The organism is Mycoavidus sp. SF9855 (genome assembly GCF_024582735.1).
Lineage (GTDB): Bacteria > Pseudomonadota > Gammaproteobacteria > Burkholderiales > Burkholderiaceae > Mycoavidus.
On sequence record NZ_CP102085.1, the window covers coordinates 1,433,491 to 1,491,161 of the forward strand.

A 57,671-nucleotide genomic window follows, 5' to 3' on the forward strand; every position below is an offset into this window, starting at 1 on the left:
AGATCAAGAACGTCAGTCCACGCATGGGCTATCTGTGGGGCAAGGACGGTCAGCCTGATGCCATTGCTGAATATTACGTCCCGCAGCCACACCACTACATGCTAGTTCTAGACTACCCGGCATTTGACGTAGCAGCTTACTTCGGCGGTGATGATCTGCGCATCTACCCGATGGAGCGCGATCCAGAGATGGACGAAATAATCATCGAGACAGCCCACGACTTCTGGCACAAGCACGTTCTAGCTGGAGTGCCACCAGAGCCGGAGTTCGATCACCCTGCAACGCTTCCGATGTTCAAGAGACTGTATCCAGGAACCAATGGAGCAACAATCGAAGCCGACGAAATAATCCTGCATTGGGCCAAGGTTGCAAAAGATGCCGCCAAGCGTGCAAGCGAATATGAAAAGGTCGCAGAAGGCGCTAAAAATCATCTTCTGGCTTTTATGGGTGAAGCCGCTGTTCTGAAACTGGATAACAACAAGGTCTTTCGCCGTAAGTTAATTCAGAAAAAACCCTACACCGTCGAAGCAACTAGCTATATCGACGCCCGTTTTGGCACAACCAAGGAGTAAATCAATGAACGAAGTTATCACCGCTAACCCCTTCACGACATCCTCTGCGACTCAAGCGCGCTCGGGTGTCAACGCTATAGCCCAAACAGACCAACAGCGCGCAGTCGCGGAAGTTCAGGCCGCCATGATGATTGCCCGGATGAATCCCCGCGACCCCCTCGTCGCAATGGATCGCATCCTCAACACCTGCACACGCCCGAGTCTCGCGGACGCTGCCGTGTATACCTACGCAAAGGGCGGCTCTAATGTTAGCGGTCCATCAATTAGACTTGCCGAAGCGATGGCCCAAGCGTGGGGCAACATGCAATTTGGTATCCGTGAACTGGACCAAGTCAACGGCGAATCAACAGTACAAGCCTATGCATGGGACGTGGAGACCAACACCCGCAAAGAAATCACGTTTCAAGTACCTCACCTCCGCTATACGCGCAAAAGCTCGTACAAGTTAGAAGACCCCCGCGAAATTTACGAGTTAGTCGCTAATCAAGGAGCAAGGCGTTTACGTGCGTGCATCTTGGCCGTGATTCCTGGTGACGTGACCGAGACAGCCGTTGCTCAATGCGAGGCCACCATGCGCGCCAAGGCCGACACCTCGCCAGAAGCTACGCAGAAAATGATGGCTGCCTTTGAGCCGTTCGGCGTAACCAAGGAGCAGATAGAGAAACGCATTCAGCGTCGCCTCGATGCCATCCAGCCAGCGCAGGTCGTCGCGCTCAAGAAGATTTACACCAGTCTGCGTGATGGCATGAGCACCCCTGCTGAGTGGTTCGACGTCACCGAGACAGAAACCACCACACAAGCCACAACCGCACCCAGAACCAATTCCGTCAAAGCGAAGGCTCGGGAACAGCGCGAGGTGGCACAGAAAACAAGCAGCATAGACCAACAAGATAATGCACTGCACCAACTTGAACCAGGCAGCAAACAGCAAGCATTCGGCGTCACCTTCACTCAAGTATCCGACCAACTGCACAGAGCAAGCGATGTTGATCTGCTTGATGCTGCCGCAGACCTAATTGGCGAAGTAGTTGAACCAGCGCACCGCGAGGAATTGAGTGCCATTTACCACCAGCGCTGCGCCGAACTGGACTTATCAAAGCAATGCTAGATGCCGCTAAACGTATCAGTCTATATTCCTGAAAAATTATCGTAAAAGTGCTGCCATGAAAAAATTCTTAGCAAAACTCCTCCACTGGAAAAAATTCCTCTCCGATTTTGTCTATTGGAAGAGCCAAGGCTTTTCTATTTTCAAAGCTTGGCAAATGGCGGGTAAATCTTTGTAAAAAAACCTTCTTATGAAAGGTAGAGATAGATTTTAGTATGGCAACAACTATGAATTTTTATTAATCACGCAGAGAAGGGGAATCGCAAATGGAAATGACGGATGAAGTAAAAATTATACTGGATCGGGTAATATGGAGAGGAGATTTGCAAAACGAATTTAAATGCACAAGTAACACTGTGCGCCGCTGGATAATCGAGGGTAAACTACCTAAGCCAGATGTCAACCTATCCAGCCGCACAAAGGGCTGGAAGGTTTCAACTCTACGAGCCGCAAATATTTATCTGTTTTAATTGTCAGCTACCAATCATCACCTGATAAATTTTCGCAATTATCTTTAGTGGTCATTAGCCAATCGGCCCAATCCTGTAGTATTTCTGTGCGCAGGGGTAGATACTCTGCCCGATTGTATACAGCTCTTATTTTATCTTCAGGAGAATGGGCTAGTTGGCGCTCTATTGCATCTCTGTTGTACCCGTTTTCGTTAGCCCAAGTACTCCCTACTGATCTCCAGCCATGACCGGTCATTTTTCCCTTATAACCGATTCGGTGTAATAAATACAAAATAGCATTTTCACTCATTGGCCGGTCTAATCGATGCTCTGCAGCAAATACATATTTGCTCCCACGGCTGCGAGCTTTCATCTTTTCTAAAATCTCTAGAGCCTGTTTTGACAGCGGCACCAAATGATCTTTTCTGCGCTTCATTTTTCCCTCAGGAATGCGCCATATTCGTTCTTCAACATTAACCTCAGACCACTCCATCAGCCGTAGTTCAGTAGTACGTACCCACGTCAAAGCTAGCAGCTTGCAAGCTAGAATACTTTGCAGATTCTGATCTTCCAATGCTAAACGACTCATTAAGCTTGGTACTTCTCTTAAATCAACCGCAGCAAAATTTTTTACCCGAGTTTTTCCAAATGCTTTTTCTGATTTTATTTTTGCGGCCAGATTTTCTTCTACATAACGATTCTCTACAGCCCATTCGAACACCTGGGATACCCACATTCGAACCTTTCTCACATAAACATGTAACCCTTTGGCATCCATGATACGCAAAGCATTAAGAAGATCATCAAGAGTAATATTATTGATTGGTTCTTTTTTCAATGTAGGATATAAATGCATTTCAATTCCCCGGAGTGCATTTGATCTGTACGATGGCGTTACATCCTCGCGTCCCTCCCAATAAGCCGATACAACATCCTTAAATAGCTTTGGTTTAGCATCCTCTGTTTTGCCTGAAGGATCTTCGCCCTCGCGTAATTTGGCTTTTAATTCATCTCGTTTGGCTCTAGCCTCTGCTAGCGTGACATCAGGATAAGGGCCAAAGCTGATTGTTTGTTGCTTTCCAACAATCCGATATGCCGTGCGCCATATCTTAGCGCCTTTGGGCGATACCCATAAAAAAAGGCCACCGCCATCAAATAGTTTAAAGGGCTTGTCAGTAGGTTTAGCAGCTTTGCATCTAGCGTCTGAGAGCGAATTTGTAGGCATCCTTACATACCTCCTCTGCGGATACCTACACAGTATCTGTGCATTTGGGTCCGGTTGTGTAGTTTTTGGTTGGGATTTGAGGGGATAAATTCCGCGCAAAGCCTTATTATATAAGGCTTTGAAGAGATATTTAAGGAAATTATTTTGAGAGTGGTTTGAGGTAATAGGTCGCGATACGGCATACGCCATACCTTAGCGGCTTTAGGCGATACCCATAAAAAAAGGCTGCCCCCATCAAGGAGTTTAAATGCGAGGTCAGTGAGCCTAACGGCTTTATATGCAGGCGTCTGAGAGCGAATTTGTAGGTATCCTAAATACCCCTTTCTACGGATACCTACACGGATACCTACAGAGCCTCTGTGTACTTGGGTCCGATTGCGTTGTTTTGGGTTGGAGTCAGAGGGGATAAATCCCCCGGAGATCCTTATTTTACAAGGGTTTCCGGTGGATTTGAGAAGAGATATGTTGGGGACAGTTTTAGGTAACTGGCGGAGACGGAGGGATTCGAACCCTCGATGCGGATTTTGTCCACATGCTCCCTTAGCAGGGGAGTGCCTTCGACCTCTCGGCCACGTCTCCGAATCTTGTTCGCATTTGAAGATAAATGCGGCAAAACCGGGATGATAGCGGGTTCGGGTTTCAAGGTCAAATTTAACTGCATTTGATGACCACTAGGTTAAGTCGAAGAAACCATCTCAACGCTAGGAAATGTACTATATTTTAAGGATTCGCTAGATATCAAAGCGGGGGAAATCAGATAAGTCCTATAAATTTTACAAGTCAAGCATGCCGCTCTAATCAATGTAACTGTAAATTTAACTTAAGGTAATTTTTTATGTCGCTGATCGTCGCTGGACGTTTTGATACTTTCGCTGAGGCCCAGAAAGCCGCCCAAATCTTATTTGCACACGGATTTAAAGAAGAGGATGTGACACTTTTCTTTGTTAATCCTCCAGGTCAGCATGACCCCCTGGTAGGCAGTGGTGCTCAAGTTGCAGATCGCGGTTCAAAGTCCATTTCTAAAGGTGCGGGCATGGGGCTGATGTTGGGTGCGGCGCTTGGCGCAAGCATCGGTGCCATGCTCTGTGCGCTCTTTGGCTTTCCTCTGCTGCTCACTCTCATTGCTGCCTTGGTGGGTGCTTATCTTGGGTCATTGATGGGCGCGATGGCCAAAACACTTACTTCTACGCAAGAGCGAACCTCTGCCAAAATACATCAATCTGGCGTGCTGATTGCGATTCATGTGACGGTCAATAATCAAGCAGATGCTACTGCGGTATTGCGCCAGGCTAACGCAAAAGATATTGAACGCGCACATGGACGCTGGGAGAACGGACAATGGAGCGATTTTGATCCCTTAAAAACGCCTGTTCTACCCAAAAATCTTTAATTGGGGGCGCCTGGATTGCCATAACCGTTCCGCTGATCCTCAGCCTAGGCGAGGAAGGAGTGCGGAGCCGGTTATGGTCGGCCCATTGTTTTGTTAGCGAGTCTTAGTCGCCTATTGTCGCTTCGCGTGGGCGTACGCTACTTAAACTTTACGTTGCCCCTGCTCCAATTCAAACGCTTTATGCAGTGCGCGCACGGCCAGTTCCATATATTCCTCATCGATGAGCACTGAGATTTTGATTTCTGAAGTGGAGATCATTTGAATATTGATCCCTTCTTCCGAGAGGGTGCGAAACATCTTGCTGGCAATGCCAACATGCGAACGCATGCCAACCCCAACGACCGAGACTTTGGAGACTTTCGGGTCGCCCAGCACTTTTTGGGCTTTGACTTTGCCTTTGATGTGTTGATTCAGAATATCCATCGCGCGCGCATAGTCGCTGCGGCCAACGGTAAATGTAAAATCCGTTTTGCCTTCTACGCTCTGGTTTTGAATAATCATATCAACATCAATATTCGCATCGGCAATCGAGCCCAGTATTTGATAGGCAATACCCGGGGTGTCCGGGACTCCAACGACGACGATCCGACCTTCATCGCGCTGAAAGGCAATGCCGGAAATAACAGCTTGTTCCATAGATTTATCTTCTTCAAAAGTAATCAGCGTACCCGAGTGCATTTCTTCCTCAAGGGGTATCAAAGGGTCAGTCAGGCTGGATAAAACACGTGTTTTAACCTGATATTTTCCAGCAAATTCAACTGAGCGAATTTGCAATACCTTCGACCCTAGGCTTGCCATTTCTAGCATTTCTTCAAATGTAATGCGCTCAAGGCGGCGCGCGCCCTCGACCACGCGCGGATCGGTGGTATAAACGCCGTCCACATCGGTATAAATTAAACACTCATCCGCGTTGAGCGCAGCCGCTACCGCTACGGCTGAGGTATCTGTGCCGCCGCGCCCCAAAGTGGTGATATTGTGCTCGCTATCCACCCCTTGAAAACCGGCAATCATGACGATGCGACCGGCGTCAAGATCTTGCTGCACGCGTTTGCCGTCAATCTCAACAATCCGCGCTTTGGTATGAGTATTATCGGTTTTAATTGGCACCTGCCAGCCCGCGTAGCTACGCGCATCAAGCCCTAATTCTTTGAGGGCGATGGCCAGTAAACCCACACTCACCTGTTCACCAGTGGCGGCTACGATATCCAATTCGCGCGGATCAGGCTGGGGAGAAATTTCATGGGCGAGCTTAAGCAAACGATTGGTTTCGCCAGACATGGCTGAGGGGACTACAACGATCTGATAGCCAGCCTTATGCCATTTGGCGACGCGCAACGCAACATTTTTGATGCGCTCGACCGAACCCATCGAAGTGCCGCCATATTTATGTACAATTAGAGCCATAGGTATTTGCTGAAACAAAAGAATAACCAGCACGAGCGTATCGCGAGCGATGCATCTGCAGGCAAGCGTTGAAAACTACATGAAGCACGCTGAAAAAACAAGCTTATTGGCCAGAATATCGTATAACTGAATGAATTTTCACGCTGCCTTTACGAAACCACTGATGCCAATACGAATATTCCTAGCCGCACGCTGATTGAAGCATTACACAACCCACCCACCGAAAACCACCATCATGATTTCTTGCCTACTCTCATACAATACTGTATATTTATACAGCATAAAAACTCGTGCTGGGGATCACACGTGAACTACAAATCATTTTTCTTTTTATTTTTCCTTTCGGCGCTCTGGGGCGCTTCGTTTCTTTTTATCAGCATGGGTGTTTCTACTTTCGGCCCGACTCCGTTGATGGCAGTACGTGTCACTATCGCCGCACTCTTTTTGCTGGCAATTCTCTTATATAAGCATGGTGTCAACAGCTTACACACCCTACGTGCTAATCTCTGGCCATTGTGTGTAGTAGGCATGTTGAATGCCGCCTTGCCCTTCGTTCTATTTGCTTATGCCGAACTCACGATCTCTGCCGGGCTAACTGCCGTGATTATGGCGACAGCTCCCCTTTGGGGCGCGATGGTTGCACGGGTATGGTTTAAAGAGCGCTTAGACTTACCTCGCACGATAGGCTTGATGATTGGCTTTACTGGGGTCGTGTTGCTGGTTTGGCACCACCTGCCTATCTCTGTAGATATACTTGAGGAAACGCCAGACACCTCGCCGATTCTACTGGCCGTCCTGGCCTCACTGGTGGCCTCAGCCATGTATGGCATCAGCGCTAACTATACGCGGCATTATTTAAGCACGCTAAAGCCCCTGGAGATCGCAACCGGCAGCATGATGTGCTCTGCCATGGCGCTTATTCCGATTGCCATTTTTCAATGGCCAAGCGTCAGCGTACCCTGGCAGTCCTGGGCGGTTGTCACCACCTTGGGCATTGCCTGCACGGCCATTGCGTTCATTGTGTATTTTCATCTAATTGCGACTACAGAGCCCACTTATGCCATTTCGGTGATGTTTTTAGTCCCTATTTTTGGCGTGTTGTGGGGCATGCTGTTTCTGGGAGAAAAAATATCCGTCGATATGATTGCTAGCGGCTCAGTCATTTTAGTCGGGGTACTGTTCTCTACCGGGCTGGTGAGTCGTCTGTGCGTTAGCCGGAAGAATTGGTTCCGGACTTAGTGTCGGGTTGCCATGCAAGATGCACTCGCTCGGCTTCTGCTAAATCACTTAATTGAGGAATCTCATAATTCAAACCGATATAGGGTACAAAAAGTAGCCTATCGCCCACGTAGATACAGGGTACATCACGCTGCCAGGCAGGGATGCCGGCTTCTTGGAAGAGATTTTTCAAAGTGCGGCGAGGGCCTAGCGCCAATTGACGCATCCGCTCGCCGCCTTGGCGCAGGCTGGCACGTAGCGGCGCTGAATGGAGTAACCCAGCGGGCACGCTGGCTAACTCATGGCTGTTATGGCTGTGGCTGGCGGTAAAAAGTAAAGTACCACGCCAGCGGACCAGCGGCCATGCCGTTTGTCCAGACCAGTGCAGGGTTGCGTCTGACGGCTTCAATAGCGCATTGGCGTCAGGCGCTAATGTGCCCGCTGCGCGAGGCTGGTTTTGAGGCCGATCGGCTCGCTCCCACCACACTTTGCCACGATATACCCGCAACTGGTACCCAGCATGCTCTAGCTGGATCGCAGCATCTGCTCGCGCCGCGCACAATTGCTTAAGTAGATTATCAAGCCGAGCATTTGAGGGCGCCGGCAAACCAAGCAAACGCAGCCAGTAACGGATTACATTGGCCGTGCGTAAGGTGTGCTCTTGGTTTAGCGCAATCAGCGCGGAGTGTGATAACGCATACGCGTTGGGCTGCACTGCGATACGCTGTAAATCGAGTTGTGCTAACTCATCTAATAAAGTTTGCGCATCTGCCGCATGCCGCGCGGCCCGTGCAAGCGCAGTCTGATAAGCCGGAAAATAGGCGCCAATCTGCGGCAAAACTGCGTGACGCAAGGCATTACGCGTATAACGCAAATCTGTATTCGATTCGTCTTCAAGCCAACGCAAATTATAGTGCCTCGCGTAAGCTGTCAGTGCCTCGCGGGGTACATTGAGGAATGGCCGCATATAGCTTGGCCGGTTTGTCGCTTGAGCACCTAGTGGCGCCTGAAGATTTGAGGCCGGGAAATCAGGCGCTACTAACCCACTATCCGCTGATTTTTTCTGTTCTTTCAGCACGGGCATCGCAGCCAGTCCGGCGATCCCTGTGCCGCGCAACAATTGCAGCAAGACTGTCTCAGCTTGATCATCCGCATGATGACCCAGTAGCAAGAGCTGTGCCTGTTGCACCTGGCAAAGCTCGTCCAAAGCCGCATAACGCAGATCCCGCGCAGCAGCTTCAAGACCACGGCCGGACTTCCTATTGATCTCGATCTGACGCGCGGCAAAACGCACGCCAAATTGCGCGGCCAATGCATCACAGTGAGCTAGCCAGGCATCAGCATGCGGGCTTAAGCCATGATGAATGTGCAGTGCCACACAGTGCTCAGCGCCGACACATGAAATTGCCGCATGGAGCAAGACCGTCGAGTCAAGGCCGCCGCTAAATGCAATCGCCAGTGTCTGCTTGACATGCAGCGGCTGCAGTGCGGCCGAGAGCGCCTGCGCTACCGGCTTAATCTCAGCGGCTTTAACGCTGAGCAGAACCGATGGTGGTGGTTTCCTTGAATTTGCCATAGCCCATTAAACGCTCAAGGCGCCGCTCGCGCAAGTCGACTAGGCTCATGCCCTGTAACTGGCGCAAGCTATCGACCAACGCCCGGCGCAAGAATGCCGCCATGGCCTTGGGATCGCGGTGCGCGCCTCCCAAAGGTTCATTGACAATTTTATCAATCAAACCCAAGGCCTTTAAACGATGGGCGGTGAGACTCAGCGCTTCGGCCGCCTCCGGCGCTTTGGCCGCGCTTTTCCAAAGGATTGAAGCACAGCCTTCTGGAGAAATCACCGAATAAGTTGAAAATTGCAGCATTAAAACGCTATCCGCGACGGCAATCGCGAGCGCGCCGCCCGAGCCGCCCTCGCCAATGATGGTCACGATCAGCGGGGTTTTCAATTCAGCCATGACATAGAGATTGCGGCCAATGGCTTCGGATTGTCCCCGTTCTTCGGCGCCAATCCCAGGGTAGGCGCCAGGCGTATCCACAAAGGTAAAAATAGGGATGCCAAATTTCTCGGCAAGCCGCATCAAACGTTCGGCTTTGCGATAGCCCTCTGGCCTAGGCATACCAAAATTACGCAGAGCGCGCTCTTTAGTATCGCGCCCTTTTTGGTGACCAATTACCATGCAGGGCTGTCCATTAAAGCGCGCCAGACCACCAATAATAGACAGATCGTCGGCAAACGAACGATCCCCGTGCAACTCATGAAAATCAGTGAAGATTTCCCTGACGTAATCAAGCGTATAGGGACGCTGCGCATGTCGAGCAATTTGCACCACCTGCCAAGGTGTCAACCGTGCATAGATATCTTTTGTAAGCTGCTGGCTTTTCTTTGAGAGGCGCTCAATTTCCTCTGAAATATCAACCGCCGAATCATCTTGCACAAAGCGCAATTCGTCGATTTTTGTTTCAAGCTCAGCGATCGGCTGCTCAAAATCCAAAAAAGTGGTTTTCATTTTATTCACAATCCTTATTTCCCACGCAAAACATGGGCGTCAACACTAAAGTAGGGCTTATATTGAGTGCACGCTTGGGCACTACAACAATCGCTTTAATAATCAACCGGCAGTGGATCAAGGCTACGCCACATATACCAAGTCGCAACTGTGCGCCAGGGTTCCCAATTGGCGGCAACCTCACGCGCCTCGCTGCGCGTAACCGGCTCGCCACTAAAGTAATTCAGTCCAATCGCACGAATTAAACCCACATCGTCAAGCGGCAGCACATTAGGTCTTAGCAGGTTAAAAATCAAAAACATTTCGGCCGTCCAACGGCCAATCCCACGAATTTGCGTCAGTTCCAGGATGACCGTCTCGTCATCCATGGTTGTCCACTTATCAACATGCAGCGCACCCGATACAAAATGCTGCGCCAGGTCAAGAATGTATTCCGCTTTTCTTTTTGACAGGCCGCACTGGGCAAGTGTTTCGACATCGAATTTCAAAAACTGCTTAGGAGTCAATTTAGGGCATGTTTTTTCAACGCGCTGCCAAACCGTTTGCGCCGCTTTCACTGAAATTTGCTGGCCTACAATTGAACGAGCTAAAGTGACAAAGGGTTCCCCCCGGCCAATCAAATGGACCGGACCAAACTTCGGAATCAACTTTTTAAGAATCCGATCGCGCTTCACTAGGTCGGCGCAGGCCTTATCCCAATAGGCTGGCCGCGTGGCAGTAGGCTGCAAGGTGTCGACCGGCAAAGGCACGGCGGTTTCTTGCAGCCCGCGTTTAGCAGCCATGGTGGCTTTCGCTGTGGGCGTAGCTTGGGCCGTCACTACCTTGGATCTCGTCACTTTGCCCACGGTCGATTCAGACGCCACAACTTTGGTTGCCTGGCGCGCTTTTGTCGCGATTGCCCGTACCGGCGACTTTTTGGCCGCGGCCACACTCGAGCGTAATGCTACTTTAGGAACTGTCTTACTGGCTAAGGCCATCGTACCCCCTACTTTGCCCACTCAGTTATCCTATCAGGATCAAATTGCGCGCAGACCATGTTCATCAAGCACGCCTCCATTCAGTCAGCGCATCAGATTTATCCTCAAGCACCACACCCGCGGCCAGAAGCTCTGCACGAATTTGATCTGCTACCCGATAATCTTTAGCACGCTTGGCGGCTTGCCGCTCAGCAATACGCGCGGCAATCACCTCAGTATTCAAGGCGGTGCTCACAGCAGGGGTGATTTGCAAAAATGCCTGCGGCACGCGCGCCAGCAAGCCGAGAATCTCAGCTAAGCCCTTTAACTGCCGCGCCAGCGCCGGATCCCGGCTTTTATTCACGGCGAGCGCTAACTCGAACAGTACAGCAACCGCGATCGGCGTATTAAAGTCATCGTTCATGGCCGCGTGAAACCGTTGCGCATGCGCTTCATTCCAATCCAGCGGCAAGGTATCCGGTTCAGTCTCTTTCAGCGCCGTATAAAGACGTGTCAACCCACCGCGGGCATCTTCAAGATGAGTGTCGCTGTAATTAATTGGGCTGCGATAGTGAGTGCGCAAGATAAAAAAGCGCACCACTTCTGCATCAAAATTAGCCAACACATCACGAATTGTAGAAAAATTACCCAGCGACTTCGACATTTTCTCATCATCGATCTGCACATAGGCATTATGCATCCAGTAATTCACAAATGCATGCCCATTAGCCCCCTCGCTTTGCGCGATTTCATTTTCATGATGCGGAAACTGCAAATCTTGTCCGCCACCATGAATATCAAAGGTGTTGCCAAGCAATGAACAGCTCATCGCCGAGCATTCAATATGCCAACCAGGCCGCCCACTGCCCCATTTAGAATCCCAGCGAGTATCGGCCGGCTCATCGGGCTTGGCGCGCTTCCATAAAACAAAATCAAGCGGATCTTGCTTAGCCGCGTTAGTCGCAACGCGCTCGCCGGCGCGCAAGTCATCGGGAACAAAGCCTGCGAGCTGACCATACGCGGCAAATTTGCGCACCGCGTAATTCACATCGCCATCGGCCGCCTGATAGGCATAGCCGTTTTTTTCCAAGGCCTCAATCATTGCCAGCATCTGCGGCACAAAAGCTGTCGCACGCGGCTCAAGATCGGGACGTTCCACCCCCAGTGCCGCAGCATCTTCATGCATCGCACGGGTAAAGCGTGCAGTCAGCGCGGCGATGGTCTCGCCGTTTTCTAAGGCGCGGCGAATGATTTTGTCATCAATATCAGTAATATTCTGGGCATAAGTGACCCGATAGCCAAGCGTGCGCAGCCAACGCCTGACCACGTCAAAAACAATCATGACGCGTGCATGCCCAAGATGGCAATAGTCATACACCGTCACGCCACAGACATACATCTGGACTTCGCCAGCCACAAGAGGCACAAAAATCTGCTTGTCGCGCGTAAGCGTGTTATAGATGCGCAGTGAATTCATAGAAAACCGTGAGCCGGCCGTCGATACTTTACCTACAGGCTAAAGTTTACGCACCGGAATTTTGGAAAATAGCGAACGTTTTGTTAAAATGGTCGAGAGTATAACATTGTGGATTTAAAGCTATGAAGACCCCCAGCCTGGCCTATGCTGTGCGTATTTGGATATTCCTCTTATGCGCCGGCGGCACCCTCAGTAGCGCATACGGGCAGTCCAAACTGGCTATGGACAGTAGTATACCCGCCAGCCATATTGCCAACGCTGAGCACGCTGGACTCACCGCTCAACTGCACACGCTAGAGCAACGCATCAAAAACCATCCTAACGATGTGCAAGCACGCTTTAAGCACGCCACCATGCTGACCCAACTTGGCCGCGATCGCGAAGCCGTGAGCGCGTTCCAGGACCTCATCCAACGCTACCCAGAATTACCTGAGCCCTACAATAACTTAGCCTATCTACACAGCAAGCATGGCGCCTATGAAGCGGCGCGCGTAGCACTGGAAACGGCCGTTAGCGCTAGCCCTGACTATGCGCTAACGCAGCAAAATCTAGGCGCGCTCTATTTACAACTTGCCGCCCAAGCATATCAACAGGCGCTTGAGCTCAAGCCGCGCGATACGCTTTCTGCTCAGCGGCAACAGCAAATAGACGCTATTCTAGCCATGCCCGCCAAACTAGGCCATGGCCCTGCTAGCCCTCTTACTATCGCGCCGGCCACCAGGGGCTTAAAATAAGAGAGACTCCCTTAGTATCATGTTTTATGTGATGGTTAACTACCCTCACACGGGGTGAAGAGAGTTTCCATATTCCCGGTGGATTTTATCCACCTACTTTTTTTCCACTTTTATTTTAATAAGGATATCTTTGATGATCGAATTTCACACCAACCATGGCGTCATTAAACTCGAACTCAACGCTGACAAAGCACCTAAGACGGTCGAAAACTTTATCAACTATGTCAAAAAAGGACATTACGACAATACGATTTTTCATCGTGTTATCTCAAATTTTATGATTCAAGGCGGGGGGTTTGATACTGCTATGCAACAAAAACCCACTGATGCTCAGATTGCTAACGAAGCCGATAATGGTTTAAAAAACACACGTGGCGCGATTGCCATGGCCCGCACCAGCGACCCGCATTCAGCCTCAGCGCAGTTTTTCATTAATGTGACAGATAATGCCTTTCTCGATTTCTCCAACCCTACCCCACAAGGCTGGGGCTATTGCGTCTTTGGTAAAGTGGTGGAAGGCTTAGACATCATCGATACCATCAAGGCAGTCAAAACAGGCTCAAAGCAAGGCCATCAAGATGTACCCCTTGAAAACGTCGTGCTTCAAAAAGCGCTCATCGTTGAGTAAGGAATTTTCAGAAATGCCTAAACCTGGCAGTGCATCGAATGACCTCATGAGTAATCAGCCAACCGATGCACGGCCGGTTTATTTTATTTCGGACTTACATCTAAGCGCGGCTATTCCATCTACCGTGGCCGCGTTTAGGCATTTCATTGAGATCACCGCAAACGATGCGCAGGCGGTTTATATTCTTGGTGATTTATTTGAGTATTGGATTGGTGACGATATGCTCGTCACGCCCTTTGCCAAAGAGATCGGCGCGCAGTTGCACACCCTGACTGAGCGCGGCATTCAACTTTACATCATGCCTGGCAACCGGGATTTTTTGCTGGGCCCGCGCTTGGCTCAAGCAGCAGGGGCGAAGATGCTAGAGGATCCATCGATTATTTATGCATTTGGCGTGCGCATTACACTCGCGCATGGCGATGCGCTGTGCACTGCCGATCGTTTCTATCAAGGGTTTAGAAAAATTGTACGCAGCCGTGCGCTGCAGCGCTTTTTTCTGAGCTGGCCGTTACCTTGGCGGCTAGCGCTAGCCGCGCGCATCCGGGCACGTAGCCGTGCGCAAAAACGCCCGCGTGAACGGATACTAGGAGATGTGACAGAAGCTGCCGTGCGGCAACTTTTTGCACAACACGGCACCACCACCATGATTCATGGCCATACTCACCGGCCCGCCCAACACCAGCATGGCACGGCAACACGCTGGGTACTTACCGATTGGGATTACGATCATGGCAGCCCACGTGGCGGGTATCTAAAGCTGGATCAAAGCGGCATGATGGCGTGGCCGCTAGAGTCTTCCGCACTACGCCACATCGGATGATTTTGTTTTCAATACAATGTGTTTGGCTAGGCCACGCAAAATATTAATTTCCTCACGCTCAAGCCCCGTACGTGCAAAAAGCCGCCGCAGCCTAGGCATCAACTTTTTCGGCTGTGCCGGATCTAAAAAATCTAAGGCAATCAATGCATTTTCAAGATGCGCAAACATCTGTTCAATTTCATCGTTGGTGGCCAGCACGCTCACTGACAAGCCATTGGCCAACGCCGGTGCATAATCACTACTGGCCTCATCAAGGCCTGCCATCCTGAGCTCATAAGCGAGTACCTGCACGGCCTGCGCAAGATTAAGTGAACTGTAGACTGGATTAGCCGGAATATGAACCAGCGCACTGCAACGTTCAACGTCTGCATTGGATAAACCAACACGCTCATTACCAAAAACATAGGCAAAGCCACCCCCTGCAGCCAATAAACACGCCTGTTGTGCTACCGCACGGGGCGTGAAAATGGGCGGACTATAACCACGCGGCCGAGCCGAGAGCGCAACCGACCATTGCACGCCAACTAAGGCTTCTTCAAGCGAATCGACAACCTGTACAGACGCGAGCACATCCTGTGCGCCACTGGCCATCGCAATCGCGTCAGGATGCTTAAGCACATTGAGTTCGCGCGGTTTGACCAGCACCAGCCGGGTAAACCCCATGGTTTTCAAGGCCCGCGCAGCAGCGCCGACATTACCGGGATGGCTAGGCTCAACCAGCACAAAACGCGTCAAGGTCAAATCACTCCCTAAACACTGTGCTGATGCTAGCGGGGCCGTTTGCGGGTCATTTTTTTGTGGCATATATGATGTATGGGCAGTCAGCTCATTAAGGTGGTCGGCCAGGCCGGTGAGATCTTTTGTCATAGCCAGTCCTGCTTCCTTATTTAGCAAATTTTAGGCAATTGTAAATGCTTACCGGCCCATGCGTATGCGCAAACCCTGCATGAAGCATATATCTACCCCTCGAAAGTCCATAAGTCCGTTAAAATAGAAGGTTTATAAATTTGCAAAAAGCTGGTAAAAAGGACCTCATTCATGCATCCTATGCTCAATACTGCCGTCAAGGCCGCGCGCCGGGCCGGGCAGATTATTACCCGTGCCTCGCTTGACCTTGATCACATTCAAGTGAGCAAGAAACAACACAATGATTTTGTGACTGAGGTGGATAAAGCCGCTGAGGCGGCCATTATCGAAATCTTGCTGACCGCTTATCCCAAACACGCCATTTTGGCCGAAGAGTCAGGCCACTCTGGACAATCCTGCTCTGACTATCAGTGGATTATTGACCCGCTGGACGGCACCACGAATTTTATTCACGGCTTTCCGTATTATTGCGTATCGATTGCGCTCTCACATAAAGACGTGATTATGCAGGCGGTGATTTATGATCCAACCCGCAATGACCTCTATACTGCCTCGCGTGGCAGCGGCGCCTACCTGAATGACCGCCGTCTGCGCGTGGCACGCCGCGACCGGTTAGCTGACGCACTACTTGGCACGGGTTTTCCATTTCGCGACCAACAAGGCATGGATACTTATTTAAAACTTTTTGGGCAAATGACAGAAGCGTGCGCAAGCCTACGCCGCCCAGGTGCTGCCGCACTTGATCTGGCCAATGTCGCGGCCGGCCGGCTCGATGGTTTTTTCGAGCAAGGACTGCATTTCTGGGATATGGCAGCAGGCAGCCTGATGGTGACTGAAGCAGGCGGATTGGTCGGCAATTACACCGGGGACTCAGATTTTGCTGAACTCGGCGAAATTATGGTGGGCAACGCCAAATTGTACGCACAGATGGCGCAAATTCTTAGCCCGTATTCAAAGGTTAATTTAAAAAGTTAATATAAAAGCTTAGGGTTCACGCCAAAAAAATAGAGTCTGCCGTACATATTAGACCTTGTTTTTTATGTGAGCCCCAAGCTTATCTAGAGTTTCTTGCACGTGGGCCTACAGATGCTAACCACTGATCTTCTCTTGTCAGTTTAAGTCGGCGCCGTCAGTGCAGTGTTCATCGCCCGGCATGGTGTTTCTAGGTAGGTTTTTGACTGCATTTCAATAATCCGCGACACAGTACGCGCAAATTCATTGACCAGTGGGCCGCCAAAATAAAGCTCTGCAGGTGGCACTTCAGCTGATATTAAGAGCTTAACTTTATGATCATATAAAACATCGATCAGCCAGGTAAAACGGCGGGCCTCAGACGCCATGCGCGGAGTCATTTGCGGCACATTTGAAAGGATGATCGTATGAAAGCGATTGGCGAGTTCAAGATAGTCATTTTGTGAACGAGGGCCACCACACAGGGTTGCAAAATCAAACCAAACAACTTGGCCAGCACGGCGTAACGCAAGGAGTTTACGTTGCTCAATACGCAATAGTGGGCTTTCATCCGGCATGGCTGCCAGCGCCACAAAAGTTTGACACAAGGCTTCATCAACTGACTCGCTCAGCGGCGTATAGTAAATATTCGCTTGGGCGAAGGTCCGTTGCCGATAATCGACGCCACCATCGACGTTGATGATTTCAAGCTTGGTATTGAGCAGATCGATCGCCGGCAACATCCGGTCACGATGCAGGCCATCTGGGTACAGCAGGTCGGGGTGGTAATTTGAGGTTGCCACAAATTGCACGCCACTTTTGAATAAGCGCTCAAGCAAACGAGACAGGATCATTGCATCGGCAATATCCGACACGTGGAATTCATCAAAGCAAATTAAGCGATAGCGTTTGGCAATATCGCGCGCTAACTGATCCAATGGGTTAGCGGTTTTTTTAAGGTCTTCAAGCTGCCGGTGCACTTCACGCATAAACTCATGAAAATGCAGTCGGATTTTATTTTGTAGTGGCACACAGGCATAAAAGCTATCCATCAAGAAGCTTTTGCCACGCCCAACGCCCCCCCACATATAAATGCCTTTAGGCAATTCACCCTGGTTGAGCCACTTCAGGAATAGGTTGGAGTGCCGAGCTTGGTAGTTGACCCATTGATCATAACAACGTTGTAAACCCATCACGGCCGCACGCTGAGCCGAGTCCACACGATAACCACGGCTTTCGAGCTCACGCTCGTAATATTCAATGACATTCATTGCGCACCTAAATAAAAAAGACGAGTCGCCTCGCCTTTTTTATTCGCCTTTGCTGGGCTTAGCATTTATTTATCACGCATTACATATTCAGCGCGCGCTTTTCCACGGCCAACGCCGCTTCACGCATCACTTCAGACAAGGATGGGTGAGGATGGCAGATACGACCGATATCTTCAGAGGCGGCTTTGAATTCCATCGCAACCACCGCTTCAGCGATTAAATCGGAAGCGGCAGACGCGACAATATGCACGCCAAGAATTTCATCGGTTTTAGCGTCCGCGAGCATTTTGACAAAACCCTCTGCCTTCGCCATACCCAGCGCACGGCCATTGGCGGCAAATGGGAATTGCCCCGCTTTGTAAGCACGCCCTTCTTGTTTGAGTTGCTGTTCAGTCTTGCCAACCCAAGCAATTTCTGGCGCAGTGTAAATCACCCATGGGATGCAATTGTAGTCGATATGCGGCTTTTGGCCGTCAATCACTTCGGCGACCATAACGCCTTCATCTTCGGCTTTGTGGGCGAGCATTGGACCTCGCACCACATCGCCAATTGCATAGAGATTAGGCAGTTTTGTATGGCAATGATCATCGACGTCAATCATGCCACGTTCGTTCACTTCCAGGCCAATATTCTCTAAGCCCAAGCCATCCGTATTTGGCACCCGGCCCACCGAGACGATTAAACGGTCAGCAGCCAGCGTCTGTGCTTTGCCGTCTTTGTCAGTATAGGCAATCGAAACGCCCTGTTGCGTGGTTTTAACTGCGCCGATTTTGACCCCAAGGTGAATCTCTAACCCTTGTTTCGTCAAGTGTTTCCAGGCTTCTTTTGAGACCCCCTCATCAGCTGCCGCCAGAAAGCCTGATGAGGCTTCTAGCACGGTGACTTGCGCACCTAGCCGCCGCCAGACAGAGCCAAGCTCAAGGCCGATGACACCCGCACCGATCACTGCCAGTTTTTTAGGTACTGAATCAAACGACAGCGCCCCTTCGTTATCGGCAACAATCCGGTTATCGACGGGGATCTGCGGCAAATGGCGCGCTTTTGAACCGGTTGCAATGATCACATGCTGACCGGTAATGGTTTGTGCCGCGCCTTCGCCGCTGACTTCGAGTTGGTAAGTGCCATCACTCTTGCGAGCCGTAAATTTAGCGTGGCCTTTGAACCAATTCACTTTGTTTTTGCGAAACAAAAACTCAATGCCCTTGGTCATTTTGCTCACGATGTTGTCCTTGCGGGACAGCATTTTCGCTAAATCAAGAGCCACTTCGCCCTTCACTTCAATGCCATGCTCGGCAAGGTGATGAGCCGTATGCTCAAGGGTTTCAGACGAAGCCAACAGCGCTTTGGATGGGATACAGCCCACATTCAGGCACGTGCCACCCAGGGCTACTTCACCGTTTGGACTTTTCCATTTTTCAACGCAGGCAACGGATTTGCCAAGCTGCGCGGCACGAATGGCGGCAATATAGCCGCCAGGGCCACCGCCAATCACGATGACATCAAATTGATTAGACATAATTCAGGTCGCAGAAATGATAGAGGATTACAGGTCGAGCAGAAGTCGGGCTGGGTCTTCTAACGCCTCTTTGATTGCCACCAGCGCTAATACTGCTTCACGGCCATCGATGATACGGTGGTCATAAGACATTGCTAGATAGTTCATCGGACGAATTACGATTTGACCATTTTCTACTACAGCGCGTTCTTTGGTTGCATGTACCCCGAGAATCGCTGATTGCGGTGGGTTAATGATTGGCGTCGAGAGCATTGAGCCAAATACACCACCGTTTGAAATTGAGAAGGTGCCGCCGGTGAGGTCTTCTAGCGACAGTTTGCCCTCTTTCGCCTTTTGGCCGTATTCAGCAATCTTGTTTTCAATGTCCGCCAAACTCATTTGATCGACATTACGCAATACCGGCACAACGAGCCCACGCGGTGAACCAACTGCGATACCGATATCGAAGTAACCGTGATAGACGATATCGTTGCCATCCACGGAGGCATTCACGATTGGATATTTCTTTAATGCATGCACAGCGGCTTTAACGAAGAAGGACATAAAGCCCAAACGCGCGCCATGTGCTTTTTCAAATTTATCTTTGTACTTACTACGCAGCTCCATAACAGGCTGCATATTGACCTCGTTAAAGGTCGTCAAAATAGCATTCGTTTGTTGCGATTCAAGCAAGCGCTGTGCAATCCGTGCGCGCAAGCGTGACATCGGCACTCTTTGCTCAGGCCGGCCGTCGAGCGATTGGCTCGTATTGACCGCAGCTTTAACCTCAGGCAACGCCGGTTTGGCAACCGCGCGCAGTGGCGTGGTGGAAACTGTTGCGACCGCAGGCTTGGCTGATTGAACGGCGAGTACATCACCCTTCGTGATCCGCCCATCGCGCCCACTGCCTTCCAGTTGAGCGGCGCTAATGCCTTTTTCATCCATCAGCTTCGCGGCTGAAGGCATCGCTTTTGCACTGACTGGCTCAGTTGGCGCGGCAGAGGCTGGTGCGCTCGCTGCCGGCGTTGCTTGGGCCTCACTCGATACCGATGCTTGCGCCTCAGTATCAATTCTGGCGATGACTTCATCCGCAATCACGGTGTCGCCGTCTTGGCGAATAATTTGTGCCATGATGCCGGCGGCAGGCGCAGGCACTTCAAGCACCACCTTATCCGTCTCAACTTCAATCACAATCTCATCTTGCGCGACCGCTTCACCGGGACGCTTTTTCCATTGCAGCAGCGTCGCATCAGCGACGGATTCGGACAGCTGCGGGACCTTGACTTCTACAATAGCCATTGACTTTCCTGAACATATCTTTAAAAAAACCGACTACACGTCTATTTTGCTGCATAAACAACGCTAACGCAAAATACTCGCACACTTATTTCACACAGCGTTGGGCCCAATTGGGCCCAACGCTTTTATTTCACGCGCACGGCGCCTTTCAAACGGCCAAACGCTCCATCAATAAGCTGCTTTTGCTGCTCATAATGTTTGGCGTAATAGCCAACCGCAGGCGAAGCAGAGGCTGGGCGGCCACTATACGCGAGCTTCTGCCCTTCTTTCATGCCTTCCAGCAAATGATGCTCGATATAGAACCAAGGTCCTTGGTTTTGCGGCTCATCTTGGACCCAGACTACTTCGGTTGCATGCTCATATTTCTTGAGTTCCGTTTCAAACGCTTTATGGGGGAATGGATAAAGCTGCTCAACGCGGATAATTACGGCATCTTTCAGTTTGGCTTCGCGGCGATGTGCGACCAGATCAAAATAGACGCGGCCGGAGCAGAGCACCACCCGCTTGATCTTTTTAGGATCGAGCGCCGTATCGGTTTCACCAATGATCGTGCGGAAGGTCCCTTTGGCAAGCTCAGACAAGCTGCTCACCGCTTCTTTATGACGCAGCAGTGATTTTGGTGTTGCCACGATTAATGGCTTACGGAACAGACGAATCATCTGCCGGCGCAATAGATGGAAAATCTGCGCTGGCGTTGTCGGCTGCACCACTTGCATATTGTTATCTGCGCACAACTGCAAATAACGTTCAATCCGCGCCGATGAATGCTCTGGCCCTTGGCCTTCATAACCATGAGGCAACAGCATCGTCAGGCCTGAAACACGGCCCCACTTGACTTCACCCGATGAAATAAATTGGTCAATCACGACCTGCGCGCCATTCGCGAAATCACCAAACTGCGCTTCCCATACCACCAGCGTGTTTGGCTCAGCCGTTGAATAACCGTATTCAAAACCGAGGACCGCCTCTTCCGACAGCACGGAGTCAATCACATTGAATGCGGCCTGATTATCGGTCACATGTTGCAATGGAATATAACTGCCATGATCCCAGCTTTCGCGATTTTGATCATGCAGCACCGAATGTCGGTGGGTAAATGTACCGCGGCCGCTGTCTTGGCCAGTTAAACGTACAGCATAGCCAGAGGCCACTAACGAAGCATAAGCCAGGTGTTCGCCCATGCCCCAATCAAGCGGTGCCTCGCCTTTACCCATCGCACGGCGGTCATTGATCACGCGCTCAACTAAAGGATGCAACTTGAGCGTTTCTGGAATTGTCGTCACGCGCTCAGCTAAGCGTTTTAGCTCAGCCAGTGGCACAGCAGTATCCGCCGCATCGGTCCATTTACGATTTAAAAATGGCATCCAATCTACCGCATACTTACTCTTGTAATTCGACAACACTGGATCAACCGTATGTTGTCCTTCGTCCATTGCTTTGCGATAGCGCTTCACATAAGCATCCGCTTCATCGCTCGTTAAGACGCCTTGCGCGACCAGCTTTGCCGCATATAGCGCGCGCGTGCCTGGATGCTGAGCAATTTTTTTGTACATCAACGGCTGCGTTACCGCAGGGGTATCTTGCTCATTGTGTCCAAGCTTGCGAAAGCAAACGATATCTAGCACGACATCTTGATGGAATTGCGTGCGGAAATCGACAGCGAGTTGAGTCGCCAGGATCACTGCTTCTGGATCATCGCCATTCACATGCAGCACCGGCGCTTCGATCATCTTGACGACATCTGAGCAATACAACGTTGAGCGCGCATCGCGCGGATCTGATGTGGTAAAGCCGATTTGATTATTAATCACGACATGCACTGTGCCATACGTGCCGTAACCACGTGTTTGAGCTAGGTTAAGCGTTTCCATCACAACGCCCTGCCCAGCAAATGCTGCATCGCCATGCACTTGTACTGGTAATACTTGGCGTCCATCTAGGTCACCACGACGCTCCATCCGTGCTTTGGCCGAGCCTTCCACGACTGGGTTTACGATTTCAAGGTGGGATGGATTGAAAGCCAGCGACAAATGAACGGGACCGCCTGCGGTCGATACATCGCTTGAAAAACCCTTATGATATTTGACATCGCCCGCAGGCAATTCATCAAAGTGCTTACCTTCAAACTCAGCAAAAAGATCTGCTGGCATTTTGCCAAGGGTATTGACTAAGATATTTAATCGGCCACGATGCGCCATGCCAATCACAATTTCTTGCGCCCCTTTGACGCCAGCACGATGCACCAGCTCGTCCATCGCTGCAATAAAACTCTCTCCGCCCTCAAGCGAAAAGCGTTTTTGGCCGACAAACTTGGTATGCAAGTAGCGCTCAAGCCCCTCAGCTGCAGTGAGTCGTTCAAGAATATGCTTTTTCTTTTCAGCAGAAAACTCTGGGGTTGCGCGAATCGATTCAAGGCGTTCTTTCCACCAGCGTTTTTGCTCAGGGTTGCTGATATACATGAATTCAACGCCAATCGTGCCGCAATACGTATCGCGTAGCGCTTTGACAATGTCCCTCAAAGTGGCTTGCTCAGAACCAAAATATAAGTCGCCAGCATCGAAAGTTTGATCCATGTCAGCTTCCATGAAACCATAGAAAGCAGGATCAAGCTCAGCGATCTGCTGGCGTTCTTGGCGCTTAAGCGGATCAAGGTTAGCCCAGCGCGAACCTAGAAAACGATAGGCATCAATGAGTGATTGAACATGCACTTGCTTACGTGCAATCGCCAAATCAGCACTGCCTGCCCGTTGCAAAAACGCATTCGCTTTAGCGCGTTGCGCAAAAGATTCAACGATTGGGCCATGGGCGACATCGTTTGCATTAGAACCATCAACAGCTGGCACGTTCTGCAACGCATCGAAATAAGCGCGCCAATGATCTGACACTGAAGCGGGATTGTTGAGATAAGCCTCATAAAGCTCTTCAACATACGGCGCATTACCGCCAAATAAATACGAATTTGATTGAAATTGTTGCATCATCTGACGCTCACCTTTCCTCAAGTTTGTCGAGAAATAGCGGGTTAATTAAACCTCCCGCAGCACGGCCTGGCCATTTAGCGGATCGCAATTAGCGCCCAGGAAGGAGTGTGTAAACACACGACAGCTTCAATCAAATAACTGACAGAAGCTGCCTATCCATAGATTTTAACATAGCAGACGACAGCACATATGCTCTCAATGCTTTTCTTTTGCATGATTAATTGTATAACGTGGAATTTCAACCACAATATTAGCGTCAGCATCGGCCGGGATAAGCGCTTGACACGATAAGCGTGAAGTGGCTTCTAGACCCCATGCCATATCGAGTAAATCTTCTTCAATTTCATCGGCATGGCCAAGCTTATTAAAGCCTTCACGCACAACCACATGACAGGTTGTACAGGCGCACGATTTTTCGCAGGCATGCTCGATCTCAACCCCGTTTTCAAGCAATGTATCGCAAATACTTTTCCCGGGTACCGCGTCAATGACGGCGCCCTCTGGGCATAATTCGAGATGAGGTAATACAATGACCTGAGGCATCTAGTGTTCCAGTTTCGATTAAGAGTAATTTTATTGTTCAGTCAGCTCATCCACTTTGCGGCCAGCAAGCGCCGTGCGGATATTTTGGTTCATGCGCCGTGCGGCAAATTCATCAGTAGCGGCTGCTAAAACCTCAATGGCGCGCTCAAGGACATCGCTGTGCGCGCCATTTTTGACTTCCTGCAGCGCTTTTGTGGCGCTATCAATGGTTGCTTGTTCTGACGCACTGAGCAAATCTGCATCGCGGGCTAAAGCGCTTGCTGTTGCGGCCAATAACCGTTCAGCGTCGACTTGTAGTTCGCGCAATGCACGCGCATGTTTATCGATATTGGCCGCTTGGAAACTGTCATCAAGCATGCGACCGATCTCTTCGTCGCTTAAGCCATATGAGGGCTTGACCACGACTGAAGCAGCCACACCGGATTGCAGCTCACGCGCAAACACGGACAATAAACCATCGGCATCCACCTGATAGCTTACTTGAATCCGCGCAGCGCCAGCTGTCATTGGCGGGATCCCACGCAACTCAAAGCGCGCCAGCGAGCGGCAATCTGCCACGAGTTCACGCTCGCCCTGCACAACATGGATCGACATTGCCGTCTGGCCATCTTTGAAGGTTGTAAACTCTTGCGCTCGCGCCACCGGAATGGCCGAGTTACGTGGAATAATTTTTTCCACCAAGCCACCCATCGTTTCTACCCCCAGCGAGAGCGGAATCACATCCAGCAGCAGCCAATCATCCTCATCACGCCGGTTACCCGCTAATAGATCCGCTTGAATCGCGGCCCCCAGCGCCACCACTTGGTCCGGATCAATGCCGGTGAGCACAGGCTGCCCAAAAAACAGTTCAACCGCGCGGCAAACCACCGGCATCCGCGTGGCGCCACCGACTAACACAATGCCTTGCACATCTTTTGCCGCAATCTGCGCATCGCGTAAAGTTTTGCGCATGGTCACTAAGGTCCGCTGTACGAGCGGCTGAACGAGTTCAGCAAACTCGGCCTCGCGCACCGTCACGGCGATCCGTACGCCATTTGAGAGCAGGAGATCGATACGGGTTTGTGGTGCACTCGATAACGCTTCTTTCGCGCTACGCGCAGCATCCAGCAACAATCGCTTATCGCCAGCAGTTAATGTTGGTGTGTCTGGCACCGCTTTGGCCAGCACATATTCCAATAATGCCTGGTCAAAATCGTCGCCGCCCAGCATTGAGTCGCCACCGGTGGCCAGTACCTCAAATACGCCTTGCGTCAACTGAAGAATCGACAAGTCAAAGGTGCCACCACCTAGATCATAGACCGCATAGATTCCTTGCGCGCCACTCTCAAGACCATAGGCAATTGCGGCGGCAGTGGGTTCGTTGAGCAAGCGCAAGACGTTAAGGCCGGCAAGCTCGGCCGCATCTTTGGTGGCTTGCCGTTGCGCCTCATCAAAATAAGCCGGCACCGTAATCACTGCGCCAACCAACTCGCCCCCGAGCGAGGCTTGTGCACGTTGCTGCAAGGCGGCAAGAATTTCAGCCGAGACTTCGACCGGGCTTTTGACACCAGCTACCGTTTTGATTTGCACCATGCCAGGCGCATCAACCAAGTCGTACGGCACGTGCGCCGTATTTTCTATTTCTGCTTTGCCACGGCCCATTAAACGCTTGACCGAAACAATCGTATTGTTAGGGTCAAGTGCGGCCTGTTCTTTGGCCAATCGGCCGAGCTGTGGTTTACCCGTTGTTAGATAGCGCACCACGGAGGGCAATAATAACGCCCCGTCCAGATCAGGCAGTACCTCGGACACGCCATTGCGCACCGCAGCAACTAATGAATGGGTTGTGCCAAGATCAATGCCAACCGCCAGCCGCCGCTCATGAGGGGCGGGCGCTAGACCGGGTTCGGAAATTTGTAATAGAGCCATCAGATTGCCTTTTACATGTATTCAAGTTTTTCAATCTGAGCCTGCGCTTCGTGGACAACGCGTTCGATAAACATCAATTCGCGCACCACATCAGCCGCGGCTTGATCCATCTGGGTCTTAAACAGACTCGCGAGTTTTGCAAAACGCGTCGTGCGCGCGGCTTGCAATGTATCGAGCAACACCTCAAGCGCCGGCAGATTTTTTTCTAGTTTTGCGGCTTCAATAGATTCGCGCCATTCTAGCTGTAGCATTAGAAAGGCGCTTGCCATCACGGTGTTATTCTCGGCCTGCGTTTCAATCCCGCGTAACTGCAATACATAAATCGCCCGTCGCAATGGATCTTTTAATGTGCGATAGGCATCGTTAGCCCGCGTCGCCCATTGCAAGGCAACCCGCTTTTGAGCCTCAGAATCCGCTGCGAAACGATCCGGGTGAGTATGCGCCTGCACCGTGCGATAAGCGCTAGCAAGTTTATCGTCATCAATTATGAAACTTGTAGGCAAGCCAAATAATTCGAAATGAGTACTGCTTAAAGATGACATGGAAATTAAGCCGCCAAGCTCTTAGCTAACGACAAAAAACTAGCATAAATCAGCGCTACGCTCAGATGCTAGATTAGTTGCCGCTGCTGTTTTAAATTCGGAATGATTCACCGCACCCACATTCATCTTTGACATTTGGATTCTTGAATTTGAAACCTTCATTCAAGCCCTCCCGTGCAAAGTCCAATTCAGTACCGTCAATGTAAGCCAGGCTCTTTGGGTCAACTACGACTTTTATGCCATAACTTTCAAATACTTGGTCTTCTGGCGCCAGCGCATCCACATATTCAAGCTTATACGCAAGCCCAGAACAGCCCGTCGTACGCACGCCCAAGCGCAAGCCAACCCCTTTGCCACGGCGTAGCAAATATTTTTCCACATGCTGCGCCGCTTTTTCAGTCAACGTAATGGCCATCTTCACTCAGAAAAATGTAGGGCGTGTCGCCCTGCTTAATTTGCCTTCTAAAATTAAACCGCTTGCTCAGGTGCAGTCAGCTCAGCCACTTTGCCATGACGCTCTTGATAATCTTTCACGGCAGCTTTAATCGCGTCTTCGGCCAGAATCGAACAATGGATCTTCACTGGCGGCAACGCCAATTCTTCAGCAATGTGCGTGTTCTTGATTGCCAACGCCTGATCAAGCGTCTTACCTTTAACCCATTCAGTCACCAGCGAGCTTGAGGCAATCGCCGAGCCACAGCCATAGGTCTTAAACTTTGCATCTTCAATCACGCCGTCAGCGCCCACTCGAATTTGCAGCTTCATCACATCCCCACAGGCCGGCGCACCCACCATGCCAGTGCCAATGCCGTCCCCGCTTTTATCAAATGACCCAACATTACGGGGATTCTCGTAATGATCGAGTACCTTATCACTGTATGCCATGATCTAACTCCCAAAAAAACCTTTTATTGACTCAGCTAGTTTCAGCCAAGTTACATACTGCATACCACTTTAGGCGAAGCGCAAATCGCTTATCGATAAATCGGCTCTAGCCGCCGTCAATGTGCTGCCCAGACGATCGAATTCAGATCGACCCCCGCTTGGTGCATTTCCCACAATGGCGACAAATCGCGCAACTTAGCAATTTTACTTTCCATCAAACGGATCACGTAATCTATTTCCTGTAACGTCGTAAAGCGCCCTACAGAAAACCGAATTGAACTGTGCGCCAGTTCATCATTACGCCCAAGCGCACGCAATACATAAGAAGGCTCAAGCGAGGCCGAGGTACAAGCAGAGCCAGATGATACGGCGATATCCTTGACCGCCATAATCAACGATTCGCCCTCAACAAAATTAAAGCTAATGTTCAGATTGTGAGGCACGCGCTGCTGTGTATCGCCGTTTACATACACTTCTTCCATTTTACTTAGACCCTGCAGCAGTCTGTCATAAAGCGCACGCGCATGCTTAGTGTCAGCGTCCATTTCTTCATGAGCTAGGCGAAAAGCTTCGCCCATGCCGACAATCTGGTGCGTCGGCAAAGTGCCTGAGCGCATGCCCCGCTCATGGCCGCCGCCGTGCATCTGCGCTTCGATGCGGACGCGCGGTTTGCGGCGAATATACATTGCGCCAATGCCTTTAGGGCCATACGCCTTATGCGCAGAAAAAGACATCAAATCAACCTTTAAGCGGGCTAGATCAATCCCCACCTTACCTGCCGCTTGCGCTGCATCCACATGAAAAATAATGCCTTTATCGCGACAAATTTCACCGATTTGCTCAATATCTTGGATCACACCGATTTCATTATTGACCATCATCACCGAAACTAAAATCGTATCGGGACGAAGCGCTTGCTTAAAGGCATCAAGATCCAACAAGCCGTTTTCTAGAACCTCAAGATAAGTCACCTCAAAACCTTGTCGCTCAAGCTCACGACAGGTATCCAGCACAGCTTTGTGCTCGGTTTTAACGGTAATAATATGCTTACCTTTGCTTTGATAGAAATGCGCAGCGCCTTTTATAGCCAGGTTGTTCGACTCAGTCGCACCCGAAGTCCAAACAATTTCACGAGGATCGCAATTGGCCAAGGCCGCCACTTGCGCACGCGCGTCTTCTACCGCTTGCTCCGCCGTCCAACCATAAGAATGGCTGCGCGAAGCCGGATTGCCGAACTGCTCGCACAAATAAGGGATCATTTTGTCCGCAACCCGAGGATCAACAGGCGTAGTCGCGCTGTAATCCAGGTAGATCGGAAAGCGGGGAAGAACTTCTTTCATCAATGGCTCCGAAAACCTTAAATTATATTCATTGTACTGACACGCTGGTCGTGTAATACGGTCAAGCAAGGCTCAGGCATCAGCTGCTGAGCCACCAAATCTTGTAGTGATACTGAATCAAGGTACTCACGCATTCTTTGATTCAATGTCGACCATAATCTATGCGTCATGCAATGTCCTTCTTGATGAGGAGCATGATCGCAGCTACCTTTGCCACCGCAACTCGTCGCATCAAGCGCTTCATCAGCTGCAATAACGATATCTGCGACTGTAATTTCTTCAACTTGCCGACCAAGTTTATAGCCGCCACCTGGCCCACGCACACTCTCGACAATGCCATGCCGGCGCAGCTTGCTAAATAATTGCTCAAGATACGACAGCGAAATGCGTTGCCGCTCGCTAATGACGGCAAGCGTGACCGGGCCTTTAGCGCGGTGTAACGCTAAATCTAGCATGGCGGTCACAGCGAAACGGCCTTTTGTCGTAAGTCTCATAGGTAGGCAAAAACATCGTAGCGGGCAAAGTGATCAAATTAGGCTCAGTAGCCTAACTATTTCTATGCAGTGCACTCAATAACCTGACTATCTTTGTCAAGTATAAATAACCTAGGAATTTAGTCAAGTATAGGAGGATCTTTTATTTGCTCAAAGGGACCGATACATCAAGTCTCTAAACGCAGACTCATGTTTTCATGCATAAATTAATTCCACAAAAGATATACCGATTCCTCATATAACATCGAATAACATACGTCAAAAATTCTTAAAATCATAGAATCCCATCCAATCGTTCTATCTTTGTGCTGCAGAAGAGATATCCAAGGTCTCGTGGCTTGGCGACTGTTGGAACCTAGACGCCCCGGATGCGGGGCGGGTGATTTTTTTACTTGCCTTGCGTAAGAAAAACCCTCAATGGAGTAAGCGAGATCCAGCTTTTCCTAGGGCGGGAGTGCGCTTCATGATAACGAAAAGGGACTACCCAACATATCTTTCAGCATAGACTAATTCTATAATATAGATATAATTACGGCTTCAATAGAAAATTGAATCTATTAAAGATAAATATATGTCTCTAATTGAACACCAACGGTCTACCGATGAATGGGCGCTTTATCTTGGCGCACAACTCCGCACGCTACGGATTCGGGCTGGGTTTGGCCAAGCTGAACTTGCAGCACTTGCTAATAGTAGTGCTGGCGCCATCAAAAACTTGGAAAATGGCAAAGGCTCTTCTCTTAACACGCTACTCAAAGTGATCCGCGCCTTAAACCGCACCGACTGGCTCGAACTATTAGCTCCGATCATACCCATCAGTCCAATGCAAATGCTTAAAGCCACGCGCAAAACTCAACCTCGGATGAAGGTTTATCGGCCGCGCCAGGACAAAACTGGCAAAGGATAAAAAACACATGTACCAAGCTGTCGATATGATTGAAGTGCGAGCCTGGGATAAAACGGTCGGCGCGGTGACGCTAGCCCCGTCGCTTGGCTACTATGTCTTTGAATACGATCCCACATGGCAAACACAAGGCATTGAACTAGCCCCATTGACGATGCCTGTTGCACAATCTTTATATGTTTTTCCTGCATTACCAGAAGGCACTTACAAGCGCTTGCCGGCAATGCTGGCTGACGCTCTCCCCGACGATTTCGGTAATGCGCTAATCGATGCTTATCTGGCACAAGAAGGGGTAGAAAAAAATGCCATCACTCCACTTGATCGTCTCGCGTATATGGGCAATCGGGGCATAGGGGCGTTAGAATTTCGTCCTGCCCGTGGCCCCAAACGAACACGCTCAACTGCGCTCAAGCTCCACGAATTAGTGATCAGCTCTCAACAAGCGCTGGCAGGTAAATTTGAAGGCGATAAAGAAACCGAAGCTGCGATCATGAACCTGATTCAGGTCGGTACTTCAGCGGGCGGCGCGCGCGCAAAAGCAGTTATTGCCTGGAATGCTGAAACCAATGAAATTCGCTCTGGTCAATTGCCGGCTGATCCCGGCTTTGACTACTGGCTGCTCAAGCTCGATGGCGTAGGCCAAGACAGCGAACTCGGTGCAAGCGCTTATTATGGAAGAATCGAGTATGCTTACTACCTAATGGCAACGGCCGCCGGCATAACTATGACCGAATGCCGCTTACTCGAAGAAAACGGGCGCGCTCATTTTATGACCCGGCGCTTCGATCGGCAGGATGGAAGCAAGCTTCACGCCCAAACGCTATGTGCCATGCAGCACCTAGACTACAAGCAGCGCGCCACCCATAGTTATAGTCAGTACTTTCAAGTCATTCAAAAGCTTGGTTTAGGACCAGGCGCTCTAGAAGAAGGTTTTCGTCGCATGGTCTTTAATGTCCTGGCTGCAAACTGTGATGACCACACCAAAAATCTATCGTTTCTTTTGGCAAAAAATGGGCAATGGCGGCTTTCACCTGCCTATGACGTAACCCATGCTTATAACTCAAAAGGACAATGGACTTATCAGCATTTAATGTCAGTTAATGGGGCGTTCAAAAATATCACTCGTGATGACTTATTAAGCGTAGGCGACCGCTTCTTTGCGCCACGCTGCAAAGAGGTGATTAAACAGGTCATGGCGGCGCTTGCACGCTGGCCAGAATTTGCTGCGCAGGCAGGTATTTCAGAGGTGGAAGCATTACGGATTCAGAGTGATTTTGTTGCTGTATAGGCTTAAATAGTCTCATCACTCATCTTTTATGCAGCTTATCCACAGAGCATTAGTTCTAGACTTTTATCTCCTTCATTATTCGAACTTCTGTTCTGTATGCCTACGACACGCCCGCGCCGCGCTGCTTCACAAGCGTCTCATTCATCTCGCTTAACCTCCGCACCCCTTCGAATAACATATCCTTCACTCTCAGGACTTCGTGCCCAGAACACCAGCATAAAATCGCTTTAGCCTCCTCTCCTACTTTTTTCACCTGCCACCGGCCCACTTTTCCTCTTTGGTCATGGATGCGCCGGGTGACTGTTCGCCGTCCCGCAGGGTAGTATCGAAAATGATTAGTTTGTCAGACATCTCTAGCGCACCCAGAAAGCCAAAATTAAGCCGAGCCTAACGGCTACTCTGTATCACCCTTCTCTGAAGGTTTCGGGTCTTTGGCGCTTGGATTGAACTTACCACGCAGCATACGAATTGCCCAGAAGACATAGCCTGAAAGCCCATACAGAACAAATAAACCAAACAACATAATCGGCGGGTCCGACGACACCAGCACAAAAGCCAGCACCACCAACAAAATCACCCCAAATGGCACGCGATATCGGATATCCAGGGTTTTGCCACTGTAAAATGGTGCGTTTGAGACCATTGTGATGCCGGCATAAAGCGTCAACGTAAAAGCGACCCAAGGCAGCCAACTGAGCCTCATCGGAATCCGGTTATCAATCACCAGCCAGACAAAACCCGCAATCAAGGCAGCCGCGGCGGGGCTAGGCAAACCTTGGAAAAAACGACTGTCGATTTTATTCAGGTTGGTATTAAAGCGCGCTAAGCGTAATGCCGAGCCCGCACAATAGACAAAGGCCGCGAGCCAACCCCAACGCCCTAAATCCTTTAAGGCCCATTCATACATGACTAACGCAGGCGCCACGCCAAATGACACCATATCGGATATGCTGTCATATTGCTCACCAAAGGCACTTTGCGTTTTTGTCATACGCGCCACCCGGCCATCCATTCCATCGAGCACCATAGCTGCAAAAATCGCAATCGCAGCCATTTCAAATTGCTGATTCATCGCCTGCACAATGGCAAAAAATCCACAAAAAAGCGCCGCCGTGGTAAATGCATTCGGTAACAAATAGATGCCCCGTTTGCGTAAGTGCCTTTGACGCTCAACCCTTAGCGTATCTTCATTATCAACCTCACCTTCGGCTTGACGGCGAAGCGAGCGCGGCAAAAACGTACCGTTTTGACGTACGCGGCGCAGCTTGAAAGCAGACATTCAAATTCCTTTAAAAAAGCGCAGCTGACCTAAAACATTTCAGGTTATGCGATACCTTTGGGCTAGGGACTTGGGACTTGGGACTTGGGACGTGCCACAAGTCCCTAGCTTAGGTAGGGGACGACGCTTGGTCGATTTCTTCAAGACTCAAATTCAGCCAGAATAGTCGAAGTAGCAAACACTTTCTCACCAATCGCAATTTTTGGGCGGCTGCCAAGCGGCAGATACACATCAACCCGCGAGCCAAAGCGGATAAAACCGTAACGTTGACCGCGCTTAACAGACTCATTCGTCTTCACATAGCACAGGATCCGACGCGCCACGAGTCCGGCGACCTGAACCGCCGTCACGGTTTGTCCTGCCTCTGTTTCGATCACCAACGCATTACGCTCATTCTCAAGCGAGGATTTATCCAGCGCTGCATTGAAAAATGCCCCAGGAAAATAAGCCACTCTTTTAATCACGCCATCGACCGGCAAGCGCTGCGAATGGGCATTGAAAACATTCATAAATACGCTAATCATCAATGCTTCACGCTCAGCGTAGGGGTCGCGGCAAGTTTGCACCGCCACCACGCGACCATCAGCAGGACTGAGCACGGCATTAGCTTGGCTTGGAATCGGGCGGGGCGGATCGCGGAAAAATTGCACCACAAATACGGTCAGCAGCCAAAATGGCCAAGACCACGCAAAACCGGCAAAGATTTGCACGACGAGCGTCAAAACCGCGATAAATAACAAAAAAGGCCAGCCTTCGCGGGCAATAATTGGGTGAGGATAGTTCATATATGTCGTTTAATTTTTTGATTGGTCAACCAGCTTATTTTTCGTAATCCAAGGCATCATTGAGCGTAATTTGCCACCCACTTGCTCAATTTGATGCTCAGCATTTAAACGCCGCCGCGAGATCAGCGTAGGCGCGCCTGTCAGATGCTCAGTGATAAAGCTTTTTGCATATTCGCCACTCTGAATATCTTGCAGCACTTTGCGCATCTCATCTTTGGTTTTTTCAGTCACAATGCGGGGGCCGGTAACATATTCGCCATATTCCGCATTATTCGAGATCGAATAATTCATATTCGCAATCCCGCCTTCATAGATCAAATCAACGATCAGCTTAAGTTCATGCAGACATTCAAAATAAGCCATTTCCGGAGCATAACCGGCTTCGACCAAAGTTTCAAAACCCGCCTTGATCAATTCAACCGTGCCGCCACATAAAACGGCCTGCTCACCGAATAGATCGGTTTCAGTTTCTTCACGGAAATTCGTTTCAATAATACCTGCACGCCCACCGCCATTGGCGACTGCATAGGACAATGCTAACTCACGCGCCAGTCCCGATTGATTCTGCGCCACCGCGATTAAATGAGGGACCCCACCGCCTTGAGTATAAGTTGAGCGTACCGTATGGCCTGGCGCTTTAGGCGCAATCATAATCACATCTAGGTCAGCGCGCGGCACCACCTGCCCATAATGAATACTAAAACCATGCGCAAAGGCCAGGGCTGCGCCCGCTTTGATATTGGGCTCAACTTCGCGCCGATAAACGCTACCAATCTGCTCATCAGGCAGCAACATCATCACAATATCCGCGCCCTGTACGGCCGCGGCCACTTCTTTAACCGTCAAGCCAGCCTGTTCAGCCTTATGCCAAGACGCGCCATCGCGGCGCAGACCAACCGTTACCTTAACACCGCTATCGTTCAGGTTAAGCGCATGAGCATGGCCTTGCGAACCGTAGCCGATAATGGCTACGGTTTTACCTTTCACTAAAGAAAGATCTGCGTCTTTGTCATAATAAACTTTCATTCATATTTCCTTATAAAATTTCAAGCCATTTAAAGTTTGAGAATACGCTCGCCACGTCCAATGCCTGAAGCGCCGGTACGGACTGTTTCTAAAATCAGGCTGCGCTCAATGCTGTCGATAAAGGCATCAAGCTTGCCACTATCCCCGGTTAATTCAAGTGTGTAGGTTTTATCCGTTACGTCAATAATGCGGCCGCGGAAAATCTCAGCCATGCGCTTTATTTCCTCGCGCTCTTTGCCTACTGCCCTGACTTTGATCAGCATCAACTCACGCTCAAGATACGCACCATCCGTCAAATCAATGACCTTCACGACCTCAATTAAGCGGTTGAGATGTTTCGTCATTTGTTCAACAATATCTTCCGAGCCAGCCGTCACCAAGGTCATGCGTGATAGCGAAGGATCTTCGGTTGGCGCTACCGTGAGCGTTTCGATATTGTATGCGCGCGCGGAAAAAAGCCCAACCACACGCGACAATGCACCGGGCTCGTTTTCTAGCAAAATAGAAATGATGTGCTTCATAACAAAAATTAAAGGTCTTCTGAGCCAAGCAACATTTCAGTAAGGCCCTTACCTGCTTGCACCATCGGCCAAACATTCTCGGTTGGATCCGTCTGAAAATCTAAAAAAACCGTACGATCTTTTAGCCGCAATGCCTCTTTCAAAGCAGGCTCAACATCGACGGTTTTCTCAATCCGTATGCCAACATGACCATACGCTTCCGCCAGCTTAACAAAGTCAGGTAGGGCTTCCATATAAGAGTGCGCATAACGCTTACTATACTCAACTTGTTGCCACTGACGCACCATGCCCAAGTAGCGGTTATTCAGCGACACAATTTTCACCGGCGTATTATGCTGTAAGCAGGTAGATAGCTCCTGAATGCACATTTGGATCGAACCTTCGCCGGTGATGCAAACCACATCATCGTCAGGATACGCCATCTTCACGCCCATTGCTGCCGGCAAGCCAAACCCCATCGTACCAAGACCGCCAGAGTTGATCCAGCGGCGTGGCTTATCAAAGCGGTAATATTGCGCCGCCCACATCTGATGCTGGCCTACATCTGAACAGACAAAGGCATTGCCCTGGGTCAGTTGATACAGTGTTTCAATCACAAATTGCGGCTTAACAATCTCGCTTGTCCGATCATAGTTTAAGCAATCAATGCTGCGCCATTGCTCAATTTGCGCCCACCAAGCAGCCAGGGCTTCGCGTTTGACCGGCAAGCGCCCGGCCTGCAATTGCCCGAGCATATCTTGCAAAATTTCTTTGACATCGCCGACAATCGGAATATCCACTTTGACTCGCTTGGCAATCGATGAGGGATCGATATCAATATGGATAATCTGGCGGGGGGCTGACATAAAATGCGCTGGATCGCCAATCACTCGATCATCAAAGCGCGCCCCAATGGCAATCAGTACATCACAATGCTGCATCGCCATATTCGCTTCATAGGTGCCATGCATACCAAGCATGCCGAGAAATTTTCGATCAGAAGCACGAAAGCCGCCTAGCCCCATCAAGGTATTGGTGACCGGATAACCGAGTAAATCAGCAAATTGATTAAGCTCAGCCGACGCATTGCCGAGAATAATGCCACCGCCGGCGTAAATATAGGGCCGTTGCGCAGACAGCAAAAGATTTAACGCTTTGCGGATTTGGCCAGCATGGCCCTTGGTAATGGGGTTATACGAGCGCAGCGTAAGTTTTTGCGGATACTCAAAATGGCACGGCATTTTTGAGATATCTTTTGGGATATCAATTAAAACCGGGCCAGGCCGTCCGCTTCTTGCAATATGAAAGGCTTTGCATATCGTCGCTGCCAACTCATGCACATCTTTAACCAAAAAATTGTGCTTCACGCATGGACGTGTAATGCCAACTGTATCGCATTCTTGAAATGCGTCTTGTCCAATCGCCGTGGTCGGCACTTGCCCGCTGATAATCACCAGCGGCACTGAATCCATATAAGCCGTGGCGATGCCGGTCACGGCATTGGTCACGCCAGGCCCTGAAGTGACCAGACAGACGCCAACCTTACCGGTTGCTCGCGCATAAGCATCGGCTGCATGGACCGCGGCCTGTTCATGGCGCACTAGAATATGCGCAATCTTATCTTGTTTATATAGCTCATCGTAAATATAGAGAACCGAGCCGCCGGGATAGCCCCAAATATATTCAACCTGCTCTTTCTCAAGCGAACGGATCAGCACAGTCGCGCCAATCGAGTCACCTAGAGTAGGCGCATTTGACTCAGGCATTGGAGAATTGGCGGCAGAAGATTGCTCGTTACGTTGATTGATTACACTCATTTCTCACCATTTCCAATTTTTGGTAAAAATCGATCAGGTACTTTGCTTGGACCAGCTTATGGCTGGCATCGCAACTGAGGCTCTCTCATGTCTCAAGGGATGGTGCGGTGGCGTCAATGGCCAGTTTTCAACAGCCCGTTGAGATCCACAACATACAATTTTTTACAATAAGAGAGCACTTTTTACTTAGAACCCAGGACGATAGCTTGCTACTATGCGTCGGTCAAGCAGAAATTTACGCCTTACTTGGTGGAGCAGATGAGCGCACACAATAATAGTTCTCATTACGCCCATCAAAATACATTGAGGCTCGTTGTACAAGCACGACACAAGGCCCCGCCTAACTGTGCTTAAGCTCACTATAATGGCTTATAGTCCCGTAATAGATCCAAGCCGCTCTTCTTAGACTTATCTAAATTTAAAATAGGGATATAAAATGATAGACGCAAAACCACCCCGCCGCACGCGTGAGCGCATTCTTGAACTTTCTTTAAAACTTTTTAATGAAATTGGGGAGCCCAACGTCACGACAACCACCATTGCTGACGAAATGGAAATTAGCCCGGGCAACCTTTATTATCATTTTCGCAATAAAGATGACATTATCAACAGCATCTTTACACAGTTTGAACAAGAAATCGAGAAGCGCCTGCGTTTTCCAGAAAATCATCGGACGACCATCGATGAAGTGTGGGCCTATCTACAATATATGACCAATTTTCTTTGGCGCTACCGGTTTCTGTACCGCGACCTGAATGACCTGCTGGCACGCAATCGCACACTTGAGACGCATTTCAAACAAATTATGGAACATAAAGTGCGCTTTGCGCGGGATTTATGCGAGTTGCTGGTCGCTGACGGCGAGATGGCAGCCACGCCGGCGGAGATCGAGACCATGTCAACCAATATGTGCGTGCTGGCGACTTATTGGCTGTCCTATCAATTTGTCATGAATCCGCGTAAATATAATGACCAAGCCGCGATTGGCGCAGAGCTAAATCAAGCAAGCCGGCATATTTTGTCAGTCATCGCGCCTTATTTACGTGGCCGCTCACGCCAGCTCTTCGATGACCTGCTCAGCGGAAAAATTCCGCCGAAAGAATATGTTTCCCCTGCCAAAGCCGCGAGTCAACAAAATGAGGGTTCAATTTTGAAGACAGTTCATTAAGGAATATTAGGGTACCCCGCCATTTTCAATTCAAACGCAAGCGCGCTGGCTCGATAGTGCTCGCTCGCCTGATCACGCTGCCCCAGCTCTTCGTGCAAACGAGCCAGCGCCCGATGCGCTTCTGCGCGCAACATAACGCTATCCTCGCTGCGGCTGGCAAGGCGCAATGCTGTTTCCAGAAAAGCTTGCGCCTTGCCCCATAGTTTTTGCTGCTGGCACAACCCCCCCAGCGTAAACAGCAAATCAGGGTCGTCTGGGTGCTCAAGTTGCCATGCCTCTGCCCGTTGAATTAAAGGCAAAGGATCCTGGCCCGCGCATTGAATATAACGCCGTAACAAACACGCATCCCAATGCTCGGCAAGCACTTCCTCAATAATGCGCCGAGCCTCTTTATGCCGCTCTAAAGCAATCAGTAGCTGCGCTGCCAAATCCGCTGTGCGTGGCCTCTGTTGTTCCGAGAGAGGCAGGCTATGCCAACCCATAAGAAGCGCTTGTGCCTCATAACGGCATTCATGCAAAACGTGCTCTGCCGCCACCTGCTGCAAGCGCTGCCACGAATTGGCGAAGGGGTGCAGCGCTTCATGCGCATTGAGGGCTTTGATCATCTGTAACACTTGTGGCCAATGCTTAAGCTGTTGGTGCGCACGCAGGGCAATGTGCTGAGCAGAGAAACGGCGCGCGCTTTGAGCTGGCATCTCACTCAGTGCCGCCAAAGCCCCTTCTGCATCATGCGCATCGATGCACATTTTAGCGCTGGACAACAGCCTAGCTTCTTGCCACTGACTTGCAGTGGCCTGCGCCAACCATTCATCGCGGCGGGCATATTCATGCAGTTGATGCGCAGCACGTGCGCCAATCAACGCTGCAGCATCTTTATTTTCCACACTCAAAGAGGCGGTACGAGCCGCTTTTTCCGCCCGGGTAAAGCGGCCAGCAAAAAGGTGACTCACCGCAGAGGACAGCGCATCACGCGCCTTAGCCGCACGTAAACGCATACGATATGCCGCTAAACGTGCGGGCATTTGGAGTAAATGAGCCAGCAAACGGAGCAGTAGGTAGAAGGCAATAAATGCGGCCACCAGCATCACGCCGAATAAATGGATCGACATATCGATGCGGTAAGGCGCCTGGATAATCAGCACTTGCCCCGTGCCCAAACTGCCCAGCAGCGCAATCAAAACAGCTGCCGCAAATAAGAAAGCCAGCCATAAAAGCCCTCGGATTGCCATCGCTTAGCTCCCGTTTTTTTGTTGACGCACAGCTTGCAAGCTGGCCTCTAAACTTGGTAACGCCACGTCGGCAGAGGCTTGCTCAATCTGTTTGATTGACTCAAGCGCACTACTCGTATGCGCTGAGGCCGCATCGAAATAACGCGTCAGAGCAGCTGTCACCCCCTGCACATCCGCTTTTAACTGGAGCGCATTACGCGCGAAAAGCGATAAACGTGCTGCTAACAGCCTTAGCTTTAAATTCTCACGTAAAAAATAACCTTGATCCGGCGCAACGAATAAAGTGTCAGCATGATCAAGCCGGCGCACTTGTACGAAGCTCGCTAGCTGCTGCATCACACCGGCCTTAAAACGCTGCCAGCCGATTTGCCACAGGGGCGGCTTGCGCTCAGTCGGACTCTCGCTATTCGCTGTTGGCACAGCTAACGGCACGGCCACCTCGCCCGCCAGCGGCAACGTATCAACCAGCGCCAGGACAGCATCCAATTTGAGCGCAAGTCCCATCAGGTCAATATGCGGCGTTGCTTTTAACGCTTCCAGGTCCCGCCCAAGCGCTTTACGCACCGCCAACGCTCGCGGTGAAGTGCTGGCGGCCAATTGCGTATCAGCATTGTGCAGTGTCACCAAAACCCGCTGAGCATTACCGGTCAGTTGCAACTGCTCATTGGCAAACGCTAAGGTCTGCTCGACTTCAGCTAACATCCAATCATCCCGGCTTTGCGTCAGTTTTTGCGAAAGGCTCTCCAAGGCCTGCTGTCGGGTTTGAGTTTCGTCCAACTTGCTCGTCAACTGCACCAATTGCATTTGCACCTGGCCTAACGTATCAAGTGCTTGCTGGCCCTTGATACCCGCTTCAATCAACGCGCGCTCATTGGTCTGTTGGCGCTCAATAAGTTGGGTATTTTCAGATTTAAATTTTTGGTGCAAGACGTAGCCGCCAGCAAGCCCGCCGGCCACCGTCAATAACCAGATCAACCAAAGCCAAAGCATGCCAGCCGTGCGCTGCGGCTTAGTTGCCGCAGGCGCAGAAAGAAATGGCTGCGCGCCGCTGGCTGGTTTTGCTGGAACTTTCGATGAAGCTTCTTGCGTCAGATTTTTATGATCAGTCATGCTTATACGCCTATAGCGCTAACTTGTGGAAAAAAGCAAAGCACGCGCAATCGATTCATCGCCCGCGTGACATTGCGTAACCGTAACAAAACCCACCGCATCCGCACATTCGGCAATCCGTGCGTGCGGCACAATGATCGGAGAGCGCTTCAGCGCACTTTGCTCAGCCTCACTTAAATGGGCTTGAGCTAAACGCTCCAAGTTACGCACCCCTTGCGAACTCGTCAACAGCCAAGCATGCGGCTCACCCGCCAGCAAGGCGCGTACGCGTGTCCATTGAGCTAGCGTAGGCACAGGCAGCGCGCGGCGGTAGGCGCTGACCACCTCAATCTGAGCGCCCTCTGCACGTAAGGTATCAGCCAGCCATTCACGGCCGCTGTCGCCGCGTACAATCAGCACGCTACGCCCGTTTAATGAGGCCAAGCCAAGCGTTTGCTCGAGGGCTGCTGCCAGCGCCTCAGAGTCATATCGCACCGCTTGGTCTGCGCTGCGCTGAGCCGGTGCAATGACGCGCTGTAATGGCGCGGCAATGCCGTACTGCTTAAGCGCGCGGACACTGCCTGGCCCGACCACAGCGATGGGCACCAGCGCTGGCCATTGTAGCGGCAAATGAGCCGAGGCAAATTCAATCGCCGCCGGCGACACAAAAATAACCAGTGCATATTGCTTCAGCGCAGCAAATGCCTTAGCCAACAGCGTATGGTCATGCGTTGAGAAAATCTCGATCAGCGGAAACTCAAAGGCCTCCATGCCAGCTACCGCCAATGCCTGGAGCAGGCTAACAGATTGCCCTCGTGAGCCAGTAAGCACAGCGGTACGCGTCATAGCCTGCATCGGCATACACATCATTGGATTAAACAATGGTAAAGCAAGCTACGCCCACGCGCCATTAAAAAACCACCCATCTATTCGCCATGCGCCGGGGCGGCATGCGAACTCAGCGCTTGCACAATCTCATGCGCGCCCTGCCTGCCTAGTTCAGCGGCGACACTCTGCCCAAGCGCTACCGCCTGCGCCAGCGTACTTGGCGTTGCTTGACCTTGCGCGCACAGAACTCGCCCACCATCAGGCGTTGCCACCTTCGCCTCTAAATGCAACAGCTCCCCCTCCCATTGAGCAAAAGCCGCCAATGGCACGTCACAACTACCGCCAAGCGAGCAAGACACAGCCCGTTCAGCCTCAACTGCGAAGGCAGTGCGGTGATGATGCAACGGCGCAAGCCAGGCTTCGACATCAGCGCGCTCTGCACAAATTTCAATCCCCAGTGCGCCTTGTCCAGCAGCCGGCAAACTCTCACTCGGCTCCAGCAACAGGCGAATACGTTCACTCAAATCAAGCCGGATTAAGCCCGCAGCCGCCACGATAATCGCCGCATATTCACCGGCATCCAATTTATTCAGGCGGGTATCCAAATTGCCACGCAACGGGTGCACTTTAAGGTGCGGATAGCGCGCGCGCACCATCGCCTCGCGGCGCAAACTCGAGGTGCCAACCACGCTACCCGCTGGCAGTGCAGCCAGCGACTCGTAATCAGGAGAAACAAAAGCATCGCGCGGATCCGCTCGCTCCAAAATAGCCGCCAGCTTAAGCCCCTCTGGCAATAACATCGGCACATCCTTTAACGAATGCACCGCAAGGTGAGCCCGGCCATCGGCCAGTGCATATTCAAGCTCTTTAACAAAGAGGCTCTTGCCACCGACCTTCGAAAGGGCGCGGTCGAGAATCCGATCACCGCGCGTTGTCATGCCCAGGATTTCAATCTTTGTCGCTGGATATAATTTTTGCAACGCATCGCTGACATATTGAGCTTGCCACAGGGCTAAACGGCTTTGTCGCGAAGCAATCACTAGCGTGCTAGGTGCTCGTAACGGAGTTGACTTAGAAGGCATTGCAACACAGGTAAATTAAAAATGAATGGTAGCACGCACTCGCTGCCTTTTTGCAAAAGAGCCGCTTAACTTGGTTCAGTTCACTAGGCTTTACAAACTCTTTCTATATGGATGATAAGCCAAGCAGGGCTTGTTATAATCTAAAAATCTTTGAACTGCATAGGCCAGTTGGCCTATTACCTCTATTGGCGATCTCAATGACCTCTCAGCTTAATAAAAAAGGCGAAGCATGGTCGGCTCGTTTTTCCGAACCGTTATCCGAACTCGTCCAGCGCTACACTTCATCGGTTTTTTTTGATAAACGGCTTGCCTTCGTCGATATCGAAGCGTCACTCGCCCACGCCACGATGCTGGCCGAATGCGCCATCATCAGCCTGGACGACCTCAACCAGATCAAGCGTGGGATGGCGCAAATCCGAGACGAAATAGAACGCGGTGAATTCAACTGGCAGCTTATTTTAGAAGATGTCCATTTAAATATTGAGGCGCGCCTCACTACACTGATTGGCGACGCGGGTAAACGCTTGCATACTGGCCGCTCACGCAATGATCAAATCGCGACGGATATGCGGCTCTGGTTACGCGGTGAAATCGATCACATCCATACGCTGCTAATTGAGTTGCGGCGTGTTCTGATCGACCTTGCCCAACATCACGTGGCGACGATTTTGCCCGGTTTTACGCATTTGCAAGTGGCTCAGCCCGTCACCTTTGGCCACCATTTACTGGCTTATGTCGAAATGCTGGCGCGCGACAGTGAACGTTTACTGGATTGCCGCAAGCGCGTTAACCATCTGCCCTTAGGCGCTGCTGCTCTAGCCGGCACCAGTTACCCGATTGACCGGCAGCGGGTTGCCGACTTACTTGGCTTTGATAAGCTATGCGCCAATTCACTCGATGCCGTTTCCGATCGAGATTTTACGATTGAATTCACCGCCGCAGCCGCTCTGATTATGACTCACCTCTCGCGTTTCTCTGAAGAACTGGTGCTGTGGATGAGTCCGCGCGTGGGGTTTATTGATTTAGCTGACCGTTTTTGTACCGGCTCATCGATCATGCCGCAAAAGAAGAACCCAGATATCCCCGAGCTCGCCCGTGGCAAGACTGGTCGCGTCAACGGCAACCTGATAGCGTTATTGACCTTGGTTAAAGGGCAGCCGCTGGCCTATAACAAAGACAATCAAGAAGATAAAGAGCCCCTATTTGATACCGTTGATACCATAACCGATACCTTGCGCATCTTTGCAGATATGGTGAGCGGCATTGAGGTCAAACCCGCAGCCATGCGCGCAGCAGCATTACAAGGGTATGCGACGGCCACGGATTTAGCCGATTATTTGGTCAAGCGCGGCGTACCGTTTCGCGATGCGCATGAAGCCGTGGCGCATGCAGTACGCGTTTGCGTCGAACGCGATTGTAATCTGACCGATCTCACACTGGCTGAGTTACGCGGTATCCTGCCGGAGAATGCATCCTTAATCGAGCCAGAGGTGTTTAGCTATTTAACGCTCGAAGGCTCAGTCGCAAGCCGCCGGCATCCAGGTGGCACCGCACCGGAACAAGTCCAGTTGGCACTGAATGCCGCTCGTGAAGCGCTTAAGTAACATCAGTGCAGGTTGCCGCTTGCAAAGCGCTTAAGTAACGTCAAGTGCAGGTTGCCGCTTGCAAAGCGCCTAAGTAACGTCAGTTCGGATAGTGTGACCTGACGTTACTTAAACTTAATTCAACATCTATTTGATGCACAGGTCATGCGCTGCGCACACAATCGACAAAATATTCAGCGCGCCCATTCACGATCTCGGTCACCAAACCGTGAATATCCGTATAAAAACCCGGAAAATGCTGGTTAAATTCACGCGCAAATTGTAAATAACGGACAATCGCACGATTGAAGCGCTCGCCTGGGATTAACAATGGAATGCCCGGCGGATAAGGCGTTAATAGTACGCTCGTGACGCGGCCTTCGAGTTCATTAATCGGCACCCGATCGATTTCGCGGTGCGCGAGTTTGGCAAATGCATCAGCCGGCTTCATCGCAGGCTCCATATTGGACAGATACATCTCAGTGGTCATCCGGGCCACATCGTTTGACTTATAGACCGTATGAATCTGTTGGCACATATCCTGCAAGCCGACTTTTTCATAGGCCGGATAGCTGGCCACAAACTCCGGTAAAATGCGCCATAGCGGCTGATTACTGTCGTAGTCATCCTTAAATTGCTGGAGTTCGGTCACCATACTATTCCAGCGGCCTTTCGTAATGCCAATGGTAAACATGATGAAAAAAGAATAGAGCCCAGTTTTTTCAACAATGATGCCATGCTCGGCAAGATAGCGCGTCACCATCGCAGCGGGGATACCCGTCTCGCCAAATTCTCCGTCTACATTAAGCCCTGGCGTGATAATCGTCGCCTTGATCGGGTCCAACATATTAAAACCTTCAGCAAGCGCGCCAAAGCCATGCCAACGGTCATTCGGCGCCAGCATCCAATCTTCACGGTCGCCGATGCCTTCTTCAGCTAAAGCGCCTGGCCCCCAAACCTCAAACCACCAATCAGCATCATAGTCAGCCCCCACTTTGCGCATGGCACGGCGAAAATCAAGCGCCTCGGCAATCGATTCCTCGACCAGCGCAGTGCCACCGGGCGGCTCCATCATTGCAGCCGCCACATCACACGAGGCGATAATCGCGTATTGCGGGCTGGTTGAGGTATGCATCAGATACGCTTCATTAAAGCGATGCCGATCAAACGTAAAATGCTCCGAATCTTGCACCACAATCTGCGATGCTTGCGAAATACCCGCCAGTAATTTATGCGTTGAATGCGTCGCAAAGACCAGTGCACCGGTGCGTGCACGGCCGGCGCCAATCGCGTGCATATCCCGGTAAAAGGGGTGAAACTCGGCATGTGGCAACCAAGCTTCGTCAAAATGCAACGTGTCCAGCAGATCTCCAAGCAGCTCTTTAATCATTTCAACGTTGTACACCACCCCATCATAGGTGCTTTGCGTGATGGTCAAGATCCGTGGCCGCACGAGTGGATTTTGCTTGAGCACCTCACGTGCAAACGGGTTGGCTTCAATCTTGCGGCGAATGTTTTCTGGCTTAAATTCATCCCGTGGAATGGGGCCGATAATCCCATAGTGATTGCGTGTAGGCGTTAAAAACACGGGGATCGCACCGGTCATCGTAATCGCGTGCAAAATCGATTTATGGCAATTGCGGTCAACCAAAACAATATCATCAGGCGCCACGGTTGCGTGCCAAACAATCTTGTTAGAAGTCGATGTGCCGTTGGTGACAAAGAACACATGATCGGCGTTAAAAATGCGCGCGGCATTATGTTCAGAGGCGGCCACTGGACCCGTATGATCAAGTAATTGGCCCAATTCATCGACGGCATTGCACACATCAGCACGCAGCATGTTCTCACCAAAAAACTGATGGAACATCTGACCAATCGGACTTTTTAAAAACGCGACGCCCCCCGAGTGCCCTGGGCAATGCCACGAATATGAACTATCCGCAGCATAGTGGGTCAACGCCCGAAAAAACGGCGGCGCCAGCGAATTAAGGTAGCTTTTCGCCTCACGTATAATATGGCGTGCCACAAACTCCGGCGTATCTTCAAACATATGAATAAAGCCGTGCAGCTCGCGCAAGATATCGTTTGGAATATGCCGCGAGGTGCGCGTTTCGCCATACAAAAAAATCGGCAGATCAGCATTACGCCGACGCACCTCGGCGATGAAAGCACGCAAGGCAATCAAGGCGCCCATGATTTCGCCATTTTCATCGACGCCGCTGGCGCTGATTTCATCGTCATCAATTGAAAGAATGAAACACGAGGCACGGCTTGACTGTTGCGCAAAGGATGTCAGATCACCGTAACTCGTTAAGCCAAGCACCTCCATGCCTGCGCCTTCAATCGCTTCAGCCAATGCACGAATACCAGAGCCCGAAATATTTTCGGAGCGAAAATCTTCATCGATAATAACGACGGGAAAACGAAATTTCATTAAAGAGGTTTCTCAAAGACGGGGGTAGCGAATTTCAAAGCGTGGATACCTGGTATATCTGCCCAAGCTAGCCAGCACGCAGCATTTTACTCAAACTTCAGCGGCCAAAGCCGCACCTTAAGCGCTTAAGCTTTGGGCAAAGTCACGCCTCTTTGCCCTTGATATTTTCCGTCACGATCACGATATGAGACCTCACATACCTCGTCGCTCTCAAAAAACAATACCTGCGCCACGCCTTCATTAGCGTAAATCTTGGCAGGCAGCGGTGTCGTATTAGAAAACTCCAGCGTCACAAAACCTTCCCATTCTGGCTCAAACGGCGTCACATTAACGATAATGCCACAGCGCGCATAGGTCGATTTTCCTAAGCAAACCGTCAAGACGCTACGCGGAATCCGAAAATACTCAACCGTACGCGCCAGCGCAAACGAATTGGGTGGAATAATACAAACGTCTCCCCTAAAATCAACAAACGATTTTTCATCAAAATTTTTCGGATCGACGATCGTTGAATTGATATTAGTGAAGATTTTAAATTCGTCCGCACACCGGATATCGTAGCCATAGCTCGAGGTGCCATAGCTGACAATCTTTTGGCCATCTTCGCCGAGACGAACTTGGTTCGCTGAAAACGGCTCGATCATCTTATGCGTTTCGGCCATACGCCGAATCCATTTATCGGATTTAATTGTCATTCGATGTGCTGAGAAGAGAAGTAAAAGCGACTATTTTACTTGATTGAAGCAGCTTGGTGGGACCCGCTATACATTCGCCGGCCTGGCGCTGAATGTCTGCCTCGCTGCCGGCACCAGCGCTGGCCGACTGCGGCTTAGCTTAATGCCGGCCCACGCTATAAAACAATAGCATGATTGCCGCTTAATGCTTGATCCTACCAAGCTACGCTGCCACCACCTGCCACTTCAAAACGCGGCGCTGACTTGACGCTGTTCAAGCATAGGGAACCCAACCTGCTTATGCCAAAGGCTCGCATAAATGCCATTTTTCGCCAACAAACTACCATGCGTGCCTTGCTCAGCAATCGCGCCATCTTTTAACACTAGGATCAAATCCGCATGTTGAATGGCCGACAGCCGATGAGCGATGATAAGCCGGGTGGTTTGAAGATAACGTTCATGCAAATGCTTAAAAATCGTCGCTTCAGTTTGCCCATCGAGTGCGGCTGTTGGCTCGTCTAAAAGGAGTAAATGACTTTGCCTCAAAAGTGCGCGGGCCAGCGTGACACGCTGCCGTTCCCCGCCTGAGAGTTTGTTACCGCGCTCACCGATTTGAGTTTCGAGCCCAGCATCGGCAGCCGCAATCACTGGCGTGAGCGCCGCAGTGCTAATGGCCCGCGCAAGCTCTGCCTCTGATGCATGCGGACAAGCAAAATTGATGTTTTCGCGTAACGACCGATCTAGCAAATGCGCGTCCTGAGTGGCATAACTGACCGACTGACGCAACTTTTGCTCAGAAAACGATTCGATCGGTCGACCATCAATCAAAATCGCTCCGCTATCCAATGAATACAAACGCAATAACAGCTTCATCAAGGTCGACTTGCCCGCGCCAGTCGGGCCGACAATCGCACAAAATGCACCGGCTGGAACGGTAAAGCTCGCATCTCGCAAAACGTATTTACCCGGGGCATGGCTAAAACTCGCCTGCTTAAATTGAATCGATGGCGCTCGCTCAAACAGCGCATCACTAGCAGACTTGAAATCCCAGCGGGTCTCCAATTTATCCAGCAGCTCTTCGAGATTGAACAAACCAAGCCGTGCTTCACGGATGGCATAACCAAAAGAACTCAATGGCAGGGTGAATTGCAAAAGATAACCATTTAACAGCGCGAAGTCGCCCACGGTAAACCGCTGCGCAAAGATATCTCGGCACGCCATACTCGTTAGCGTAGCGAGCCCAATGCCAACAATCAGTAACTGCAGCACGCCGAAGATTTCCATTTTTCGAGCAAGCTGGACACTCGCTTGTTCTCGCGCCTTGTAAACTCGGTCAAGCTGTCTCAATTCACCCGCTTCATTTGAAAAAGCTTTGACCGTATCGGCATGCGTGAGGGTATCAATCAGCACAGTTGAGGCACGGTCCGAGGCCAGATTTTTCTGACGCTGTAAGCCCGTATAATAGGAAATCGTTAGGGTCGTGGAATACAGATAAGCCGATAAAAATCCGAGTAGGACAAAAGCATAAACCGCGCCAAACATAAAAAATACGACAGTGCAAGCCAGGCTAATTTCAATGCAAAGTGGCGCAATATGCCAAAAAATTCCAATCAGAGCACGCATCACACTGTCTTGTGCGCGGCTTACCTCGCTCGCCGAAGCACCGCTTTGGTGGTCACTCAGCGCAGCAGCGGGACGGTTAAGGACTTGGCTAACATAATTGACCGTGATCGACCGTTTGATGCGCTCATTGATTGCCGTCACCAGATACTGCTCGCCACGCCGCAACGCTTGTGAGAAAAACCACGCACAGCCATACGCTATACACAGCGCATAAGCGGTGATCGATGAAGTCGATAAATTAGAAAAATCGTCAATCAACAATTTAAGCAGCACTGGCGTCACCACGGCCAGACCAATTGAAAGTCCGGTACATCCGGTAGCTGCAATCACTTGCCAGCGCGCATACCGCTCAGCGGTCCATAAGCAGCTAAATAGAAAACGCAGCGCCTTGAAGGCTTTAGGCATTTTGGCTAATTTCATTGGCTATTGCCATCCCTGAATAAAGAGTTCTGCAGCATACAGATGAAGAATATCCATAAAATATTCGCTACGACCTTTGCAACTTTCCTGGATTGCGTGACGGGTTTTAATTGGATCGATATACCCTTGCTTAACCAGAAAACCCTCAAGACAGTGCGCCATCACATGATCCTTATGTTGGCGTATGCCGAGCAAATCGATACCGGAGGTTTCGCCTTTGTTGCGCCGCCAGAGGTGTGGATAGCCGGTGGCCTCGGAGACAGCTTTTCTCACAATAATCCGATTATGAGGACCATCAAAATGACAGTAGCTGGGTATCGACAGCGCATACTCGACCATTGGCTGGCAAAGAAATGGATAATGCGTACCCTTTTTGAATGGATACGCTGGCGTCCTGACATCATCAAGCGCCAAATAGGCGAGGAATAATTGGTATAACTTGCCCGGTAAGCGAGTTTTGGTTTTTTGCATAAACGGATGCAAATGAGAGCGGCCATCAAGGGGGGATAATTGGGCCGCGTCAGACATTAAGCCAAATGTGCCGCCCACCCCCTCAGAGGGGTCTGCCGCGAGTGCAGACTTGATGGCCTGCCACCCAATGTGAGCGAGCGATGTTCTACGGATCAATGCCAAATCCATCGCAATCCGAAACAACTGCCGCCAGCGCAGGGTGAGCATTGCATCCGTTAGCACACCAAAAGGGGGCGGTGCTAGAAAGAGCGAATCCCCCCCATGCCCGCTAATCAAAACACTGTTTTCACGCTCTTCGAGCCGGCTCGCAAAATGCTGATTAAACGCCAGCAAGCAATAGCGGATATGCGGCTTGGCAACACGCGGTAGATCTTTGACCGGCGCAAACGACAAAACGCCAGTGTCGATTTCACCGAGCTGAGCACCCGCACTTTGGGCGACGCGGCGGGCATGCTCAAGTTCGTTAGAGGAGCCCACCGCCGAATTGTAATAATGAGCACAAGCAATCCGCTGCTGAGCAGGCGCTACCGCGCGCAATGCCAATAAAACGGAACTCGACTCCAAGCCGCCTGAAAGTTCTAATACCGGCCGCTCATCGTTTGGCATCTGCAAGCTCAGGTAGTTTTTCAAAATCTCATACGGATTTTGAGAAGCTAAGCCATCTGTCGCGCTCATGAGCGGATTCCAAACCGGCAACATTTCCGGCCGATGTCCATGCGTATAGAAAATAGCGCATCCCGGTGGCAACTCCGAGATACCCTCAAATGGCAATTCGCCACTTTGCACTGAACCGGTTCGCAGCCAAGTGGTAAAAAACGAGGTATTCCATCCCGGGCGCTCGCCTCTCTCCTTGAGCGTTTGATGCAAGCAGGTCATGCTGTCTGAAAACAACAGTCCGTGGCGCTCAGACCATGACCAATAGATTGCCCACCGGTTACTCGGATCGCAACAGCAAATGAATTTCTTGGCTACCTTATCAAAGCAGACAAATAAATACTGCCCCCAAAATTTAGCGGTTAATAAAGACGGACCTTTTAAGGCAATCTCACGCAAGTCATTTTCATTAATTTCAGTATTGTCTTGCTTTGAAAAAGCTTGCCCATAAAAGCCATAGAAATACGCTTCGCTCTCACCATACAGGGTGCATGTAGTATGGCGCTGGTCTGCCTCCTGCCATAACGCACCGGCTAGCTGGCCGGTTTTATCTCGAGTTAAAACCCAATCCCGGTTTGGCGTTAAAAATTCCTGTGTTGTGGGATAAACGATGCCGAGAACGGTCATAGGGTAGTTCCAAGAGCGATGTTGGAAATTCAAGGATGACGGATAGCTCCTTTCTTCTCAGAGCACTGTCGCCAATAATCGCATGGTCAGTTTCCGACCACGCATGCGCATAAAATGGGAAAGATTGGACACCAATCAGCAGCTTTGATGCCAGGCCGGCACGCGCACACACTAGCGTTAGCGCTGCAGACCACTCCAGACATTTAGTGGGTTTCGGATAAAATAAACACGCCCAATTAAGCGCATTCACAAAAGGCATGTATTCTTCTGTTTGAGCAAAATGCAGTTCATTTTGCCCAATAGCTTGAGAGCACAGTTGCAAGACGCCAGCAAGCCCCTGCTTTGTAGCGTGCTTGTGTACCGCTCTTAGGTCAAGCATCGCTCTTATGATCCAGCGCCAAGCAGGCCTATGCTCAAAAGCATTATCCGCCAGCTTCCACCCATTAGCAGACATGCCACCTGTTTGCGGGGAAGGACTGACCGAATTTAATTTGGGATCGACCGCCGGAAAGGTTTGCTCTGTGACTAAATGGGCCTCAATTAATTTTTGCAAAATACTGGTATTGGAGGCAACATTCGCTTCAAAAGAAGCCGAATCAAGGCCAAGATAAGGAGCGACTGCGGCTGACTGCCCATGCGATAAAACGACGTACCGATCACGGATCACGTCGAGCACAATAATTTGCCCTGAAAAGCAAGCCCCGAAAATATTGGGCATCAAATGATGAGGCATCTATTCTTCTTTATGTAATAGTCTTCCCAAAACGCCAGACACAAGCTATTGATCTGCTCTTAAGCGCCTTGTCTGGCGTCCCCCCTAAGTTGTGAGCCGATGGTTCTTACATGAACCGACCAACGCCCGCTTCTCTATATTGTCCTGAGCCACCCATGGTTGCTTCAGAAGCGCTAAATTGCGTCAGCGCTTCATCGTCCAATTGGATGTCTTGCAGATTGAGTTCTTGATTCTTAATCATGGTTTTCTCCTCATTTTTCGTTGAAAGAATGCCAGGCAAGCCATTTATCTGCTTCTAGAATGCTCGTCTGACATTCGTTAGGGACAATCAGTCGATCATCCTTATAGGAACCGGCCAACGCCCGCTTCTCTATATTGTCCTGAGCCACCCATGGTTGCTTCAGAAGCGCAAAACTCGGTCAGAGTTTCGTCTTGCAATTGGGTATCTTGTGTGTTGATTTTTTTGCTATTGGTCATGATTACTTCCTCACTTTAATAATGAAAAATTAACCGCCCCCCTACCGCAGACGGATGACATTTGCTGCACACGGATGGAATCATCAAAAACGAGGATTACCTCTAAATTCCATCACGTGTTTTCCAACTATAGAAGGTTAAAAAAAATTATGCAATAAATTTTTTGAGTTTTTTAATCAAAACAGGCTCCCTACACCTACCTTCGAATCACACCACACGCAAGCCGTGATTTTCCTATAGAAGTATCCTCATCATGCAACACAACGACCGAGCGGCCGATTACTGAACGAATACCGTCCAATGTCAGTTCATTGACCACCACAAAACCCGTTGCGACACCATTTGTGTCCGCTTTAATATTGGGCATATTGCCTGCTGGGCGCGCGTTACCCGGTGCGCCACTCCAACTCAAACGACTCGGGTCGAACACCTGGCCAGTATTGCGTGCACTGAATGCATTGCAGTGGCTCCGTTCATAAATTTGAAATCTGTACTCACTGTTTGGTGGTAAGCCCACAATATTGTAGGTGACCTGCATACCATCTGCACGCTCAACAAAATGAACCGTACCGCGTGCAGTACCCCCCACCACAGGCAAAAGTATCGCGTGCGCGCTCTTTTCACGCGGCCCGAATAAAGTCGAACATCCGGCATTCAGCAGGCTAAACACGCCCACCATCACCAGCATGATAAAAACCGGAAAAATTGCCTTGCCTGATTGGTTTTTCATGCAATCCTCTAACACTCGACCTAGATAAAATGCAGCCTTTATGAAACAAGACTGGCCATCCCCATCCACGCTAACTCAAACCTCATAATACTGCTTTCGAGGCAAAATATGGGCGAATTGTATGGCTAAGCCGCTAGGTATTTTGCACCACAATATCTGGAAACTTTGAGCGCATATCGCGCGCCTTACGCGCAACAGCAATGGCAACTTTGCGAGCAATTTCACGATAAATGCCTGCATTGTGACCTTGCGGCTGCGCCACCACCGTTGGACACCCCGCATCGGTCCGCTCACGAATACTGATATCAAGCGGCAAACTACCCACCAGTTCAACGCCGTATTGAGCGCACATTTGCGCGGCGCCACCCGCGCCAAAAATAGGCTCTGCATGCCCACATTGAGTACAAATATGCGTACTCATATTTTCCACAATGCCAAGAATTGGAATGCCCACTTTCTCGAACATTTTTAGCCCTCTTTTAGCGTCAAGTAAGGCAATATCTTGCGGCGTAGTCACAATCACCGCGCCAGTCACGGGCACCCGCTGCGCTAGCGTCAACTGAATATCCCCAGTACCCGGCGGCATGTCGACAATTAAATAGTCGAGTTCACGCCAGTTGGTTTGCTTGAGCAACTGATCAAATGCAGAAGTGACCATTGGCCCCCGCCAGACCATTGGCGTATCCGTACCAACCAAAAAACCAATCGAATTCACTTGAATGCCGTAGCGTTCAAGCGGCTCCATCGATTTGCCGTCTTTTGATTCAGGCTTGCCCTCAAGGCCAAGCATCATCGGCTGGGATGGGCCATAGATATCGGCATCCAACAAGCCAACGCTCGCCCCTTCGGCCGCCAGCGCCAGCGCTAGGTTAACGGCTGTGGTGCTTTTACCCACCCCACCTTTGCCAGATGCGACGGCAATGATATTTTTCACATTGGGGAGTAATTTAATGCCGTGCTGAACCGCGTGTGCGGCAATTTGCTGCGAAATAGTGACGTCAACACTCTCCACCCCAGGCAAAGCCGCAAGCGCATGGGTAATGCGAGTGTGCAACGCCTCAAACTGACTTTGCGCCGGATAGCCGAGCACCACCTCAACCGTCACGCACCCTTTTTCGATCGCACTATGGCGGATGCTTTTTGTTGAGATCAGGTCCTCGCCCATATGCGGATCGATAATCTGAGCTAGCGCAGCTTGAATCTGAGCGTTATCAATACTCATAAAATTTCTATCTCATTCATTGTAACGGTAGAGGGCCGATTGGGCCGCAGGGTAAAACTACGCAGCACAAACCTGCAATAGCCCTATCCCTTAAGCTTAATAAAAGCGGCTCGAAATCATTCATCATAACGCGAGATCAAAGCAAATTGGATAATTCAAACTGATACAAAGCATTCAGGTGATGCGCAATTCAGACAATGACCGAAGAAATATCAAAATATATTGCACAAAACGCTCGCTCTAGAGCAATCTTAATCTATTCACACTCAGACAGTAACTCAAACTGATTCTTGTGTGAAGGTCATCCTTATAGTTAGAGTTGCGTCAGTGGCAGCAAAAAACTTTAGCGCCATACCTTAATCTCCGGAGTATATTATGAACATTAACTCAAAAAAAATCGTCCAACCTTTGGCTTCTTGCCTACTCGTTAGCGCACTTTTGGCAGGTTGTGCAGCGCCTGCTGGGCAACAAAACAATGCCGCGCTAGGCACTGGCATCGGTGCTGCAACGGGCGCTGGCTTGGGTGCGCTAATTGGCAACTCGGAAGGCGCCATGATCGGCGGTGCAATCGGCGCCGTAGCGGGCGGTCTGACGGCTTACAACTGGTCAGCTATTAAGCAACGCTTAGCAGGCGCCACACAAGGCACTGGCACGCAAATCACTGAACAACAAGACGGTTCGCTCAAAGTCAATATCCCGAGTTCAGTCTCTTTTGCAACGAATAGCTATCAAATCCGGCCAACATTTACGCCTGCTCTTGATGAGGTAGCGCGCACCTTGGTGCAAAATCCAGAGTTGGTCGCCCGGATCATTGGTCACACCGATAATACCGGCGCGGTCCCTTACAATATGACGCTCTCACAAAGCCGCTCACTGGCGGTGGTTAACTTTCTCGTCAGCCGCGGCGTTGCCTCTGGCCGGCTCTCCTCTGAAGGGCGCGGGCACGCTCAACCCATTGCGGACAACCTCACACCGACTGGCCGCTCGCAAAACCGGCGGGTCGAAATTTTCTTGTACCCGCTGCAAGCAAAACCTATCCAATGAACTCAACAAAATTGCCAAAGAAATTGAGAACTTAACGGGTAGTCTGCTGACAAGCCTTTCGGCGCACAGAGAGGATCATGATCTCTGTGCTGCCTGCGCGCGCGGCTTAGTCAACCCGGTTCCGTTAAAATTAATCTAACGGCTATGCGCTTCCCTTTCTATTGACTAGGCCGCACTCCATTCGAATTTGGCTATTTGTGCCCCCAAAAAAATGTAAAATTAGCTCGAGGAATTACGCCCAAAGTAAAATTTTTGGGAGGGCTCTTCGGAACTAAGATGTACCTTTCCGGGCAGATTATGTGATCATTTTTTTGAATTATGGGTTAGTCTAATACTGGTATTACCAGCCACCATTTCGATCCCAGCAATACCAACCTAGTGTTTATAATAAGCAGATAACCATTAAAATTGAGTTTCCATATAGTGGCTCATTACGACAATGCACCTCCTTGTTTTTTCTCAGGCAAAATCAGAATGCAAGCATCGCTTGTTCGCCGATGGTGCTAGCCTGACTGATTTTTCTATAGAAAAATTAGGTTGCGTCACAGCGGAGCTCAGATTACTCACGTAAATTTAAAGACGGGGATGGCTCATCGACGGCCCCGCGTTGCAGCAAAAGCTGCTGATTCATCCGACTTAAGCCTTGCACGCCTTGGATAGAGGTATTCGACACGGTCAGTCTGTCATGCGTTGAACTCCAATTCAGAACTACCTGATAATCCTCTTTCTCTTCTATGAGCTGCCATAAGCGAACAGAGTGATCGGCACAGCCGGTTGCTAAATAGGTGCCAGTGGGCGCTACTCTCCAGGCAACGCTAGCGACTCTTCCACCAAAATCTCGCATCACCGCTAAACACTGACCCGAGGCAATATCCCACAGCCGCACCGTATTGTCCTGACTGCCCGAGGCGATTTGCTGGCCGCTGGGCGAATACACCACGCTCAAAACGGAGTTGGTATGCCCTTGTAAGGTGCGCGCGAGAGCCCCGGTTTGCGCGTCCCACAGCCGCACTGTATTGTCCTGACTGCCCGAGGCGATCTGCTGGCCGCTGGGCGAATACACCACGCTCAAAACGGAGTTGGTATGCCCTTGTAAGGTGTGTGCGAGGGTCCCGATTTGCGCGTCCCACAGCCGCACCGTTTTGTCCTGACTGCCCGAGGCGATCTGCTGGCCGCTGGGCGAATACACCACGCTACTAACGGAGGAGGTATGCCCTTGTAAGGTGTGCGCGAGAGCCCCGGTTTGCGCATCCCACAGCCGCACTGTTTTGTCCTGACTGCCCGAGGCGATCTGCTGGCCGCTGGGCGAATACATCACGCGACTAACATATGAGGTATGCCCTTGTAAGGTGTGCGCGAGAGCCCCAGTTTGCGCATCCCACAGCCGCACCGTTTTGTCATAACTGCCCGAGGCGATCTGATGGCCGCTGGGCGAATACACCACGCTACTAACAAAGTGGGTATGCCTTTGTAAGGTGTGCGCGAGATCCCCGGTTTGCGCGTCCCACAGTCGCACCGTCCTGTCCTTACTGCTCGAGGCGATCTGCTGGCCGCTGGGCGAATACACCACGCCACTAACGGAGGAGGTATGCCCTTGTAAGGTGTGCGCGAGGTTCCCGGTTTGCGCGTCCCACAGCCGCACCGTCTTGTCCTCGCTGCCCGAGGCAATCTGCTGGCCGTTGGGCGAATACACCACGCTACTAACAGGGGATGTATGCCCTTGTAAAGTGTGCGCGAAGGCTCCGGCTTGCGCGTCCCACAGCCGCACCGTCTTATCCTCACTGCCCGAGGCGATCTGCTGGCCGCTGAGCGAATACACCACACTACTAACAGAGTTGGCATGCCCTTGTAAGGTGTGCGCGAAGGCTCCGGTTTGCGCGTCCCACAGCCGCACCGTCTTATCCTCACTGCCCGAGGCGATCTGCTGGCCGTTGGGCGAATACGCCACGCTATAAACAGTGGAGGTATGCCCTTGTAAGGTGTGCGCGAGGTCACCGGTTTGTGCGTCCCACAGCCGCACTGTCTGGTCAAAACTACCCGAAGCGATCTGCTGGCCGCTGGGCGAATATACCACGCTATAAACATAGGAGGTATGCCCTAATAAGGTGTGCGCGAGGGCCCCAGTTTGCGCATCCCACAGCCGCACTTTTTTGTCAACACTGCCTGAGGCGATCTGCTGGCCGCTGGGCGAATACACCACGCTACTAACAGAGTCGGTATGCCCTAGTAAGGTGTGCACGAGGGCCCCGGTTTGCGCGTTCCACAGCCGCACCGTATTGTCCTGACTGCCCGAGGCGATCTGCTGGCCGCTGGGCGAATACACCACGCTATAAACATAGGATGTATGCCCTTGTAAGGTGTGCGCGAGAGCCCCGGTTTGCGTATCCCACAGCCGCACCGTATCGTCATAACTACCCGAGGCGATCTGCTGGCCGCCGGGCGAATACACCACACTACTAACAGAGTCGGTATGTCCTTGTAAGGTGTATGTAAGGTCCCCGGTGTACGCGTCCCACAGCCGCACCGTCTTATCCTCACTGCCCGAGGCAATCTGGTGGCCGCTGGGCGAATACACCACGCTAAAAACATAGGAGGTATGCCCTTGTAAGGTGTGGATTTTTTCCCAACTCGAAGTCGAATACACGCTGATAGTGTTATTTCCAAGCCTAATAGCGCACGTTTTTCCATCCGGTGAATACGTGCAAGACAGCACCTCGCTCTCCTCTTTGAGAGTCGGCCATTCGCCAAATCGCACGCCAGCCATCTGCGCACCCGTTAAATTAGCATTGCGCAACCAACTCTTGCGAAAATTCACCTTTCTTAAATCCGCCCTTTGCAACTGCGCATAATCGAATACGCCCTCACTCAGATCTGCTCCTGGAATCTGTATCCCTTGCAGATCTGCTCCATTAAA

49 protein-coding genes, 1 tRNA gene and 1 pseudogene (2 of these 51 only partly in view) are annotated in these 57,671 nt (G+C 50.7%); 13 read left to right on the top strand and 38 right to left on the bottom strand.

All coding sequences use genetic code 11. From position 1 onward, the window contains the following. Together NQD60_RS05590 and NQD60_RS05595 are read left to right on the top strand one after the other, a co-directional pair. On the top strand, positions 1 to 572 hold the 3' portion of the coding sequence (locus tag NQD60_RS05590) for a YqaJ viral recombinase family protein (RefSeq protein WP_257100006.1). 316 nt of this gene lie to the left of the window's left edge; only the last 572 of its 888 coding nucleotides appear in the window; the start codon falls outside the window, past its left edge; the stop codon is at positions 570 to 572. Continuing rightward, positions 553 to 1,680, top strand: a complete 1,128-nt coding sequence (locus NQD60_RS05595; protein ID WP_257100007.1) for a hypothetical protein — start codon at positions 553 to 555, stop codon at positions 1,678 to 1,680. Before NQD60_RS05590 ends, NQD60_RS05595 begins: the two co-directional genes overlap by 20 nt. A gap of 474 nt (positions 1,681 to 2,154) precedes the next feature. On the opposite strand, the gene NQD60_RS05600 is transcribed toward NQD60_RS05595, so the two are convergent. Beyond that, positions 2,155 to 3,351, bottom strand: a complete 1,197-nt coding sequence (locus NQD60_RS05600) for an integrase arm-type DNA-binding domain-containing protein (RefSeq protein WP_257100008.1) — start codon at positions 3,349 to 3,351, stop codon at positions 2,155 to 2,157. Between the two features lie 486 nt (positions 3,352 to 3,837). Beyond that, positions 3,838 to 3,930 (bottom strand) — tRNA-Ser (locus NQD60_RS05605). A 256-nt stretch (positions 3,931 to 4,186) separates the two neighbouring features. On the opposite strand from NQD60_RS05605, the gene NQD60_RS05610 reads away from it, so the two are divergent. Next, complete coding sequence (locus NQD60_RS05610; protein WP_257100009.1) at positions 4,187 to 4,741, top strand: hypothetical protein; 555 nt, start codon at positions 4,187 to 4,189, stop codon at positions 4,739 to 4,741. Positions 4,742 to 4,882: 141 nt separating this feature from the next. Here NQD60_RS05610 and NQD60_RS05615 read toward each other — a convergent pair whose 3' ends face one another. Continuing rightward, positions 4,883 to 6,145: an aspartate kinase gene (locus NQD60_RS05615; RefSeq protein WP_257100010.1), complete on the bottom strand. Its 1,263-nt coding sequence runs from the start codon at positions 6,143 to 6,145 to the stop codon at positions 4,883 to 4,885. 378 nt (positions 6,146 to 6,523) lie between these two features. Between NQD60_RS05615 and NQD60_RS05620 the strand changes: the two genes are divergently transcribed. After that, positions 6,524 to 7,384, top strand: coding sequence for a DMT family transporter (locus NQD60_RS05620; RefSeq protein WP_257100011.1), 861 nt, complete (start codon positions 6,524 to 6,526; stop codon positions 7,382 to 7,384). Here the strand turns inward: NQD60_RS05620 and tilS are convergent. The 4 genes from tilS to cysS all read right to left on the bottom strand — a co-directional run bounded on the left by tilS (position 7,356) and on the right by cysS (position 12,309). Next, complete coding sequence (tilS, locus tag NQD60_RS05625) at positions 7,356 to 8,939, bottom strand: tRNA lysidine(34) synthetase TilS (protein ID WP_257100012.1); 1,584 nt, start codon at positions 8,937 to 8,939, stop codon at positions 7,356 to 7,358. The genes NQD60_RS05620 and tilS overlap by 29 nt on opposite strands. Further along, complete coding sequence (locus NQD60_RS05630; protein ID WP_257100013.1) at positions 8,893 to 9,876, bottom strand: acetyl-CoA carboxylase carboxyltransferase subunit alpha; 984 nt, start codon at positions 9,874 to 9,876, stop codon at positions 8,893 to 8,895. Before NQD60_RS05630 ends, tilS begins: the two co-directional genes overlap by 47 nt. A 95-nt stretch (positions 9,877 to 9,971) precedes the next feature. Continuing rightward, positions 9,972 to 10,874 carry a DNA-3-methyladenine glycosylase gene (locus NQD60_RS05635; RefSeq protein ID WP_257100014.1) on the bottom strand — a complete coding sequence of 301 codons (903 nt, stop codon included), beginning with the start codon at positions 10,872 to 10,874 and terminating at the stop codon, positions 9,972 to 9,974. Between the two features lie 43 nt (positions 10,875 to 10,917). Further along, entirely contained in the window at positions 10,918 to 12,309 is a 1,392-nt protein-coding gene (cysS, locus tag NQD60_RS05640) for a cysteine--tRNA ligase (protein WP_257100015.1), read from the bottom strand. Between the two features lie 122 nt (positions 12,310 to 12,431). Between cysS and NQD60_RS05645 the strand changes: the two genes are divergently transcribed. The 3 genes from NQD60_RS05645 (at position 12,432) to NQD60_RS05655 (ending at position 14,491) form a co-directional block, all read left to right on the top strand. Next, complete coding sequence (locus NQD60_RS05645) at positions 12,432 to 13,043, top strand: tetratricopeptide repeat protein (protein ID WP_257100016.1); 612 nt, start codon at positions 12,432 to 12,434, stop codon at positions 13,041 to 13,043. Positions 13,044 to 13,176: 133 nt separating this feature from the next. Further along, a complete protein-coding gene (locus NQD60_RS05650; protein WP_223691386.1) occupies positions 13,177 to 13,671 on the top strand; it encodes a peptidylprolyl isomerase in 495 nt (164 codons plus the stop codon). 13 nt (positions 13,672 to 13,684) lie between these two features. Next, positions 13,685 to 14,491: a UDP-2,3-diacylglucosamine diphosphatase gene (locus NQD60_RS05655; protein ID WP_257100017.1), complete on the top strand. Its 807-nt coding sequence runs from the start codon at positions 13,685 to 13,687 to the stop codon at positions 14,489 to 14,491. Here NQD60_RS05655 and NQD60_RS05660 read toward each other — a convergent pair. Next, on the bottom strand, positions 14,474 to 15,358 hold the full coding sequence (locus tag NQD60_RS05660; RefSeq protein WP_257100018.1) for an RNA methyltransferase: 885 nt from the start codon (positions 15,356 to 15,358) through the stop codon (positions 14,474 to 14,476). The two genes, NQD60_RS05655 and NQD60_RS05660, sit on opposite strands and share 18 nt — an antisense overlap. A gap of 171 nt (positions 15,359 to 15,529) precedes the next feature. Here NQD60_RS05660 and NQD60_RS05665 point away from each other — a divergent pair, with 171 nt between their 5' ends. Further along, complete coding sequence (locus NQD60_RS05665; protein ID WP_223691393.1) at positions 15,530 to 16,333, top strand: inositol monophosphatase family protein; 804 nt, start codon at positions 15,530 to 15,532, stop codon at positions 16,331 to 16,333. Positions 16,334 to 16,473: 140 nt separating this feature from the next. Here the strand turns inward: NQD60_RS05665 and zapE are convergent, their stop codons facing one another. The 11 genes and pseudogenes from zapE to iscR all read right to left on the bottom strand — a co-directional run. Beyond that, positions 16,474 to 17,580, bottom strand: coding sequence for a cell division protein ZapE (zapE, locus tag NQD60_RS05670; RefSeq protein ID WP_257100019.1), 1,107 nt, complete (start codon positions 17,578 to 17,580; stop codon positions 16,474 to 16,476). 79 nt (positions 17,581 to 17,659) lie between these two features. After that, entirely contained in the window at positions 17,660 to 19,096 is a 1,437-nt protein-coding gene (gene lpdA, locus NQD60_RS05675; RefSeq protein ID WP_257100020.1) for a dihydrolipoyl dehydrogenase, read from the bottom strand. A gap of 27 nt (positions 19,097 to 19,123) precedes the next feature. Beyond that, complete coding sequence (odhB, locus tag NQD60_RS05680) at positions 19,124 to 20,374, bottom strand: 2-oxoglutarate dehydrogenase complex dihydrolipoyllysine-residue succinyltransferase (RefSeq protein WP_223691399.1); 1,251 nt, start codon at positions 20,372 to 20,374, stop codon at positions 19,124 to 19,126. A 125-nt stretch (positions 20,375 to 20,499) separates the two neighbouring features. Then, the gene (locus tag NQD60_RS05685; RefSeq protein WP_257100021.1) at positions 20,500 to 23,355 is read right to left on the bottom strand and encodes a 2-oxoglutarate dehydrogenase E1 component; all 2,856 of its coding nucleotides are present in this window, start codon (positions 23,353 to 23,355) and stop codon (positions 20,500 to 20,502) included. Between the two features lie 195 nt (positions 23,356 to 23,550). Then, the gene (gene fdx / locus NQD60_RS05690) at positions 23,551 to 23,898 is read right to left on the bottom strand and encodes an ISC system 2Fe-2S type ferredoxin (protein ID WP_257100022.1); all 348 of its coding nucleotides are present in this window, start codon (positions 23,896 to 23,898) and stop codon (positions 23,551 to 23,553) included. 30 nt (positions 23,899 to 23,928) lie between these two features. Continuing rightward, positions 23,929 to 25,806, bottom strand: coding sequence for a Fe-S protein assembly chaperone HscA (gene hscA, locus NQD60_RS05695; protein ID WP_257100023.1), 1,878 nt, complete (start codon positions 25,804 to 25,806; stop codon positions 23,929 to 23,931). 11 nt (positions 25,807 to 25,817) lie between these two features. Next, the gene (gene hscB, locus NQD60_RS05700; RefSeq protein ID WP_257100024.1) at positions 25,818 to 26,348 is read right to left on the bottom strand and encodes a Fe-S protein assembly co-chaperone HscB; all 531 of its coding nucleotides are present in this window, start codon (positions 26,346 to 26,348) and stop codon (positions 25,818 to 25,820) included. 91 nt (positions 26,349 to 26,439) lie between these two features. Next, positions 26,440 to 26,763 carry an iron-sulfur cluster assembly protein IscA gene (gene iscA / locus NQD60_RS05705; RefSeq protein ID WP_223691412.1) on the bottom strand — a complete coding sequence of 108 codons (324 nt, stop codon included), beginning with the start codon at positions 26,761 to 26,763 and terminating at the stop codon, positions 26,440 to 26,442. Positions 26,764 to 26,816: 53 nt separating this feature from the next. Further along, positions 26,817 to 27,233: a Fe-S cluster assembly scaffold IscU gene (gene iscU, locus NQD60_RS05710; protein WP_257100025.1), complete on the bottom strand. Its 417-nt coding sequence runs from the start codon at positions 27,231 to 27,233 to the stop codon at positions 26,817 to 26,819. A gap of 116 nt (positions 27,234 to 27,349) precedes the next feature. Further along, positions 27,350 to 28,573 (bottom strand): IscS subfamily cysteine desulfurase, encoded by a 1,224-nt coding sequence (locus NQD60_RS05715; RefSeq protein ID WP_257100026.1) that lies wholly within the window; start codon positions 28,571 to 28,573, stop codon positions 27,350 to 27,352. 83 nt (positions 28,574 to 28,656) lie between these two features. Further along, positions 28,657 to 29,067 (bottom strand): annotated as a pseudogene (gene iscR / locus NQD60_RS05720) (Fe-S cluster assembly transcriptional regulator IscR); the annotation flags it as partial. Positions 29,068 to 29,638: 571 nt separating this feature from the next. Between iscR and NQD60_RS05725 the strand changes: the two are divergent. Together NQD60_RS05725 and NQD60_RS05730 are read left to right on the top strand one after the other, a co-directional pair. Then, entirely contained in the window at positions 29,639 to 29,974 is a 336-nt protein-coding gene (locus NQD60_RS05725; RefSeq protein WP_257100027.1) for a helix-turn-helix domain-containing protein, read from the top strand. A gap of 7 nt (positions 29,975 to 29,981) precedes the next feature. Then, positions 29,982 to 31,259, top strand: a complete 1,278-nt coding sequence (locus tag NQD60_RS05730; RefSeq protein WP_257100028.1) for a type II toxin-antitoxin system HipA family toxin — start codon at positions 29,982 to 29,984, stop codon at positions 31,257 to 31,259. 394 nt (positions 31,260 to 31,653) lie between these two features. On the opposite strand, the gene pssA is transcribed toward NQD60_RS05730, so the two are convergent. The 5 genes from pssA to NQD60_RS05755 all read right to left on the bottom strand — a co-directional run bounded on the left by pssA (position 31,654) and on the right by NQD60_RS05755 (position 36,615). Next, positions 31,654 to 32,538 (bottom strand): CDP-diacylglycerol--serine O-phosphatidyltransferase, encoded by an 885-nt coding sequence (pssA, locus tag NQD60_RS05735; RefSeq protein ID WP_257100029.1) that lies wholly within the window; start codon positions 32,536 to 32,538, stop codon positions 31,654 to 31,656. Positions 32,539 to 32,678: 140 nt separating this feature from the next. Then, positions 32,679 to 33,323, bottom strand: a complete 645-nt coding sequence (locus tag NQD60_RS05740) for a phosphatidylserine decarboxylase (protein WP_257100030.1) — start codon at positions 33,321 to 33,323, stop codon at positions 32,679 to 32,681. Between the two features lie 9 nt (positions 33,324 to 33,332). Further along, entirely contained in the window at positions 33,333 to 34,349 is a 1,017-nt protein-coding gene (gene ilvC / locus NQD60_RS05745) for a ketol-acid reductoisomerase (protein WP_257100031.1), read from the bottom strand. A 29-nt stretch (positions 34,350 to 34,378) separates the two neighbouring features. Further along, entirely contained in the window at positions 34,379 to 34,870 is a 492-nt protein-coding gene (gene ilvN / locus NQD60_RS05750; RefSeq protein WP_223691428.1) for an acetolactate synthase small subunit, read from the bottom strand. A gap of 8 nt (positions 34,871 to 34,878) precedes the next feature. Then, the gene (locus NQD60_RS05755) at positions 34,879 to 36,615 is read right to left on the bottom strand and encodes an acetolactate synthase 3 catalytic subunit (protein WP_257101272.1); all 1,737 of its coding nucleotides are present in this window, start codon (positions 36,613 to 36,615) and stop codon (positions 34,879 to 34,881) included. Between the two features lie 490 nt (positions 36,616 to 37,105). Between NQD60_RS05755 and NQD60_RS05760 the strand changes: the two genes are divergently transcribed. Beyond that, complete coding sequence (locus tag NQD60_RS05760; protein WP_257101273.1) at positions 37,106 to 37,834, top strand: TetR/AcrR family transcriptional regulator; 729 nt, start codon at positions 37,106 to 37,108, stop codon at positions 37,832 to 37,834. Here NQD60_RS05760 and NQD60_RS05765 read toward each other — a convergent pair. The 4 genes from NQD60_RS05765 to hemC all read right to left on the bottom strand — a co-directional run bounded on the left by NQD60_RS05765 (position 37,831) and on the right by hemC (position 42,062). Continuing rightward, positions 37,831 to 39,063: a heme biosynthesis HemY N-terminal domain-containing protein gene (locus NQD60_RS05765; protein WP_257100032.1), complete on the bottom strand. Its 1,233-nt coding sequence runs from the start codon at positions 39,061 to 39,063 to the stop codon at positions 37,831 to 37,833. The two genes, NQD60_RS05760 and NQD60_RS05765, sit on opposite strands and share 4 nt — an antisense overlap. A 3-nt stretch (positions 39,064 to 39,066) precedes the next feature. Further along, entirely contained in the window at positions 39,067 to 40,173 is a 1,107-nt protein-coding gene (locus NQD60_RS05770) for a uroporphyrinogen-III C-methyltransferase (RefSeq protein ID WP_257100033.1), read from the bottom strand. Between the two features lie 18 nt (positions 40,174 to 40,191). Continuing rightward, a complete protein-coding gene (locus tag NQD60_RS05775) occupies positions 40,192 to 41,013 on the bottom strand; it encodes a uroporphyrinogen-III synthase (protein ID WP_257100034.1) in 822 nt (273 codons plus the stop codon). Positions 41,014 to 41,078: 65 nt separating this feature from the next. Further along, positions 41,079 to 42,062, bottom strand: coding sequence for a hydroxymethylbilane synthase (gene hemC, locus NQD60_RS05780; RefSeq protein WP_257100035.1), 984 nt, complete (start codon positions 42,060 to 42,062; stop codon positions 41,079 to 41,081). Between the two features lie 197 nt (positions 42,063 to 42,259). Between hemC and argH the strand changes: the two genes are divergently transcribed. Further along, on the top strand, positions 42,260 to 43,666 hold the full coding sequence (gene argH / locus NQD60_RS05785; RefSeq protein WP_257100036.1) for an argininosuccinate lyase: 1,407 nt from the start codon (positions 42,260 to 42,262) through the stop codon (positions 43,664 to 43,666). 142 nt (positions 43,667 to 43,808) lie between these two features. Here argH and NQD60_RS05790 read toward each other — a convergent pair whose 3' ends face one another. The 9 genes from NQD60_RS05790 to apbC all read right to left on the bottom strand — a co-directional run bounded on the left by NQD60_RS05790 (position 43,809) and on the right by apbC (position 53,713). Continuing rightward, on the bottom strand, positions 43,809 to 46,082 hold the full coding sequence (locus NQD60_RS05790) for an arginine/lysine/ornithine decarboxylase (RefSeq protein WP_257100037.1): 2,274 nt from the start codon (positions 46,080 to 46,082) through the stop codon (positions 43,809 to 43,811). A 125-nt stretch (positions 46,083 to 46,207) separates the two neighbouring features. Next, positions 46,208 to 46,777, bottom strand: a complete 570-nt coding sequence (gene dcd / locus NQD60_RS05795; RefSeq protein ID WP_223691440.1) for a dCTP deaminase — start codon at positions 46,775 to 46,777, stop codon at positions 46,208 to 46,210. A gap of 225 nt (positions 46,778 to 47,002) precedes the next feature. Beyond that, the gene (locus NQD60_RS05800; protein ID WP_257100038.1) at positions 47,003 to 48,799 is read right to left on the bottom strand and encodes an ABC transporter ATP-binding protein; all 1,797 of its coding nucleotides are present in this window, start codon (positions 48,797 to 48,799) and stop codon (positions 47,003 to 47,005) included. Between the two features lie 3 nt (positions 48,800 to 48,802). Beyond that, positions 48,803 to 50,551, bottom strand: a complete 1,749-nt coding sequence (locus NQD60_RS05805) for an asparagine synthase C-terminal domain-containing protein (RefSeq protein ID WP_257100039.1) — start codon at positions 50,549 to 50,551, stop codon at positions 48,803 to 48,805. Beyond that, positions 50,472 to 51,284 carry a lasso peptide biosynthesis B2 protein gene (locus tag NQD60_RS05810; RefSeq protein ID WP_257100040.1) on the bottom strand — a complete coding sequence of 271 codons (813 nt, stop codon included), beginning with the start codon at positions 51,282 to 51,284 and terminating at the stop codon, positions 50,472 to 50,474. The genes NQD60_RS05805 and NQD60_RS05810 overlap by 80 nt, the downstream gene beginning before the upstream one ends. 106 nt (positions 51,285 to 51,390) lie before the next feature. Beyond that, positions 51,391 to 51,525, bottom strand: a complete 135-nt coding sequence (locus NQD60_RS05815) for a burhizin family lasso peptide (RefSeq protein ID WP_257100041.1) — start codon at positions 51,523 to 51,525, stop codon at positions 51,391 to 51,393. 101 nt (positions 51,526 to 51,626) lie between these two features. Then, on the bottom strand, positions 51,627 to 51,761 hold the full coding sequence (locus tag NQD60_RS05820) for a burhizin family lasso peptide (protein ID WP_257100042.1): 135 nt from the start codon (positions 51,759 to 51,761) through the stop codon (positions 51,627 to 51,629). Between the two features lie 196 nt (positions 51,762 to 51,957). Then, entirely contained in the window at positions 51,958 to 52,491 is a 534-nt protein-coding gene (locus tag NQD60_RS05825) for a superoxide dismutase family protein (RefSeq protein WP_257100043.1), read from the bottom strand. A gap of 133 nt (positions 52,492 to 52,624) precedes the next feature. Beyond that, positions 52,625 to 53,713: an iron-sulfur cluster carrier protein ApbC gene (apbC, locus tag NQD60_RS05830; protein ID WP_257100044.1), complete on the bottom strand. Its 1,089-nt coding sequence runs from the start codon at positions 53,711 to 53,713 to the stop codon at positions 52,625 to 52,627. 375 nt (positions 53,714 to 54,088) lie between these two features. Here apbC and NQD60_RS05835 point away from each other — a divergent pair, with 375 nt between their 5' ends. Next, complete coding sequence (locus NQD60_RS05835) at positions 54,089 to 54,757, top strand: OmpA family protein (protein ID WP_257100045.1); 669 nt, start codon at positions 54,089 to 54,091, stop codon at positions 54,755 to 54,757. A 559-nt stretch (positions 54,758 to 55,316) separates the two neighbouring features. Here the strand turns inward: NQD60_RS05835 and NQD60_RS05840 are convergent. Next, a protein-coding gene (locus NQD60_RS05840) for an NACHT domain-containing protein (RefSeq protein WP_257100046.1) crosses the window boundary here: on the bottom strand, positions 55,317 to 57,671 show its 3' end. The gene runs 2,883 nt beyond the window's last position; 2,355 of the gene's 5,238 nt are visible here — the last part of the coding sequence; the start codon falls outside the window, past its right edge; the stop codon is at positions 55,317 to 55,319.

Bases quoted from the DNA above. Each gene is read 5' to 3' on its own strand.
- NQD60_RS05810 (WP_257100040.1), bottom strand. From the start codon at position 51,284: ATGCCTCATCATTTGATGCCCAATATTTTCGGGGCTTGCTTTTCAGGG.
- dcd (WP_223691440.1), bottom strand. From the start codon at position 46,777: ATGACAATTAAATCCGATAAATGGATTCGGCGTATGGCCGAAACGCAT.
- NQD60_RS05775 (WP_257100034.1), bottom strand. From the start codon at position 41,013: ATGCCGATGCAGGCTATGACGCGTACCGCTGTGCTTACTGGCTCACGA.
- iscU (WP_257100025.1), bottom strand. From the start codon at position 27,233: ATGGCATACAGTGATAAGGTACTCGATCATTACGAGAATCCCCGTAAT.
- NQD60_RS05740 (WP_257100030.1), bottom strand. From the start codon at position 33,323: ATGAACTATCCTCACCCAATTATTGCCCGCGAAGGCTGGCCTTTTTTG.
- apbC (WP_257100044.1), bottom strand. From the start codon at position 53,713: ATGAGTATTGATAACGCTCAGATTCAAGCTGCGCTAGCTCAGATTATC.
- NQD60_RS05800 (WP_257100038.1), bottom strand. From the start codon at position 48,799: ATGAAATTAGCCAAAATGCCTAAAGCCTTCAAGGCGCTGCGTTTTCTA.
- NQD60_RS05765 (WP_257100032.1), bottom strand. From the start codon at position 39,063: ATGGCAATCCGAGGGCTTTTATGGCTGGCTTTCTTATTTGCGGCAGCT.
- NQD60_RS05755 (WP_257101272.1), bottom strand. From the start codon at position 36,615: ATGCCTGAGTCAAATGCGCCTACTCTAGGTGACTCGATTGGCGCGACT.
- NQD60_RS05815 (WP_257100041.1), bottom strand. From the start codon at position 51,525: ATGATTAAGAATCAAGAACTCAATCTGCAAGACATCCAATTGGACGAT.
- hscA (WP_257100023.1), bottom strand. From the start codon at position 25,806: ATGGCTCTATTACAAATTTCCGAACCCGGTCTAGCGCCCGCCCCTCAT.
- cysS (WP_257100015.1), bottom strand. From the start codon at position 12,309: ATGAATTCACTGCGCATCTATAACACGCTTACGCGCGACAAGCAGATT.
- NQD60_RS05730 (WP_257100028.1), top strand. From the start codon at position 29,982: ATGTACCAAGCTGTCGATATGATTGAAGTGCGAGCCTGGGATAAAACG.
- hemC (WP_257100035.1), bottom strand. From the start codon at position 42,062: ATGCCTTCTAAGTCAACTCCGTTACGAGCACCTAGCACGCTAGTGATT.
- NQD60_RS05805 (WP_257100039.1), bottom strand. From the start codon at position 50,551: ATGACCGTTCTCGGCATCGTTTATCCCACAACACAGGAATTTTTAACG.
- lpdA (WP_257100020.1), bottom strand. From the start codon at position 19,096: ATGTCTAATCAATTTGATGTCATCGTGATTGGCGGTGGCCCTGGCGGC.
- NQD60_RS05615 (WP_257100010.1), bottom strand. From the start codon at position 6,145: ATGGCTCTAATTGTACATAAATATGGCGGCACTTCGATGGGTTCGGTC.
- NQD60_RS05660 (WP_257100018.1), bottom strand. From the start codon at position 15,358: ATGACAAAAGATCTCACCGGCCTGGCCGACCACCTTAATGAGCTGACT.
- NQD60_RS05725 (WP_257100027.1), top strand. From the start codon at position 29,639: ATGTCTCTAATTGAACACCAACGGTCTACCGATGAATGGGCGCTTTAT.
- NQD60_RS05685 (WP_257100021.1), bottom strand. From the start codon at position 23,355: ATGATGCAACAATTTCAATCAAATTCGTATTTATTTGGCGGTAATGCG.
- NQD60_RS05610 (WP_257100009.1), top strand. From the start codon at position 4,187: ATGTCGCTGATCGTCGCTGGACGTTTTGATACTTTCGCTGAGGCCCAG.
- NQD60_RS05770 (WP_257100033.1), bottom strand. From the start codon at position 40,173: ATGACTGATCATAAAAATCTGACGCAAGAAGCTTCATCGAAAGTTCCA.
- NQD60_RS05650 (WP_223691386.1), top strand. From the start codon at position 13,177: ATGATCGAATTTCACACCAACCATGGCGTCATTAAACTCGAACTCAAC.
- NQD60_RS05835 (WP_257100045.1), top strand. From the start codon at position 54,089: ATGAACATTAACTCAAAAAAAATCGTCCAACCTTTGGCTTCTTGCCTA.
- NQD60_RS05620 (WP_257100011.1), top strand. From the start codon at position 6,524: ATGGGTGTTTCTACTTTCGGCCCGACTCCGTTGATGGCAGTACGTGTC.
- odhB (WP_223691399.1), bottom strand. From the start codon at position 20,374: ATGGCTATTGTAGAAGTCAAGGTCCCGCAGCTGTCCGAATCCGTCGCT.
- ilvN (WP_223691428.1), bottom strand. From the start codon at position 34,870: ATGAAGCACATCATTTCTATTTTGCTAGAAAACGAGCCCGGTGCATTG.
- tilS (WP_257100012.1), bottom strand. From the start codon at position 8,939: ATGGCAAATTCAAGGAAACCACCACCATCGGTTCTGCTCAGCGTTAAA.
- iscA (WP_223691412.1), bottom strand. From the start codon at position 26,763: ATGGCCATTACGTTGACTGAAAAAGCGGCGCAGCATGTGGAAAAATAT.
- NQD60_RS05645 (WP_257100016.1), top strand. From the start codon at position 12,432: ATGAAGACCCCCAGCCTGGCCTATGCTGTGCGTATTTGGATATTCCTC.
- ilvC (WP_257100031.1), bottom strand. From the start codon at position 34,349: ATGAAAGTTTATTATGACAAAGACGCAGATCTTTCTTTAGTGAAAGGT.
- NQD60_RS05820 (WP_257100042.1), bottom strand. From the start codon at position 51,761: ATGACCAATAGCAAAAAAATCAACACACAAGATACCCAATTGCAAGAC.
- NQD60_RS05600 (WP_257100008.1), bottom strand. From the start codon at position 3,351: ATGCCTACAAATTCGCTCTCAGACGCTAGATGCAAAGCTGCTAAACCT.
- NQD60_RS05715 (WP_257100026.1), bottom strand. From the start codon at position 28,573: ATGAAAGAAGTTCTTCCCCGCTTTCCGATCTACCTGGATTACAGCGCG.
- NQD60_RS05665 (WP_223691393.1), top strand. From the start codon at position 15,530: ATGCATCCTATGCTCAATACTGCCGTCAAGGCCGCGCGCCGGGCCGGG.
- argH (WP_257100036.1), top strand. From the start codon at position 42,260: ATGACCTCTCAGCTTAATAAAAAAGGCGAAGCATGGTCGGCTCGTTTT.
- NQD60_RS05655 (WP_257100017.1), top strand. From the start codon at position 13,685: ATGCCTAAACCTGGCAGTGCATCGAATGACCTCATGAGTAATCAGCCA.
- zapE (WP_257100019.1), bottom strand. From the start codon at position 17,580: ATGAATGTCATTGAATATTACGAGCGTGAGCTCGAAAGCCGTGGTTAT.
- pssA (WP_257100029.1), bottom strand. From the start codon at position 32,538: ATGTCTGCTTTCAAGCTGCGCCGCGTACGTCAAAACGGTACGTTTTTG.
- NQD60_RS05790 (WP_257100037.1), bottom strand. From the start codon at position 46,082: ATGAAATTTCGTTTTCCCGTCGTTATTATCGATGAAGATTTTCGCTCC.
- hscB (WP_257100024.1), bottom strand. From the start codon at position 26,348: ATGTCATCTTTAAGCAGTACTCATTTCGAATTATTTGGCTTGCCTACA.
- NQD60_RS05825 (WP_257100043.1), bottom strand. From the start codon at position 52,491: ATGAAAAACCAATCAGGCAAGGCAATTTTTCCGGTTTTTATCATGCTG.
- NQD60_RS05630 (WP_257100013.1), bottom strand. From the start codon at position 9,876: ATGAAAACCACTTTTTTGGATTTTGAGCAGCCGATCGCTGAGCTTGAA.
- fdx (WP_257100022.1), bottom strand. From the start codon at position 23,898: ATGCCTCAGGTCATTGTATTACCTCATCTCGAATTATGCCCAGAGGGC.